Annotated in this window: 56 protein-coding genes (2 of these 56 cut by a window edge); 34 read left to right on the forward strand and 22 right to left on the reverse strand. The window is 68.3% G+C overall.

Annotated elements, in window-relative coordinates; all coding sequences use genetic code 11:
• From QSK35_RS26315 to QSK35_RS26335, 5 genes are all read left to right on the forward strand, one after another.
• Positions 1–897: the 3' end of a dynamin family protein gene (locus QSK35_RS26315; protein WP_285750182.1), read on the forward strand. It extends 918 nt beyond the left edge of the window; 897 of the gene's 1,815 nt are visible here — the last part of the coding sequence; its start codon lies beyond the left edge, outside the window; it ends in the stop codon at positions 895–897.
• A 216-nt stretch (positions 898–1,113) separates the two neighbouring features.
• Positions 1,114–1,638: a hypothetical protein gene (locus tag QSK35_RS26320; protein ID WP_285750183.1), complete on the forward strand. Its 525-nt coding sequence runs from the start codon at positions 1,114–1,116 to the stop codon at positions 1,636–1,638.
• On the forward strand, positions 1,635–2,513 hold the full coding sequence (locus QSK35_RS26325; protein WP_285750184.1) for a CopD family protein: 879 nt from the start codon (positions 1,635–1,637) through the stop codon (positions 2,511–2,513). The genes QSK35_RS26320 and QSK35_RS26325 overlap by 4 nt, the downstream gene beginning before the upstream one ends.
• Positions 2,514–2,533: 20 nt before the next feature.
• Positions 2,534–3,373 carry a cupredoxin domain-containing protein gene (locus tag QSK35_RS26330; RefSeq protein WP_285750185.1) on the forward strand — a complete coding sequence of 280 codons (840 nt, stop codon included), beginning with the start codon at positions 2,534–2,536 and terminating at the stop codon, positions 3,371–3,373.
• Complete coding sequence (locus tag QSK35_RS26335; RefSeq protein WP_285750186.1) at positions 3,373–3,912, forward strand: cupredoxin domain-containing protein; 540 nt, start codon at positions 3,373–3,375, stop codon at positions 3,910–3,912. Before QSK35_RS26330 ends, QSK35_RS26335 begins: the two co-directional genes overlap by 1 nt.
• On the opposite strand, the gene QSK35_RS26340 is transcribed toward QSK35_RS26335, so the two are convergent.
• A complete protein-coding gene (locus QSK35_RS26340) occupies positions 3,909–4,613 on the reverse strand; it encodes a DUF3592 domain-containing protein (protein WP_285750187.1) in 705 nt (234 codons plus the stop codon). The genes QSK35_RS26335 and QSK35_RS26340 overlap by 4 nt on opposite strands.
• Positions 4,614–4,744: 131 nt before the next feature.
• Here QSK35_RS26340 and QSK35_RS26345 point away from each other — a divergent pair, with 131 nt between their 5' ends.
• From QSK35_RS26345 to QSK35_RS26355, 3 genes are all read left to right on the forward strand, one after another.
• A complete protein-coding gene (locus QSK35_RS26345; RefSeq protein WP_285750188.1) occupies positions 4,745–5,431 on the forward strand; it encodes a DUF6802 family protein in 687 nt (228 codons plus the stop codon).
• Positions 5,432–5,730: 299 nt separating this feature from the next.
• Positions 5,731–7,542: a phosphoenolpyruvate carboxykinase (GTP) gene (locus QSK35_RS26350; RefSeq protein WP_285750189.1), complete on the forward strand. Its 1,812-nt coding sequence runs from the start codon at positions 5,731–5,733 to the stop codon at positions 7,540–7,542.
• A 70-nt stretch (positions 7,543–7,612) separates the two neighbouring features.
• Positions 7,613–7,834, forward strand: coding sequence for a hypothetical protein (locus tag QSK35_RS26355; RefSeq protein WP_285750190.1), 222 nt, complete (start codon positions 7,613–7,615; stop codon positions 7,832–7,834).
• A gap of 219 nt (positions 7,835–8,053) precedes the next feature.
• Here the strand turns inward: QSK35_RS26355 and QSK35_RS26360 are convergent, their stop codons facing one another.
• Genes QSK35_RS26360 through QSK35_RS26370 form a run of 3 tightly spaced genes read right to left on the reverse strand, consistent with a single transcriptional unit; the run spans position 8,054 to position 10,934 of the window.
• Positions 8,054–8,893, reverse strand: a complete 840-nt coding sequence (locus QSK35_RS26360) for a septum formation family protein (protein WP_285750191.1) — start codon at positions 8,891–8,893, stop codon at positions 8,054–8,056.
• Positions 8,890–10,134, reverse strand: coding sequence for a pyroglutamyl-peptidase I (locus tag QSK35_RS26365; RefSeq protein WP_285750192.1), 1,245 nt, complete (start codon positions 10,132–10,134; stop codon positions 8,890–8,892). The genes QSK35_RS26360 and QSK35_RS26365 overlap by 4 nt, the downstream gene beginning before the upstream one ends.
• On the reverse strand, positions 10,131–10,934 hold the full coding sequence (locus QSK35_RS26370; RefSeq protein ID WP_285750193.1) for a LamB/YcsF family protein: 804 nt from the start codon (positions 10,932–10,934) through the stop codon (positions 10,131–10,133). The genes QSK35_RS26365 and QSK35_RS26370 overlap by 4 nt, the downstream gene beginning before the upstream one ends.
• 81 nt (positions 10,935–11,015) lie before the next feature.
• Here QSK35_RS26370 and QSK35_RS26375 point away from each other — a divergent pair, with 81 nt between their 5' ends.
• The 3 genes from QSK35_RS26375 to mctP all read left to right on the forward strand — a co-directional run bounded on the left by QSK35_RS26375 (position 11,016) and on the right by mctP (position 13,691).
• Positions 11,016–11,702: a GntR family transcriptional regulator gene (locus QSK35_RS26375; protein WP_352244148.1), complete on the forward strand. Its 687-nt coding sequence runs from the start codon at positions 11,016–11,018 to the stop codon at positions 11,700–11,702.
• Positions 11,703–11,791: 89 nt separating this feature from the next.
• A complete protein-coding gene (locus QSK35_RS26380; RefSeq protein WP_285750194.1) occupies positions 11,792–12,055 on the forward strand; it encodes a DUF3311 domain-containing protein in 264 nt (87 codons plus the stop codon).
• Position 12,056: 1 nt separating this feature from the next.
• Positions 12,057–13,691 (forward strand): monocarboxylate uptake permease MctP, encoded by a 1,635-nt coding sequence (gene mctP, locus QSK35_RS26385; RefSeq protein ID WP_285750195.1) that lies wholly within the window; start codon positions 12,057–12,059, stop codon positions 13,689–13,691.
• Here the strand turns inward: mctP and QSK35_RS26390 are convergent.
• Positions 13,669–14,565: an ROK family protein gene (locus QSK35_RS26390; RefSeq protein WP_285750196.1), complete on the reverse strand. Its 897-nt coding sequence runs from the start codon at positions 14,563–14,565 to the stop codon at positions 13,669–13,671. The genes mctP and QSK35_RS26390 overlap by 23 nt on opposite strands.
• Before the next feature lie 88 nt (positions 14,566–14,653).
• Between QSK35_RS26390 and QSK35_RS26395 the strand changes: the two genes are divergently transcribed.
• Complete coding sequence (locus QSK35_RS26395; protein ID WP_285750197.1) at positions 14,654–15,601, forward strand: hypothetical protein; 948 nt, start codon at positions 14,654–14,656, stop codon at positions 15,599–15,601.
• A 247-nt stretch (positions 15,602–15,848) separates the two neighbouring features.
• The gene (locus QSK35_RS26400) at positions 15,849–16,514 is read left to right on the forward strand and encodes a Crp/Fnr family transcriptional regulator (protein ID WP_285750198.1); all 666 of its coding nucleotides are present in this window, start codon (positions 15,849–15,851) and stop codon (positions 16,512–16,514) included.
• Here the strand turns inward: QSK35_RS26400 and QSK35_RS26405 are convergent.
• The 5 genes from QSK35_RS26405 to QSK35_RS26425 all read right to left on the reverse strand — a co-directional run bounded on the left by QSK35_RS26405 (position 16,492) and on the right by QSK35_RS26425 (position 23,856).
• Positions 16,492–18,597, reverse strand: a complete 2,106-nt coding sequence (locus QSK35_RS26405; RefSeq protein WP_285750199.1) for a hypothetical protein — start codon at positions 18,595–18,597, stop codon at positions 16,492–16,494. The genes QSK35_RS26400 and QSK35_RS26405 overlap by 23 nt on opposite strands.
• Positions 18,598–19,365 (reverse strand): amino acid ABC transporter ATP-binding protein, encoded by a 768-nt coding sequence (locus tag QSK35_RS26410; RefSeq protein WP_285750200.1) that lies wholly within the window; start codon positions 19,363–19,365, stop codon positions 18,598–18,600.
• Entirely contained in the window at positions 19,362–20,159 is a 798-nt protein-coding gene (locus QSK35_RS26415) for an amino acid ABC transporter permease (protein ID WP_285750201.1), read from the reverse strand. The genes QSK35_RS26410 and QSK35_RS26415 overlap by 4 nt, the downstream gene beginning before the upstream one ends.
• A gap of 75 nt (positions 20,160–20,234) precedes the next feature.
• Positions 20,235–21,053, reverse strand: coding sequence for a basic amino acid ABC transporter substrate-binding protein (locus QSK35_RS26420; protein ID WP_285750202.1), 819 nt, complete (start codon positions 21,051–21,053; stop codon positions 20,235–20,237).
• Between the two features lie 193 nt (positions 21,054–21,246).
• Positions 21,247–23,856 (reverse strand): MGH1-like glycoside hydrolase domain-containing protein, encoded by a 2,610-nt coding sequence (locus tag QSK35_RS26425; protein WP_285750203.1) that lies wholly within the window; start codon positions 23,854–23,856, stop codon positions 21,247–21,249.
• Between the two features lie 100 nt (positions 23,857–23,956).
• Here QSK35_RS26425 and QSK35_RS26430 point away from each other — a divergent pair, with 100 nt between their 5' ends.
• Positions 23,957–26,179, forward strand: a complete 2,223-nt coding sequence (locus QSK35_RS26430; RefSeq protein WP_285750204.1) for a P-loop NTPase fold protein — start codon at positions 23,957–23,959, stop codon at positions 26,177–26,179.
• On the opposite strand, the gene QSK35_RS26435 is transcribed toward QSK35_RS26430, so the two are convergent.
• A complete protein-coding gene (locus QSK35_RS26435; RefSeq protein WP_285750358.1) occupies positions 26,133–27,554 on the reverse strand; it encodes a M20/M25/M40 family metallo-hydrolase in 1,422 nt (473 codons plus the stop codon). The two genes, QSK35_RS26430 and QSK35_RS26435, sit on opposite strands and share 47 nt — an antisense overlap.
• Positions 27,555–27,868: 314 nt before the next feature.
• Here QSK35_RS26435 and pdhA point away from each other — a divergent pair, with 314 nt between their 5' ends.
• From pdhA to QSK35_RS26450, 3 genes are read left to right on the forward strand one after another with little or no spacing between them, the layout of a single operon-like run.
• Positions 27,869–29,065 (forward strand): pyruvate dehydrogenase (acetyl-transferring) E1 component subunit alpha, encoded by a 1,197-nt coding sequence (gene pdhA, locus QSK35_RS26440; protein ID WP_285750205.1) that lies wholly within the window; start codon positions 27,869–27,871, stop codon positions 29,063–29,065.
• Positions 29,065–30,087, forward strand: a complete 1,023-nt coding sequence (locus tag QSK35_RS26445; RefSeq protein WP_285750206.1) for an alpha-ketoacid dehydrogenase subunit beta — start codon at positions 29,065–29,067, stop codon at positions 30,085–30,087. Before pdhA ends, QSK35_RS26445 begins: the two co-directional genes overlap by 1 nt.
• Before the next feature lie 13 nt (positions 30,088–30,100).
• Entirely contained in the window at positions 30,101–31,471 is a 1,371-nt protein-coding gene (locus QSK35_RS26450) for a dihydrolipoamide acetyltransferase family protein (protein WP_285750207.1), read from the forward strand.
• A 48-nt stretch (positions 31,472–31,519) separates the two neighbouring features.
• Here QSK35_RS26450 and QSK35_RS26455 read toward each other — a convergent pair whose 3' ends face one another.
• Together QSK35_RS26455 and QSK35_RS26460 are read right to left on the reverse strand one after the other, a co-directional pair.
• Positions 31,520–31,699 (reverse strand): hypothetical protein, encoded by a 180-nt coding sequence (locus QSK35_RS26455; protein ID WP_285750208.1) that lies wholly within the window; start codon positions 31,697–31,699, stop codon positions 31,520–31,522.
• A 119-nt stretch (positions 31,700–31,818) separates the two neighbouring features.
• On the reverse strand, positions 31,819–32,304 hold the full coding sequence (locus QSK35_RS26460; protein WP_285750209.1) for a hypothetical protein: 486 nt from the start codon (positions 32,302–32,304) through the stop codon (positions 31,819–31,821).
• Between the two features lie 85 nt (positions 32,305–32,389).
• Between QSK35_RS26460 and QSK35_RS26465 the strand changes: the two genes are divergently transcribed.
• The gene (locus QSK35_RS26465) at positions 32,390–33,310 is read left to right on the forward strand and encodes a MerR family transcriptional regulator (protein WP_285750210.1); all 921 of its coding nucleotides are present in this window, start codon (positions 32,390–32,392) and stop codon (positions 33,308–33,310) included.
• Positions 33,311–33,317: 7 nt separating this feature from the next.
• Here QSK35_RS26465 and QSK35_RS26470 read toward each other — a convergent pair whose 3' ends face one another.
• Positions 33,318–33,713 carry a hypothetical protein gene (locus QSK35_RS26470; protein WP_285750211.1) on the reverse strand — a complete coding sequence of 132 codons (396 nt, stop codon included), beginning with the start codon at positions 33,711–33,713 and terminating at the stop codon, positions 33,318–33,320.
• 172 nt (positions 33,714–33,885) lie between these two features.
• On the opposite strand from QSK35_RS26470, the gene QSK35_RS26475 reads away from it, so the two are divergent.
• The 3 genes from QSK35_RS26475 to QSK35_RS26485 are packed head-to-tail and all read left to right on the forward strand — an operon-like array spanning position 33,886 to position 35,653.
• The gene (locus tag QSK35_RS26475; RefSeq protein WP_285750212.1) at positions 33,886–34,050 is read left to right on the forward strand and encodes a hypothetical protein; all 165 of its coding nucleotides are present in this window, start codon (positions 33,886–33,888) and stop codon (positions 34,048–34,050) included.
• Positions 34,047–35,030 carry a sensor histidine kinase gene (locus tag QSK35_RS26480; protein ID WP_285750213.1) on the forward strand — a complete coding sequence of 328 codons (984 nt, stop codon included), beginning with the start codon at positions 34,047–34,049 and terminating at the stop codon, positions 35,028–35,030. The genes QSK35_RS26475 and QSK35_RS26480 overlap by 4 nt, the downstream gene beginning before the upstream one ends.
• Complete coding sequence (locus QSK35_RS26485) at positions 35,027–35,653, forward strand: response regulator (protein ID WP_285750214.1); 627 nt, start codon at positions 35,027–35,029, stop codon at positions 35,651–35,653. The genes QSK35_RS26480 and QSK35_RS26485 overlap by 4 nt, the downstream gene beginning before the upstream one ends.
• Here QSK35_RS26485 and QSK35_RS26490 read toward each other — a convergent pair.
• Both QSK35_RS26490 and QSK35_RS26495 read right to left on the reverse strand, forming a co-directional pair.
• Positions 35,646–36,860, reverse strand: coding sequence for an acyl-CoA dehydrogenase family protein (locus QSK35_RS26490; RefSeq protein ID WP_285750215.1), 1,215 nt, complete (start codon positions 36,858–36,860; stop codon positions 35,646–35,648). The two genes, QSK35_RS26485 and QSK35_RS26490, sit on opposite strands and share 8 nt — an antisense overlap.
• Positions 36,861–36,873: 13 nt before the next feature.
• Positions 36,874–37,332 carry an SCP2 sterol-binding domain-containing protein gene (locus tag QSK35_RS26495; protein WP_285750216.1) on the reverse strand — a complete coding sequence of 153 codons (459 nt, stop codon included), beginning with the start codon at positions 37,330–37,332 and terminating at the stop codon, positions 36,874–36,876.
• A 161-nt stretch (positions 37,333–37,493) separates the two neighbouring features.
• Between QSK35_RS26495 and QSK35_RS26500 the strand changes: the two genes are divergently transcribed.
• Positions 37,494–38,087, forward strand: coding sequence for a TetR/AcrR family transcriptional regulator (locus QSK35_RS26500; RefSeq protein WP_285750217.1), 594 nt, complete (start codon positions 37,494–37,496; stop codon positions 38,085–38,087).
• Here the strand turns inward: QSK35_RS26500 and QSK35_RS26505 are convergent.
• Together QSK35_RS26505 and QSK35_RS26510 are read right to left on the reverse strand one after the other, a co-directional pair.
• On the reverse strand, positions 38,064–38,819 hold the full coding sequence (locus tag QSK35_RS26505) for a MaoC family dehydratase (RefSeq protein WP_285750218.1): 756 nt from the start codon (positions 38,817–38,819) through the stop codon (positions 38,064–38,066). The two genes, QSK35_RS26500 and QSK35_RS26505, sit on opposite strands and share 24 nt — an antisense overlap.
• Positions 38,819–40,069, reverse strand: a complete 1,251-nt coding sequence (locus QSK35_RS26510; RefSeq protein ID WP_285750219.1) for a 3-oxoacyl-ACP reductase — start codon at positions 40,067–40,069, stop codon at positions 38,819–38,821. Before QSK35_RS26510 ends, QSK35_RS26505 begins: the two co-directional genes overlap by 1 nt.
• Before the next feature lie 53 nt (positions 40,070–40,122).
• Between QSK35_RS26510 and QSK35_RS26515 the strand changes: the two genes are divergently transcribed.
• Entirely contained in the window at positions 40,123–41,343 is a 1,221-nt protein-coding gene (locus QSK35_RS26515; protein WP_285750220.1) for an acetyl-CoA C-acetyltransferase, read from the forward strand.
• Here QSK35_RS26515 and QSK35_RS26520 read toward each other — a convergent pair.
• Positions 41,340–41,951, reverse strand: a complete 612-nt coding sequence (locus QSK35_RS26520; protein ID WP_285750221.1) for an SIMPL domain-containing protein — start codon at positions 41,949–41,951, stop codon at positions 41,340–41,342. The genes QSK35_RS26515 and QSK35_RS26520 overlap by 4 nt on opposite strands.
• Positions 41,952–42,104: 153 nt before the next feature.
• On the opposite strand from QSK35_RS26520, the gene QSK35_RS26525 reads away from it, so the two are divergent.
• The 5 genes from QSK35_RS26525 (at position 42,105) to QSK35_RS26545 (ending at position 46,507) form a co-directional block, all read left to right on the forward strand.
• Positions 42,105–43,298, forward strand: a complete 1,194-nt coding sequence (locus QSK35_RS26525; RefSeq protein ID WP_285750222.1) for an ATP-binding protein — start codon at positions 42,105–42,107, stop codon at positions 43,296–43,298.
• Positions 43,299–43,443: 145 nt separating this feature from the next.
• Complete coding sequence (locus QSK35_RS26530; RefSeq protein WP_167969512.1) at positions 43,444–43,590, forward strand: hypothetical protein; 147 nt, start codon at positions 43,444–43,446, stop codon at positions 43,588–43,590.
• A 268-nt stretch (positions 43,591–43,858) separates the two neighbouring features.
• Positions 43,859–44,719 carry an NAD(P)-dependent oxidoreductase gene (locus QSK35_RS26535; protein WP_285750223.1) on the forward strand — a complete coding sequence of 287 codons (861 nt, stop codon included), beginning with the start codon at positions 43,859–43,861 and terminating at the stop codon, positions 44,717–44,719.
• A gap of 60 nt (positions 44,720–44,779) precedes the next feature.
• A complete protein-coding gene (locus QSK35_RS26540) occupies positions 44,780–46,144 on the forward strand; it encodes a S28 family serine protease (RefSeq protein WP_285750224.1) in 1,365 nt (454 codons plus the stop codon).
• Between the two features lie 15 nt (positions 46,145–46,159).
• Positions 46,160–46,507: an NYN domain-containing protein gene (locus QSK35_RS26545; protein WP_285750225.1), complete on the forward strand. Its 348-nt coding sequence runs from the start codon at positions 46,160–46,162 to the stop codon at positions 46,505–46,507.
• 172 nt (positions 46,508–46,679) lie between these two features.
• Here the strand turns inward: QSK35_RS26545 and QSK35_RS26550 are convergent, their stop codons facing one another.
• Positions 46,680–47,453 (reverse strand): HAD family hydrolase, encoded by a 774-nt coding sequence (locus QSK35_RS26550; protein WP_285750226.1) that lies wholly within the window; start codon positions 47,451–47,453, stop codon positions 46,680–46,682.
• 28 nt (positions 47,454–47,481) lie between these two features.
• Here QSK35_RS26550 and QSK35_RS26555 point away from each other — a divergent pair, with 28 nt between their 5' ends.
• The 5 genes from QSK35_RS26555 to QSK35_RS26575 all read left to right on the forward strand — a co-directional run bounded on the left by QSK35_RS26555 (position 47,482) and on the right by QSK35_RS26575 (position 53,272).
• On the forward strand, positions 47,482–48,141 hold the full coding sequence (locus tag QSK35_RS26555; protein WP_285750227.1) for a dienelactone hydrolase family protein: 660 nt from the start codon (positions 47,482–47,484) through the stop codon (positions 48,139–48,141).
• 83 nt (positions 48,142–48,224) lie between these two features.
• Entirely contained in the window at positions 48,225–50,003 is a 1,779-nt protein-coding gene (locus QSK35_RS26560) for an NHL domain-containing thioredoxin family protein (RefSeq protein ID WP_285750359.1), read from the forward strand.
• Positions 50,004–50,055: 52 nt separating this feature from the next.
• Complete coding sequence (locus QSK35_RS26565; protein ID WP_285750360.1) at positions 50,056–50,349, forward strand: GroES family chaperonin; 294 nt, start codon at positions 50,056–50,058, stop codon at positions 50,347–50,349.
• 293 nt (positions 50,350–50,642) lie between these two features.
• Positions 50,643–52,433 (forward strand): VanW family protein, encoded by a 1,791-nt coding sequence (locus QSK35_RS26570; RefSeq protein WP_502881723.1) that lies wholly within the window; start codon positions 50,643–50,645, stop codon positions 52,431–52,433.
• Positions 52,434–52,477: 44 nt separating this feature from the next.
• Entirely contained in the window at positions 52,478–53,272 is a 795-nt protein-coding gene (locus QSK35_RS26575) for a DUF1206 domain-containing protein (protein ID WP_285750228.1), read from the forward strand.
• A gap of 63 nt (positions 53,273–53,335) precedes the next feature.
• Here the strand turns inward: QSK35_RS26575 and QSK35_RS26580 are convergent, their stop codons facing one another.
• The gene (locus QSK35_RS26580; RefSeq protein WP_285750229.1) at positions 53,336–55,171 is read right to left on the reverse strand and encodes an acyl-CoA dehydrogenase; all 1,836 of its coding nucleotides are present in this window, start codon (positions 55,169–55,171) and stop codon (positions 53,336–53,338) included.
• A gap of 195 nt (positions 55,172–55,366) precedes the next feature.
• On the reverse strand, positions 55,367–55,996 hold the full coding sequence (locus QSK35_RS26585) for a response regulator transcription factor (RefSeq protein WP_285750230.1): 630 nt from the start codon (positions 55,994–55,996) through the stop codon (positions 55,367–55,369).
• 243 nt (positions 55,997–56,239) lie between these two features.
• Between QSK35_RS26585 and QSK35_RS26590 the strand changes: the two genes are divergently transcribed.
• Positions 56,240–56,663, forward strand: the 5' portion of a protein-coding gene (locus tag QSK35_RS26590; protein ID WP_285750232.1) for a sodium:solute symporter family protein. Its footprint extends 1,088 nt past the window's final position; 424 of the gene's 1,512 nt are visible here — the first part of the coding sequence; it begins with the start codon at positions 56,240–56,242; the stop codon falls past the right edge of the window.

A 56,663-nucleotide genomic window follows, 5' to 3' on the forward strand; every position in this document is an offset into this window, starting at 1 on the left:
TCCGAGGCGGAGTCGTTGCGCCGCCGCCGCGACGAGCTGATGACCGAACGCCGTTCGTCGACGCGCGGCTGGCAGGTCCGCCTGCGCGGCGAGGTCCAGCGTGCCCGCGTCGAGGCGAACCACGAGATCAGCAGGCAGATGCGCGACCTGCAGACGTGGTTCCGCCAGGCGGTCGACGTGGCGTCGCGCGAGCAGCTCGCCCAGCTGCCGCACCAGGTCGACACCGCGCTGCAGGTCGTGTCGTCACGTATCAGCGCGGGCCTGGCCCACAGCCTGACCCGCGTGGCCGACGCGTCGCTGGCCGAGCTGTTCTCCGCCGACGAACTGGCGGTCATCCGCAGCCAGTTCGCGCGCGGCGCTCAGCCGCCGATCGTGTTGCGCCCCAAGGACAAACGCCCGCCCACGGCCGAGGACAAGCTGCTCGTCTTCATGGGCGTCTCCGGCGGCCTCGGCGCGGGCAAGCTGGCCGTGATGCCGCTGGCCGGCCTCGGTGTCGCCGCGCTCAACCCGATCGTCCTGCCGGTGACCATCGTGCTCGGCCTGGGCGCCGGCTGGTGGATGGCCCGCACCCGCACCCACACGGCCGAGAAGCAGCACGTCAAGCAGTGGCTCTCGGACGCCATCGCGGACGCCCGGTCCACCCTGGACCAGCTCGCCGCCGAGCAGCTGATCGAGGCCGAGCAGGCCCTGTCGCTGGCGCTCGACGAGGCGTTGACCAGGCGGATCGAGGCCATCGAGGCCGAGCTGCGCGAGGTCGAGAAGGCGATGCGCATGGAGGCCGGCGAACGCGGCCGCGAGCTGCAGGCCGTCACGCGCAGGATCGCCGAGGTGCAGTCGGGCCGGGAACGCGTCGACGAGCTACTGACGCGAATCCGCGCGGTCCGCGACCGGGCCTGAAAAGGCATAACGAGCGTCGCTTCGCCGGGTTACGACACCCGTTCAGAATTAATCGAGCAATGCTCATTTTGCCTGGTCAGTGCACCGTTGTCGACGCAACTTAAATGCGTGTGTCCGGGACCGCTCCGCGCACGTGCATTTGTCTGGAATGCAAGTTCACGATCACGTCATCGAATGGGAATGCCGGTTAATTCGCCGCTGCTTGTCTTCTGAGCCATGAAGCTGCAGCGAGACCAGGTGGTCGCGGCGAGCCTGGTGGGCACCGTGGTCGTCGTGCTCGGGTTCGCGTCCGGCATCGGTGGCGTGCCGCAGGCGCAGAGCGTTCCCCCACCGACACCGCCGCGCCCGACCCAGCACGAGCAACCGCACCCGCCGGCCGAGCACGTGCCGCAACCGGTGGCGCACAATCCCGTTCCGGCCGCGCACGTGCCCGCACCACACGTGCCGGCACCGTCCTACTCGCATCCGAGCGTGCCGTCGCCGACGACCTCGGTTCCCACCACGACCTCGTCCGCACCGGCTCGGCCATGCGACGCGGGCGGACTCACGAAACTGTTGCACGACTTGGGTTTGCTCATCGGCGATCTGCCCATCGTGGGTGAGCTGACCGAGGGCACGAAGGCCGTCGACGAGCTGCCGTTGCTGGGCGGCCTGTTGCCCCCGTTGGAACTTCCGGACGGCTGCAAGGTCGTCGTGGACGACCGGACCGGCAAGATCACCGGACTGCTGGGTACGCCGTGAGCGAGGCGGCCAGGTCCTGGTACCTGCTGGCGCGGTCGTTCGACTACGTCGGCACGACGCTCTTCCTGGGCGGCATGGCGTTCGTCGCGTTCCTCTGGCCGGACGGCGCGAACACCGCACGGGTGCGCCGGCTGCTCGGGTTCGGCTGGCTGTGCGGGTTCGCGGGCACGGTCGCCGGCTTGTGCTTCCAGGCGGCGTGGGTGGCCGGGAAGGGGCCTGAGCTCAGCTGGCCGGTCGTGGAACCGGTGCTGCACAGCCCGTTCGGCCGCGTGTGGGTGGCGCGCACGTTGTTGTGGGTGCTGGCGCTCGTGGTCCTGATCGACCTGTCCCGGCGTGGGCGGACGGCGGCTCGGTCGCTCGCCTGGCGGGTGGGCGCCATTGCCGTCGGGCTCGGTGTCCTGCGCACCAACGGGATGACGGGGCACGCGCTCGACCTGCCCGGCTGGGGACAGGTCGTCGTGTTCGTGCACCTGCTCGTGGTGTGCGTGTGGGTCGGCGGTCTCGCCGTGCTGCTGCTCGCCGTGCTGCCGAGCCGGGACCGGGACGTGCTCACCGACGTCCTGCCGCGCTACTCGAAGCTCGCGATGTTCTCCGTCGCGACGATCACCGCGGCGGGCGCGCTGCTCGCGTGGCGGCTCGTCGGGTCGCTGGATGCGTTGCTGCACACCGGATACGGGCGAACGCTGCTGCTGAAGCTCGTGATCTTCGCGGCGATGCTGCTCGCCGGACTGGCCAGCAAAACGTGGGTGGACCGGCGGCTCGCGGTAGCCACGACCGCCCGCGGCATCACCCTCTCGGTCGCCTTCGAGACGGTCCTCGCCGTCGTCGTACTCGGGGTGGCCGCCTTCCTCGTCACGACCGCTCCCGGTCGCTGATGCACCAGAAAGGATCCACTGTGGACAAGACAACGAGGTTCGCCGTGCTGGTCGCGGCACTCGGTATCGCAGGGACGGCGTTGTGTCTCAGCGCCGTGGGCTCGAGCCCGGCGGCAACCCCGGCCGTCGACCTCGCGGCACAGCAACAGGCCGCGGCGTCGAAGAGCGTCGAGATCATGAACTACGCCTACTCGCCCGCGTCGCTGACGATCGCGGCCGGTGACACGGTCGTCTGGACGAACCACGACTCCGCGCCGCACAACGTCGTGGTCTCCGACGGGCCGGAGAAGTTCACCTCGCCCACGCTGCAGCAGGGCCAGACGTTCAGCTACACGTTCAGCAAGGCCGGCACGTACTCGTACTACTGCTCGGTCCACCCGGACATGAAGGCGTCGGTCACCGTGTCCGGCACGACGACCACCACCGCCCCGCCGACGACGACCACCACGACCACCGCTCCTCCGACGAGCCACCCCACCACCCATCCGAGCCCGACGACCACCGCACCGCCGTCCAGCGGCAAGTGCGTGTCGAAGGAGACGCTCGCCCCGTTCGTCGCCCACCTCAAGGCGGCGCACCTGGAGACGTCGCCGTTGCAGCAGGTGAACGACGCGCTGGCGTTCGACAACTACATCAAGGCGCACACCGTCCTGTTCGAGCAGATGCTCGACCCGGCCCTCAGCTCCTCGCTGCCACAGGAAGCGCTGGCGCCGTTCATCGCGCACGTCAAGGCGGCGCACCTGGAGACGTCGCCGTTGCAGCAGGTCAATGACGCGCTGGCGTTCGACAACTACATCAAGGCGCACACCGTCCTGTTCGAGCAGATGCTCGACCCGGCGTTCAACCAGGCGATCTGCTGATGCGGCGCGGCCTGGCCAGCGCCGTCCTGGCCGCGTTCGCCGTGCTGGGCATCCCCGGCACGGCGCCCGCCGTCGAGACGCACGCGGTGTCGATCGCGAACTACGCCTACGCCCCGGCGTCCATGACCGTCCACGTCGGCGACGTCGTCACGTGGACCAACTCCGACCAGGCACCGCACGACGTGGCCGCGGGAACGTTCCGCTCACCGATGCTGTCGACCGGTCAGTCGTGGAGCTACACCTTCACCCAGCCGGGGACCTACGACTACGTGTGCTCGATCCACCCCGACATGCGGGCCCGGATCACCGTGCTCGCGCCCGTGACCACGGCCGCGCCCGCCCCTGCGGCACCCGTGCCGACGACAACAACCACTTCGGAACCCGTGCCGACGACCACGACGACCAGCGCCGTTGTGGCGACCGCGGCGCCGGTGGCCCCCACGGCGACGCTTCAGCCGATGTTGCTGCTGGCAGGTCTGGTGGCGGCCGTGACGACGCTCTGCCTGTTGCTGATCGGGTCGCGGCCGGATCGCACCTAACCGAACGGCTTGACCGCCGCGAGCACAGTCGTGTCGTCGTACTTCACGAAGGCCACGGTGTACGCGATGCCGTTCCCGCCGACCCACACCGTCGTGGGCACGGTGGGCATGGACCGGCGCAGACCCGCGTACGGCCTGGACAGCACGAAGTCCTCGACATGTCCTGGGAACCGCACCCGCAGCCGCGAAGAGCCGGGGGCGACCTCCGCGTGCCCGCGCCGCCACTCGCTCACGCCCAGCCTGCGCGACCACCGCACGACACCGAGCACGCCGCCCGCGCCGACGATCAGGCCGAGCACGCCGCCCACGGCGGAGATGACGAAGCCGGGGTTCATGTTCATCTCGGCCGTCGTGCGCACCCGTCCGGCCGGGTCCTTCGGGTCGTAGATCACCGTGACCTGGTCGCCGGGCAGGTAGTCGTGCGAGATCGGCACTTGGACCCGGTACTCGCGCTGGTCGCCTCCGGCGAAGTAGCCGATCACGATGCTGCGCGACTGGACCGACTTCACGTGCCCCGGCACGCGCACGCCGGTCCGGAGCAACTCGGTCTCCGCCGCGTCCGTCGCGTACCAGCCGAAACCGCCCCCGATCAGCAGCACCGCGCCGATCACCGCGGACCGCACGCCCGCGCTGCGCAGCCGGCGCACGAGAACGGGCAGCGCCGCCGGGTCCAGGGTTCTTCGGAAGCGTCTTCTCGGCACCTGGTCCTCCCCCCAGAAGTCCGATCACGACCTTTCAACGCGACAACGCCTCCAGGCGTTGAGGTTGGCGACGGAACCGATCCGGCATAACGTGGGTCTTACCGGTACGCAAGAGCGCAGGAGGTGTTCCGGTGTACATCGACGAGAACGGTGCGGCCGACGGCGAGCTGAAGGTCACCGTCGCGGACGAGGAGTACACCGCGGAGGCCACGTTCGACCTCGACAGCGACGGCGTGAACGACAGCGCGGTGGTCGAGACCGACGACGGTGGACACCTTGCGTTCACCGACACCGACGGCGATGGCGACGCCGATCTGATGAGCACGTTCGACAAGGACGGGAAACTGCTCAGTCAGGCGCGCTTCGAAGAGAATTCGGGCGAGTGGGTCGAGGTGGACCCGAACGACCACACGCAACAAAAGACGAATTCCACGCAACAACAAACCATTGTCGTGGACACCGACGAGGGCGATCGAAAGGTCGGCCCGGCCACCGAGGACACCGACGGCGACGGCAAGGCGGACACCGCCGTGGTGCAGGACGCCGACGGCGACACGTGGCTGTTCACCGACCGCGACGGCGACGGGCACGCGGACCTCTCGACCGAGATCACCCGGTCAGGCGAGGTCACGATGTCGGAACACCGTGGTGACGACTGGGTTGAGGTCGAGCACGGGCACATCGACTCCGACGGCCGCTACGTCACGGACAGCAAGAGCGGGGTCCTCGACGACGCCGAGGAGTGGTACACGGCGGAGCGGTTCGACGGCGTGGTCCGAATCGATTCGACCACCGGCCAGTGGATCAGCCCCAACTGAAGTCCAGGTCACAGCCGTTCGGGTGTGGTGAGTGCCGCATCTTCGACCCTTGTGTTTTCCCGGTTTAAGGAAGACATAACGCCGTCCGTGTGCTGAATCGATTCCAGAATCGGTTTTGTGAGAGAAGCCTCAGGTCTGGCGTGTGTTACCCGCCATTAACCCGGCTAACCTCGGTTCATCCCCTACAGCTACCGCCCGGCCCCAACCGGGCGGGCGCAGCCTTTTCCGAGGACGACGAAGTCCACCAGGACCCACACGTGCTCGGGCGGCCGAGGCGTTCAGTCAGGAGACGAGACGAGATGACGGCAGTGACCATTCCCGGTCTCGATCAGGCACCTACCAACCACGCGCGCCTGCTTGCTTGGGTGCAGGAAGTCGCCGAGCTGACCTGCCCCGACGAGGTGGTGTGGGCCGACGGATCCCCGGAGGAGTGGACCCGCCTGACCCAGAAGCTCGTCGACGCCGGCACCTTCGTGCCGCTGAAGAAGAAGCCCAACTCGTTCTGGGCTGCCTCGGACCCCACGGACGTCGCGCGGGTCGAGGAGCGCACGTTCATCTGTTCGGTGCGCGAGGAGGACGCGGGCCCGACGAACAACTGGATGGAGCCTTCGGAGATGAAGGCCATCATGACCGAGCTGTACCGGGGCTGCATGCGTGGCCGCACGATGTACGTGATCCCGTTCTGCATGGGCCCGCTGGACGCGGAGAAGCCGATGCTCGGCGTCGAGATCACCGACTCGGAGTACGTCGTCGTCTCCATGCACATCATGACCCGCATGGGCACCAAGGCCCTCGCCCGCTTCGGCGAGGACGCGGACTTCGTCCCCGCGCTGCACTCGCTGGGCGCGCCGCTCGAGCCCGGCCAGGAAGACGTGCAGTGGCCGTGCAACGACACCAAGTACATCAGCCACTTCCCGGAGACGCGGGAGATCTGGAGCTTCGGCTCCGGCTACGGCGGCAACGCCCTGCTCGGCAAGAAGTGTTACTCGCTGCGCATCGCCTCGGTGATGGCGCGCGACGAGGGCTGGCTCGCCGAGCACATGCTGATCCTCAAGCTCACCTCGCCGGAGAACAAGGTCTACTTCATCGCGGCCGCGTTCCCGTCGGCGTGCGGCAAGACCAACCTCGCGATGCTCGAGCCGACCATCCCCGGCTGGAAGGTCGAGACGCTCGGCGACGACATCGCGTGGATGCGCTTCGGCAAGGACGGCCGGCTGTACGCGGTGAACCCGGAGAACGGCTTCTTCGGCGTCGCGCCCGGCACGGACTACCACACCAACCCGAACGCGATGCGCACCATCGCGAAGGGCAACTCGCTGTTCACCAACGTCGCGCTGACCGACGACGGCGACATCTGGTGGGAGGGCATGGGCGAGCCCCCGGCCCACCTTACCTCGTGGAAGCACCAGGACTGGACGCCGGACAGCGACGAGCTCTCGTCGCACCCGAACTCCCGCTACTGCACTCCGATCGAGCAGTGCGACATCAAGGCGCCCGAGTGGGACGACCCCAACGGCGTGCCGATCTCGGCGATCTTCTTCGGTGGCCGCCGCGCCACGACGATCCCGCTGGTCACCGAGTCCCGCGACTGGCAGCACGGCACCTACATGGGCGCCACGCTGTCGTCGGAGACCACGGCCGCCGCGGTCGGCAAGACCGGTGTCGTGCGCCGCGACCCGATGGCGATGCTGCCGTTCATCGGCTACAACGCCGGTGACTACTTCCAGCACTGGGTCGACCTCGGCAAGCGCGCCGACGCCGACAAGCTGCCGAAGATCTTCTACGTCAACTGGTTCCGCCGCGGTGACGACAAGCGTTTCCTGTGGCCTGGGTTCGGCGAGAACTCGCGCATCCTGAAGTGGGCGATCGAGCGCATCGAGGGCAAGGCCGCCGCGCAGGAGACGCCGATCGGTTACGTGCCGACCGCCGCCGACCTGGACCTCGAGGGCCTGGACGCGCCGATCGAGGACGTCGAGGCCGCGCTCAAGGTCGACGTCGACGAGTGGCGTGCCGAGATCCCGCTGGTCGAGGAGTGGTTCGACAAGATCGGTGAGAAGGTCCCGACGACCCTGCGCGACGAGCTGGCGGCGCTGAAGCAGCGACTCGGCTGATCGAGTTGTGTTAGGTGACCCGGTGGACAACGGCGTCCACCGGGTCATTCTTTTGAGGTAAACCTGTCGTGTGACGCAGCACGACGACGACCTCCCCGGCGGTCTCCACTTCGACGGCTCCACACGCGACGTCCAGGTCGGTCCGATGACCGGAATCGTGCGTTATTACCCCGTACCTGTGGATCAACGGCCGGTGCCGCGCACCCGGTGGTGGCGGCCGGTGTTGTTGTTCGCCGCCGGACTCCTACTAGGGGTTGTGCTCGGCGCGGTGTTGTCCACCGTCGTCCTCTGAGTTGTCCACAACCTGTGGATCGAGTTGTGCACAGCCTGTGCAGAAGTCGGGAGTGAACCACACCCCCTCCGGGTACGTCCTATATGTGAGTGGCGGTCACGAAGATCGCACCGGAGGAAAGGGAGGTGTGCCATGGGGATCGTTGCGGGAGCCGCGATGCTGGTGCTGTCCCTGGCCGCCGTGCTCATGGTCTCGGTCGCCCAGGTCGTGCGCGAGCAGTCAGTTCGGCAGCGGCTTGTCGCCAAGGCCCCACAGCCGGCCGGTGAAGGCACGGGACGTTTCCGCGTAGCAGATCGCGTTCGTCCAACCTTCTGACCAGGCCTGCGATCCGAAGGTCCGCCACGCGACGCTGACGTCGGTGCGCTTGCTGGATCCGACGTAGTCGGTGACGGCCTTCGTGCACTTCTCCTCGGCCATCTTGTTGATGTCTTCCTGCGACGGCGCGGGATCCGTGTTCTTCCCGAGCGCCACCACGCCGGGCACCGCCTCGCCCACGTGCGGCTTGTCGCACGCGGTGAGCGTGAGCTTCGCGTCGCGGGACGGCGAACCCGACGAACAGAGCTGGTAGGTGCCGAACCCGGAAGCGGCGAGCACGCCCTTGACGCTTCCGGTTCGGCTCACCTTCTTCTCGTCCGGAGCCAGCTCGATGACGGAGCACAACCGCCAGCGCTGGCCGTCCTCCCAGCCCTTCTTGTTGGGCCAGAACGCCCACACCTGCAGCCGGGTGGCGTCCGCGTCCTTGCTGCCGAGGTACTCGGTCAGCGCCTCGCGGCACGGCGGCAACGCGGCCCGCCGCAGGTCCCGCTCGTCCGGATAGTCCTTGGACAGCCCCGAGATCTCGCCCATCGCGGTGACCTCGGCCTCGTGCGGCGAGTTGCAGTCGAGCGCCTTGAACTCCGCGGAGTTCATGCACTGCCCGACCTTCGGCAGGTCCGGCGCGGGTGCGGAGGCGGTGGAGGGCAACGGTCCGGGGACCGCCTGACCGCCGATGTGCCGGGCGCAGCCGGAGACCGCGACCAACGTCAAGAGGACAACCACCGCCTGCCGCACATGCTTCACACCGCTGAGACTAGAGCCACCACTTGGTTCGCGATGTTCCGGCGTTCGAGTTCGAAGGCCGGATCGGTGATCGCCGCCGGATCCGCGGGCTGTCCGAGCACCGGCGTGTGCAGGTGTCCACCGAGGACATTGGTGGCGCCCATGCCGACGCGCACGCGGTTCGCGCGGTACATGCTCTCGTTGGACAGATAGTTGCCACCGCCGCCGGACTGGGCGAACGCGCCCGGCGTCGGCTGGTCGGCGCGGCACGACGGGTTCCCCGCGCCGGGCGCCGCGGGCCATTCGCAGAACGACAGGTTGAACTGCACCGGGTACGGCGTCGTCTTCGCGTCGATCATCTTCTGCTGCGGCAGCGTCGTCTCGATGAACTCGAGCGCCGGCTGCGGCCATCCCGCCGCGTTCGGCGTCGTGCCGACCGAGCGCAGGTCGTTGTTGTCCGGGAAGCCGCCCCGCCAGCGCGCCGCCCACCGTTCGATGTCGAACCGGCCGGGCCGCCCCTGGCTGACCGTCACGAACGCGTCGGGCTTCTGCTTGAGCCCATTGCCGTAGAACTGCTCGACGATCCCCTCGTCGAACCCGCCCCACAACACCGGCAGCACGGCCGTCTGGATGACGACCTTGCCCTGCGGGGTGTCGATCTCCCGCCCGTCGAGCTGCAACGCCGCCGCGCCCGCGGGGTTGCTGCGCCGCACGGTCGGCCCGTTCAGCTGGAACGGGTCGAAGCCGGTCACCAGGATTCGCCGGGCCTGCTGCTGCGGGAACCGGACGTCGGAGAGGCCGCGCGACGCCCAGTCGAACCGCTGGATCAGTGCCGCCCGCTCACCCCCGTCGATCTGATGAGTCCACTGCCGCAGCGCCTTGGTGATCTGCAGCCGGGCCCAGTAGAGCGGCCGGTCGTCGAACCGGTCGTGCTGCTGCTCCTTGCCCTGGGCACGCCGCACGGCCGCCCGCCACAGGTCGTTCCCGCCCTGCTCGGCGAGCACCTGCGCCTGTTTCAACGACGGTGCCCGGCACAGCCGGCTGGTGAACCGCCGCACGTCGTCGTCGAACCCGGCTCTGGAGACCAGCTCCGGCCCGACCGCGGGTCCGCCGGGCGCCAGGGTGTCGTCGAGGCGCTGCTCCTCGACCGTCAGCGGTGCCTTGTCGTCGAAACAGGCGGCCTTGTCCTGGGCGTTCGCGACGCCGGGCAGGCCCACCAGACTCACCGCGAGCAGGGCGGCCAAGCTGCTTATGTTCTTCACGCGCCGATCCTGTCCGGGGTACGTGGTCCGGACCACCCTTCGTTAGGACGGTTACCGGCCGCGGCCACCTCGACCCCGGCCGCCTCGAGCGCCGCGCGCACCGCCCGAGCCACCGCGACGGCACCCGGCGTGTCCCCGTGCACGCAGATGGAGTCGGCGCGCACGGTCACGGCCCGCCCGTCGATGCCGCGCACCCAGCCCTCGGTGGCGAGCTGCACGCACCGTTCCGCGATCTCCGCCGGCTGATGCAGCACGGCGCCCGGTAACCCGCGGGGCACCAGGGTTCCAGACGCCGTGTACGCGCGATCGGCGAACGCCTCGTACCTGACGGAGAGCCCGGCGACCGCCGCTCGCTTCAGCCACACCGCGCCCGGCAGGCCGAGCACGGCCAGCCGTGGATCGAACAGCCGCACGGCGTCGACCACCGCGTCGGCCTGCGCCTCGTGTCGCACCAGGGCGTTGTAGAGCGCCCCGTGCGGCTTCACGTACGAGATCCGGGCGCCCTCGACGGCCGCACACGCCGCCAGTGCGCCCAGCTGGCACAACACCTCGTTCGTCAGGGTGTCGGGGGCGACGTCGATGAACCGCCGGCCGAACCCCGCCAGGTCGCGGTACCCGACGTGGGCACCCAGGGCGACTCCTCGCGCGGCTGCCAGGGCGCACACGCGCCGCATCGTGTCCGGATCGCCCGCGTGGTGGCCGCAGGCGACGTTCGCGCTGGTGACGACGTCGAGCAGACCGAGATCGTCACCCATGGTCCAGTGGCCGAAGCCTTCGCCGAGGTCCGCGTTCAGGTCCACAATCCCACCATCTCCTTTGTAGGATTGTTCAACGATACTTCAATCCAGCAATCCAGCAATACCCCAGTAGGATTGTTGAACATGACGGACACGTGGGTGGAGGCGCTCGCCGGGGGGAAGGCCGACCTCGAACGCGTCAGCACGGCACAGAAGGTCGCGGACATGATCCGCAGCCGGGTGCTCAAGGGCGAGCTGGAGCCGGGTCTGCGCCTCTCGGAAGAGGCGCTGGGCACTGCGCTCGGCGTCAGCCGCAACACGCTACGTGAGGCGTTTCGCCTGCTCACACACGACCGACTCCTGGTACATGAGCACAGTCGCGGGGTGTTCGTCCGCGTCCCGACCGCGGCGGACGTGCGCGACCTCTACACCGCGCGCCGGGTCATCGAGTGCGGCGCGCTGCGGCTGTGGCCGGCCGCCGACAAGGCCGCGAAGGACGCCGTGCGGCAGGCGGTCGACTTCGCCGTCAAGGGCGCCGCCAAGGACAACTGGAACGACGTCGGCACCGGAAACATCCGGTTCCACCAGGCGATCACCCGGCTGGCCGGCAGTGACCGCCTCAACGAAGAAGGTGACCGGCTGTACGCCGAGGTGCGGCTCGCGTTCCAGGTCATCAAGGAGACCAGGAGCTTCTACGAGCGCTACCTCGTGTGGAATCGCACCATTGTCGAACTGCTGAGCAAGGACGAAGTCGATCAAGCGGTCGAGTCCCTGGCCGAGTACTTCCGCATCGCCGAGGAAGACCTGGTCACGCACCTGCCGTCCAGTTAGTCAGACGGTCACGATTGGAATGTCATCCGCGCAACGAGCGGGTGATCAGGCCTAACATCCGCGCAACACCGCGTACACGGAGGGCCACCATGCCGTCTGACCGCAAGGCCAACTTGCGCTGGAGCAACTGGAACCTGCTCCTGCTGGTCCCGTTGCTGATGTTGATCACGCCGTGGTTCAACAAGGACATGCCGAGACTCTTCGGCATGCCGTTCTTCTACTGGTACCAGTTCGCGTGGGTGCCGGTGGGCGTTCTCTGCGTTCTGCTGGTCTACGTCAAGACCAAGGACACCCCGACCACGAAGGGGCCGGACAAGCTGGGCGTCGACGAGCTGGACGAGGGGGCGAACTGACATGCAGTGGACCGAGTTGGTCGTATTCAGCATCCTGTTCCTCCTCGTCACCGTGATGGGCTTCATCGCGGCGAGATGGCAGAAGGGTGAGACGCTCGCGCACCTCGACGAGTGGGGTCTCGGCGGCCGCAAGTTCGGCAGCTGGATCACCTGGTTCCTCGTGGGCGGCGACCTCTACACGGCCTACACGTTCGTCGCGGTTCCGGCGCTGGTGTTCGGCGCGGGCGCGACGGGCTTCTTCGCGTTGCCGTACACGGTGATCCTCTACCCGATCGTCTTCCTGCCGCTGGTACGCCTGTGGTCGGTCGCCCGCGTGCACGGCTACGTCACGCCCGCCGACTTCGTGAAGGGCCGCTACGGCTCGCACTGGCTGGCGCTGATCATCGCGATCACCGGCATCTTCGCGACGATGCCGTACATCGCGCTGCAGCTCGTCGGCCTCGAGGCCGTGCTGCGCAGCATGGGCCTCAACGGCAGCGGCATCCTCGGCCACCTGCCGCTGTTCATCGCGTTCGTGATCCTCGCGCTCTACACCTACCAGTCGGGTCTGCGGGCGCCGGCGCTGATCGCGTTCGTCAAGGACATCCTGATCTACCTGGTCATCCTCGTCGCGATCGTCTACCTGCCCACGAAGTTCGGCGGGTGGAGCGAGGTCTTCAACGACGCGCAGGCGAAGTTCGACGCGACGCCCGCCAAGGGCGACGGCATCCTGCTCAACGCCAACAACCAGCTGCAGTACGCGACGCTCGCGCTCGGCTCGGCGCTCGCGCTGTTCCTCTACCCGCACTCGCTCACCGGCATCCTGGCGAGCCGCGGCCGCAACGTCATCAAGCGCAACATGGTCGCGCTGCCCGCGTACTCGTTGGTGCTGGGCCTGCTGGCACTGCTCGGCTACGTCGCGATCAGTGCGGGCACCAAGCCGATCGTCAACCAGGCGACCGGCCGGGCCGACACGAACACGATCGTGCCGGAGCTCTTCGGGCACAACTTCCCGTCGTGGTTCGCCGGCATCGCGTTCGCGGCGATCGGCATCGGCGCACTGGTACCCGCGGCGATCATGTCGATCGCGGCGGCGAACCTGTGGACGCGCAACGTCTACAAGGAGTACATCCGCAAGCACGCCACCCCGGCGGAGGAGGCCCAGCAGGCCAAGATCGCCAGCCTGGTCGTGAAGTTCGGCGCGGTCGCCTTCATCGTGTTCATCGACCCGCAGTTCTCCATCGACCTGCAGCTGATCGGCGGCGTGATCATCCTGCAGACGCTCCCGGCCGTCGCCATCGCGCTGTACACGCGGTGGTTCCACGTCTGGGGCCTGATCTCGGGCTGGGTCGCGGGTCTCGGGTACGGGATGTACCTGCTGTACCAGATCCCGAGCGCCGACGGTAAGCGTCCGCACTTCGGTGGTTCGGCGCTCGCGCTGGACAAGCTGTCGCTGTTCGGCTGGCACCCGTTCGCCGGGTCGACGCTGCAGATCTACGTCGGCGTCGTCGCGATCGCGGTCAACCTGATCGTCGCCGCGATCGTCACGGTGATCGCCAGGCGCGCCAAGGTGTTCAACGGCACGGACCAGACCGACCCGTCCGACTACCACGTCGACGAGGACAGCGACCGGATCAAGCCGGTCGCGGCCCACTAACGAGGGCAGCGGCACCGACGAGCCCCGCCCGTCCACCCAGGACGGCGGGGCGAACGTCCAATGTAGACAGATAGGACAGACCCGCGTGCGTCGCCAACGCGCGGCGCACCGGGTCGAACAACAGCTCGCCCGCCTGGGCCACACCGCCGCCGATGACGGCGAGGTCGAGGTCGCACACGGCCGCGGTCGCGGCGATCGCCAGCCCGACCGCGTGCCCGGCGCGTTCGAACGCCGCCAGCGCCACCGGGTCACCGGCCCGCGCCGACGCCTCCAGCGCGATCGCGTCCGCACCGCGCCAGCCCCGAGCCGAAGCCCAGCTCACCATTCGCGGTCCACCCGCCACGGTTTCCACGCAGCCGCGTCCGCCACACGTGCACGGCTCGCCGTCCGGCTCGACCACGACGTGCCCGATGTGCCCGGCGTTGCCGGTCCGCCCGCCGAACGGCCGGCCGTCGAGCACCAGCCCGCCGCCGACCCCGGTCGACACGACCAGGCCGACCATGAACCGGCTGCTCTGCCCGGCCCCGCGCCACTGCTCGCCGAGCGCCATGCACACGCCGTCGCCCGCGAGCTCGACCGGCACACCCGGCACCAGCGAGGCCACGCGTTCCCGCAGCGGGAACTCGCGCCAGGAGGGCACGTTGATCGGGCTGACCGTGCCCGCCGCCGTGTCCACGGGCCCGGCCGAGGCGATTCCGGCGCCCGCGACCTGCTCGCCGTCCAGCACCCGCCCGACGACGTCCGCGACCGCATCCCACGTGTCCACCTGCGGCGTCGCCACCTGCGCGGACCGCACCACGTCGCCGGCCCCGCCGACGAGCGCCGCGGCGATCTTGGTGCCGCCGAAGTCCACTGCCAGCACCAGATCAGTCACGCCGCGCCTTCCCCCGGTTGAACCAACAACCCGCACATTGTTGCCGGTGGCTGGCCGTGGCCGTGCGACCACTGCCACCATATGCGCCATGCCAGGGCTGCGGGACGAGCTCCGACGGCTGCGCAAGGGCCGGGGTGTTCTTGCGGCGGACATCGACACTCTTGCAGGCAACGCACTACGCGCGTTGTGTGGCATTACCCCACAGGACAGCCAGCCGGTGATCCGGCAGAAGGTCACCGACGAGCTCAAACGGCTCGCGGACCGGTTGCAGCCCGACCTCAAACTCGCGGCGCTGGCAGCCCTCGCGATCCACCCGGAGGCGCAGCAGACGAAGCTGACCGAACGGGTCGAGTGGCTCGCGCAGGCCATCGGCAAGCAGACCCGTACCGCGCGGCGCCGCGCGGACGACGCGATCGAGCTGCTGGTGCAGGCCGCGGAGAACCGGCCCGGCGACGAGGGCTGGTACGTGCAGGCGTTCGAGGCGCAGGTGCGGCTCGACATGGGTACGCCCGAGGTGGTCGAACGCCGCAAGATCGTCGCGACCAGGGACGGTGTCGACGCGATCGTGCCCGCGCTGAGCCTGCCAAGGCATCGCGCGGACCAGCGTGTGCTGCACGACGTCAACGCGAAGGTGCTGTACGGCGGCAAGCTCGTGCAGCAGGAACACCCGTCCGAGAGCTACTTCCGGTTCACCATCGAGCTGCCCGAGCCGTTGCACAGCGGGCAGACGCACGAGTACGCGATGAAGCTGCGGGTGCCGGACGGGCAGCCGATGCGCCCGCACTACGTGTTCTCACCGCACCGCCGATGCGACCGGTTCTCGGTGCGGATTCAGTTCGATGTGCACAATCCGCCGCGTTCGGTGTGGCTGGTTTCGCGCACTCCGATGCGGATGGTCGACGACGCGACGCCGTGCGGTGAATTGCTCAGTGTGGACGCCAGCGGCGCGGTGCAGGTCGAGTTCGACGAGTTGGACATGGGATTCGGATACGGCGTGCAATGGAGGTGGGCCGGTGGGCCAGCTCCCGCAAGCTGACCCACCTCCTCCCCACTGGCCATTCAGCCCATCAGCACGAAGACCACGATCGAGTGCGGTTCCATCCCGTTCTCCCCTCTGTCTCACCCCGACTGCCGAGAGCGTCGCAGTGGTGAGGGGATCCGTTCTGTGCCAGTTGACACACAACGCCGAACTGGATGTGGGTGACATTACAGAACACAATTGGGGTGGGCCAGCGATCGGGGAATTGGCCAAATAATGGCCAATTCTTCAGGGGGAGGAAAGCATGAACTTCTGGGACATGCTCTTGGAATCGACCAGGCAGGACTTTCTCGCTCAGGCCGTCGAACGCCGGTACAAGACGGGCAAGGTGATCATCAACGAGGGGGATCGGGCCGGATGGGTGCTCGTGCTGACCGTCGGACGGGCGAAGGTGGTCACCTCGGCGGGCGGCGGGCACGACGTGGTTCTCGGCGTGCGTGAACCGGGCGACATCATCGGCGAGATGGCGGCGGTCGACGGCAACCCGCGGTCCGCGTCGGTCATCGCCGTCGAGGACGTCACCGCGCTGTGGCTGCCCGCCCAGCGGTTCGCCAGGCTGATGCGCGAACCGGATGTCTCGTCGGCCCTGCTGAAGATCATCAGCGGTCGCTTGCGCACCGCGAACGTCCGGCGCGCGGAGTACGGCGACCGCACCACGTTCGTGCGGCTCGCGTCGCTGCTCAACGAGATCGTGCTGCGCTACGGCGTGCGGACGCGGGACGGTGTGCTGATCACGTTGCGGATCAGCCAGCAGGACCTGGCCGGCCTCATCTCGGCGTCCCGGGAGGCCGTCGCACGGGCGTTGCGCGAGCTGCGCGAGGACGGCGTGCTCACCACCGGGCGGCAGCGGATGATCGTGCACCGCCCCGAGGTCCTGGAGGAGATCGTCAACGCTTCAGCATCCGCGTGATGCCGGCCGCGACCGTCGTGGCGAGAATCCAGCCGGTGACGATCAGCCCGGACGCGATCCACTGCGACGCGCCGGGCGTCTGCCACCGGTTCTTGTTGCCGAAGTCCACGATCGGCACCACCAGGTCGATCGTGTACAGCCACGCGTTCCACGGCAGGTGGTCCTGCTCGTTGATCGGCACGAGATCCGGCTTGATCTCGAACCACAGGCTGCCGAGGAACCACGACACGACCAGCCAGCCCAGCGCCCGCGCCGGTCGGTACCCGTACCCGACCATGGACCGCTGCAGCCAGCTCCAGAAGAGCACCAGCGGCCCGAAGAACCGCATGCCCTCGGCGAGCGCGCGGTACCGCAGCCGTTGCTTCTCGATCATGACCGTGGACGCGTGCTCGTCGTTGCCGCTGGCCTGCAGCATCTCGGCGAACTGGTCGTACGGCCGGGGCCGGTAGGCCCGACGCGTCGCCTGCCGCAGCCAGTGCAGCCGTTGTTCGACCTGCTCGTCGTCGCGCAGGTCGATCGGGTGTGCGAGCGAGTCGTACCGGAAGTCGTCCAGGTCGATGTACCCGGTCGCCTCCCAGAACTTGTCGTTGTCGTCCAACGAGGTGCAGCGCGCCTGTCGCAACGTCACGTCGCCCTTCGGCGGCGAGACGACGTTGAGCATCAGCTCCGCGACCTGCATGCCCATGCCGTTCAACGCATGGCTGTCCAGCTTGTACCCGAGCACCGCGCCGTTGAAGTTCGCCATGCGGCCGATCGTGGCGCGCCGGCATCGCACGCCGCCGTGCGCGACGAACTCCTTCTCGCCCTGCGCGCACACGAGGTCGCGGCCGATGACACCGCCGCCGATGTCCAGCGACGGCTTCTCCCGCGGCTGGTTGCGATAGCGGCCGGGCTGGGTGAGCCGGCTGCCGCGCAGGTCGAGGTTCGCGCCCACGTTGACGCCGCGCAGCTCGAGCCCGCCCGCGATCTCGGCGCCGCGCAACGCGAAGTTGCTGCCGACGCGGCACCGGTTGGCCAGCACCGCGTCCGCCTTCGGGTTGTCCACTTTGGACCCGTCGAGGATGAGGCTGCCGAGCACGTGCAGGTCGACCATCCGCAGCTGGCCCTTGAGCCGCGAGCCGCGGCCGATGAAGTCGCCGCCGATCTCCGCGCCGTCGAAGTGCAGCGCGCGCCCGTACCCGGTCGGCTCGTTGCCGATCGGCCGGGTCACCGCGTCGATCACCGAGTCCGCCATGGACAGCCGGCCGCCGATCTTGCCGTTCTTCATCCGCACGGTGCCCGCGCTGGCGAAGCCCAGGTCCAGCTCCACGTCGCCGCGCACGTCGATCCGGTCGAGCACGAGCGTCGCGCTGGGATCGGCGTGCGGGTCCGTGGTCACCTCGTAGGCCGTGCCGCGCGCCAGGGTCGCGCCGCGCAACGACAGGGCCGAGCTGATCCGCGCGTTGGCGAGGAACACCACGCCCCTGGAGGTGATCGCGCCGAGCAGGTTGCCGCCGATCTGCACGCCGTTGCCGTTGAGCGTCATGCCGTTCTCGTTGTCGAGCACGGCGTCGCCGAGGTTGCAGTTGCCGCCGATACGGGCGCCCGCGATCCGGATCTCGCCCTCGGACCTGATGCCGGGCGCGAGCAGTGCGCCGGCGAGCGTCAGCCGGTCCGCTAGTACGGTCTGGCCTTCGGGTTGGCGGAAGGTGCTGTCCCGCAACAGCAAGGAGCCGGAGATGTCCGCATCGGTCAGGTCCAGCTGACCGTCGATCGTGCAGCCGAGCAACGCGACGTCGTTGCTGCTGCTGAGGTTCCGGCCCGCGATGCCGGGTAGTGAACACCGGTCGAACTCGATGCCCGCGAGGCTGCTCTGGCGCAGGTCCGGCACGTTCTCGAAGGTGCAGCGGACGAACTCGAGCAGGTACGGCACTTCACACGCGCGCAGGTCAAACGTGCCGGTGATGGTGCGGTCGATGACCCGGATGACCGGCGGCGTGCTCGGCTTGCGCCGAGGCAGCCGCCAGGTCCCCGAGTTGCTGTTGTTGTCCGGTTCCCCCAACCCCCGCAGCACGTCGGCCGCGGGGAGTTTGCTCAAGGCCATTTACTCAGGATCACCCGGACCGTGGTGTGTCGGGTCCAAAACGCGCGAAAGGAAAGTTTTTGTCCTTTCCTGCTGCGGGTTTCCGATGACCTCTTCGGCCGGACCCTCCTCGACGACGTACCCGCCGTCCATGAAGAGCACCTTGTCCGCCACCTCGCGTGCGAACTGCATCTCGTGCGTCACCACGAGCATCGTCATGCCCTCTTGCGCGAGTTGCCGCATGACGCCGAGGACGTCGCCGACGAGCTCGGGGTCGAGCGCGGAGGTCGGCTCGTCGAACAGCATCACCTCGGGGTCCATCGACAACGCCCGCGCGATCGCGACACGTTGCTGCTGACCGCCGGAGAGCTGCGCGGGCATCGCGTTGACCTTCTCGCTCAGCCCCACCCGCTCCAGGTTGCGCAGCGCGATCTCCTGCGCGGACTTCTCGTTGCGCTTGAGCACCTTGCGCTGCGCGACCGTCAGGTTGTTGACGACGGTCAGGTGACTGAACAGGTTGAACGACTGGAAGACCATGCCGATCTTCGTGCGGGCGGCGTCGATGTCGACGTCCGGGTCCGTCAGCTCCGTGCCGTTGACGACGATCTTGCCGCCCGTCGGCTCCTCCAGCAGGTTCACGCAACGCAGCAGGGTCGACTTGCCCGACCCGGACGGGCCGATGATGCAGACGACCTCACCGCGCTGGACCGTCAGGTCGATGCCCTTGAGCACGTCCAGCGGTCCGAACGACTTCTTCAGTCCGCTGATCTCGACGCAGATGTCGCTCATACGACGGACACCTTCTTCCCACCGGTGCGGCGTTCCAGGCGACGTGACAGGTAGCCGAGCGGCAACGTGATGATCAGGTAGGCCAGGCCTGCGACGAGGATCGGCGTCAGCGACGGGTTGCGGCTCAGCGTCTCGCGGCCGAACTTGGTCAGCTCGTACTGGGCGCCGGTCAGGCCGATGATGCTGATCAGCGACGAGTCCTTGGTCAGCAGGATCAGCTCGTTGGTCAGCGGCGGGAGGATGATCCGGAACGCCTGCGGGATCACGATCGTGACGTTCGTGCGGACGACCGACATGCCGAGCGACCGGGCCGCCTCGACCTGTCCCTTCGGGACCGCCTGGATGCCCGCGCGGATCGTCTCGGCCATGTAGGCGGCACCGACGATGCCGAGCGCCAGCATGGCGGTCGAGTAGATGTCGAACAGCAGGTTGAACGCCAGCGGCACGCCCGCGCTGATCGCGATGAAGACCAGCAGCGCCGGGACGCCGCGGAAGAACTCGATGTAGATCGTGGCGAGCCACCGGTACGGCCCGACCGACGACAGCTTCATGAGCGCGAGCACCAGGCCGAGCGCGAGGCCGAAGGTGAACCCGAGCACGGTGTAGATGATCGTGTTCTTCAACGCGGTGACGATGATCGTCGGGAACATCTTGATCGCGACGTCGAGGTTGAAGAACGCGGTCCGGATCTTCTCCCAGTCGGCGAAGATCGCGATGAGCGCGGCCACCAGGACGAGGAGGCCGTACTGCGCGTACCTGAAGTACTGGGCGCGCTTGCGTTTGGACATCGCCATGGTCAGCGGCTCCTAGCGACTTGGTTCGGACATGCGGCGGGGCCGGTGAAAATCACCGGCCCCGTGCGAAACCGGCTACTTCTTCTCCGGCTTCTTGCCGAACCACTTCTCGTAGATCTTGTCGTACTCGCCGCTTTCCTTGGCCTTCTTCAGGACCTCGTTGACCTTGGCGAGGAGCTTGGTGTTGCCCTTCTTGATGCCGATGCCGTACTGCTCGCCGGTGTTGAACTCGGCGGTGACCTCGGTCTCCGGGAACTCCTTGGCGTAGTCGAAGACCACGCCGTTGTCGTTGATCACCGCGTCGACGGCGCCGGTGCGGACGGCCGTCTCGGAGAGCGGCAGGTCCTCGAACTGGACGACCTCGTAGCCGTTGGCGGCCTTGTTGTCGTTGGCGTACTTCTCACCGGTGGTGTCCTGCTGGACGCCGATCTTCTTGCCCTTGAGGTCCGCGAGGCTCTTGTACGGAGCGCCCTTCTTCACCAGCAGCGCCTGCGTGGCGTCGAAGTACGGGTCGGAGAAGTCGATCGCCTGCTTGCGCTCGTCGGTGATCGTCATGCCCGCCGCCGCGAGGTCGCACCGCCCGGTGTTGAGCGCGGCGCCCGAGGTGATCGTCTCGAACGGGGTGTCGAAGATCTCCTGCTTGACGTTGAGCTCCTTGGCCACCAGGTCGACGAGGTCGACGTCGAAGCCGATCGTCTTGTCGCCCTCGGTGTACTGGAACGGCTTGTAGGAGAGGTGCGTGCAGGTGACGAGCTTGCCGCTCTGCACGAGGGCGATGTCGCCACCGCCACTGCTGGACCCCTGGTTCACCGGCGTCGCGCAGCCCGTTGCTGCCATCACGGCCAGCCCCAACGCCGGGATCAGGGCCAGCACCTGCCTGGTTCGACGAGCCACTGCGTCACTCCTCGTAACTGTTGCGGACGAGTGACCGGGATACTGCCACTTGGGTGACCTGATGCACAGCACGTGCGTGTTACAGAGGGCGTTCACGCATGACTCTTGCGTGAAATACCCCATCCAGCCCCTGTTTGTTGCGCGGAATGGGGTATTTCACACAACGTATGCACGAAATGCTGTCGCGCGACGACTAACCGTGGTGTCGCTTGATCAACAGGCCTGCGACCAGGGCAGTCCATCCGGTCTGGTGTGAGGCACCGAGCCCCTCACCGGTGTCGCCGTCGAAGTACTCCGAGAAGGTCACGTGCTCACGCCAGAGCGGGTGGTCGGACGCCTCGATGCGCTTGCCGTCGCTCGGCCGGCGGCCATCGGCGTCCGGCAGGAACAGCGACACCAGCCTGCGGGCCAGCTCGTCCGCCGCCTGGCCCGCGGTCAGCTGCCGGCCCGAGCCGCTGGGCAGCTCCACCCGGAACGCGCCGTCGGCGAACCCGTCGACCGTCTCCAGCGCCTCGACCAGCAGCGCGTTGATCGGGAACCAGATCGGTCCGCGCCAGTTCGAGTTGCCGCCGAACATGGGCGTGTGCGACTCGCCCGGCTCGTAGCCCATCCGGTGCTCCTGGCCGGCGACGATCACCTCGAGTCCCTCGCGGTGCGCCGCGCTCAGGCTTCGGATGCCGTGCGGCGACAGGAACTCGTGCTCGTCGAACATCCGGTGCAGCACCCGCCGCACCTTCGCCTCGTCGAGCAGGCTGACCAGCGCGCCCTTGTCGCCGTAGCGGATGAACTGGCGCAGCTCCGGCCGGCGCGTGAGCAGGTGGTTCAGCCGGCTGGTGAAGCCGGGCAGGTCGGTGAGCACCCACGGCTCCAGCACGGCGTTGGCCAGCAGCGGGATGAGGCCGACCATCGACCGCACGCGCACGGGCTCCGACACGGTGCCGTTGCTGACCCGGTCGTAGCAGAACCCGTCCTCCTCGTTCCAGATGCCGGTGTTCGTGCTGCCGAAGTTCGTGAACGCCTCGGCGATGCTCAGGAAGTGCTCGACGAACTTCGTCGCCACGTCCTCGTAGGACTCGTCCTCGCGCGCCAGCTCCAGCGCGATCTGCATGAGGTGCAGGCTGTACGCGGCCATCCAGCTGGTCGCGTCGCTCTGCTCGAGCCGCCACTCGCCGAGCATCGGCTCGGACCGGTTGATCGGCCCGATGTTGTCCATGCCGAGGAACCCGCCCTCGAACAGGTAGCTGCCGTCGGCGTCCTTGCGGTTGACCCACCACGAGAAGTTGAGCAGCAGCTTGTGGAAGATCTTCGCGAGGAACCGCCGGTCCCAGCCGCCGTCCATCCGGTAGACCTGCAGCGCGGCCCACGCGTGCACCGGCGGGTTGACGTCGCCGAACTCCCACTCGTACGCGGGCAGCTGGCCGTTCGGGTGCATCAGCCACTCGCGGCACAGCAGGAGCAGCTGCTCCTTCGCGAACGCCGGGTCGACGAGCGTGAACGGGATCGTGTGGAACGCCAGGTCCCACGCGGCGAACCAGGGGTACTCCCACTCGTCCGGCATGGAGATCACGTCGGCCACGTCGATGTGCCGCCAGTGGGCGTTCCGTGCGTTGTGCCTGGTCTGCTGCTGGATCGGGTCGCCGTCGAACCAGTCGCGGGTGCGGTAGCGGTAGTGCTGCTTGGTCCACATCAGCCCGGCGAGCGCCTTGCGCAGCACCTGCTTCTCATGGCCCTGGACGTCGAACGCGTCGAAGAACTCGTCGGCTTCCCGTTTCCGGGCGTCCACTGTGGACTCGAAGTCGCGGAACGGGTCCTCGTGGTGATGCTGGGTGAGCCGAAGCCGGATGGTGACGGTCTCACCGGGCTCGACCGGGTCGAACGAGTACCAGGCGGCCACCTTCGTACCGGGCTCGCTCGTGTCGTCCGGTCCGACGACCTGACAGGTGGTCGTCCTGTTCCTGACGACGTACTCGTCGATGCCGTCCTTGGTGAACCTGGTGGGGTTCGGCGTTCCGTACAGCGCTTCGTCGTTGGTCTCGTTGTCCGTGACGAGCAACGTCGGCGTGCCCTCGACGTGCAGCGTGTACCGGCCCAGCTGCCCGTGTTCGGCGACGAAGCTCCTGCCATTGGTCGTGCTGCCGATGATCGAGCAACGCCGGTCGTCGCGGCCCCACGCCCAGGTGTTGCGGAACCACAGCTGCGGCAACAGGTGCAGCGGCGCTTCCTCGGGCCCGTGGTTGGTGGCGTCGATCCGGATGCAGATGTCGTCGGTGTCCGCCTTGGCGTAGGTGACCGTGACGTCGAAGAAGCGGTTCTCGTGGAAGACGCCGGTGTCGGCGAGCTCGGGCTCCCGGTCGGTCCGGTCGGCCTCGCGCGCCAGCCGGCGGAGCTCCTCGTACGGGAACTCCGCCTGCGGGTAGCGGTAGAGCACCTGCATCCACGAGTGGGTGGGCGTCCCGTCGGTCACCCACCAGTGCTCCTTGACGTCCTCACCGTGGTTGCCCTCGTCGTTGGTGAGGCCGAAGTACCGCTCCTTGAGGATCGGGTCCTTCCCGTTCCACAGGGCGAGCCCGAAGTTGAGGAACCCGTGCAGGTCGCAGATGCCGGCGATGCCGTCCTCGCCCCAGCGGTAGGCCCGCGACCGCGCGTGGTCGAACGGGAACGACGACCACGCGTCGCCGCCCGCCGAGTAGTCCTCGCGCACGGTGCCCCACTGGCGTCCGGCCAGGTACGGGCCCCACAGCCGCCACGGGGAGGTCGGGGTCCCCGAGTCGGCGAGACGCGCCCGTTCCGCTTGCTCGCTCATGGCCCCAGTGTGAGGCATCGATTCAGAAGATCTGTTGCACCCCGGTCAGGACTGGGGTCTTTCTCACTCGATCCGCTGGTTGTAACGCTGAGGCGCGAATTTGGCACACACAGTTGTGAGCGACTACCCGCAGCCGCAGCGAGTCGACCAGCTCGACAAGGATGCCCTGCTCGACAGCCTGATCACCGAGGCACTCGCCCGCGACGAGATCCGGCCCGTGATCGGGCCGCGCGGGGTCACCGAGCAGGCGCTGCGGACCGAGGGCCGCAGCCAGGCCGCGACGGTGTTCCTCGCCGCCGAGCCCGAGGAGAACGCGTGGCGCACCGCCGTCGACGCGGCAGCCAACCTCTTCGTCAGCTCCAACCCGGTCAGGGACCTCGTCTGGGCTTTGATCATCGTGCCCGTGGTGCAGTTCGTCCTGCTCGGGTGGCTGGTGCTGAGCGCGGCCAAGGTGGCCGTGGTGCCGATGCTGCTCGTGCTGGCCGGCATCGCCGTGGTGGGGGCCGCGATCGGCGGCGTCAACCTGAGCCGAGCGCTCCGGCCGGACGGCGACGGGCGGCGCAAGGGCGAGAGCTGGTCGGTCGTGGGGATGGTGGCGGGCGTCGTCGAGCTCGGGTGGCTGGCGTATGCCTGGATCGGGTGGTCGTGGTGGCTCGTTCCGGTCGGGTTCGGTGCCTTCGTCGTGCTGGCGATCATGTGCATCCCCGCGGCCGACGTGTTTCCGTCCGAACACGACCGGGCGAAGCAGGCCAAGGCGGCCGAGACGTTCCGGGCCTGGAAGGGCGCGCTGCTGGAGAAGGGACTGCTGCCCGCGCTGCGCACGTTCATCAACGTCCGGGAGACGGCCGGTGACTACTCGACCACGCTGACCGTGCGGGCGACACCCGGTCTGAAGAGCGCGGACTACGTGCTCACGCACGTCTCGACCCCGGCCAGCGAGCGCCTGGTCCGGCTGGTCGACTCGGTGGCGGGCGGCAGCTTCGCGCTCGCCGGGCCGCGTGGTGCGGGCAAGACGAACCTGCTCCGGGCGTACTGCGGCGGCCAGTACCGGGACGAGAACCGCGGCCCTGACCTCGCCGTCTTCACCTCGGCCCCGGTCGAGTACCAGCCGGAACAGTTCGTGCTGCATCTGTTCACGAAGACCTGCCAGGCCGCGATCGCTTACGCGCGGCAGGCCGTTCCTGATGTGATGCCCGGCGCGGGCACCCGGCTCGTCCGGAAGGTGCGGTCGCCGTTCGCCGACGACGGGCGCCCGCGGCCCGGCCAGTTCAGCGACCTGGTGGCCACCGCCGAGGAGTGCCTCTCGCTGATCAGGTACGTGCGGACCTACAGCACCGAGGCGACCGTGAAGGGCGGCGCGAAGGTGTTCGAGGTGGCAGGCAAGGCCGGGCTCAGCATGGCCGGCCGCGCGCTGACGTACCCGGAGCTGGTCGACCGGTTCCGCGAGTTCCTGGCCGACGCGGTCGCGGTGCTGGAGGCGGAGGCCAAGTCGTCCGGCCGGGAACCGGGCCGGGTGGTCATCGGCATCGACGAGCTCGACCGGATCGGCGCCGGTGACCCGGCGCGGCGGCTCCTCAACGAGATCAAGGCGATCTTCGACGTGCGCGGCTGCTACTACCTCGTCTCGGTGTCGACCGAGGCGCAGCACGACTTCGAGCTGTCCGGCATCGGGTTGCGCAGCACGTTCGACAGCTCGTTCGACGAGGTCGTGCGCGTGGACCACCTGAACTTCGAGAACGCCAAGGTGTTGCTGCGCAGGCATGTGATCGGCCTGTCCGAGCAGTTCCTCGCGCTCGCCTACGTGTTCTCCGGCGGACTCGCGCGGCAGCTGGTGCGCACGGTCCGGACGATCGTCGAGCTGGCGGACGACCACATCGGCCAGGGCCTGCGGCCGCTGGCGGAGGCGGTCGCCGAGGCGGAGCTGGTCCGGGCCTGCCACGCGACGGTCGACGCGTTGATCACCGTGCCCGACCGCGCCGACGTGACCGAGCTGGTGCGCGCACTCGACGACCGGGCAGGCGCCAAGGACCTGGCGTACTGCGAGCGGTTGCTCGCGTCCTACACCGGCGAGTCGGCGGTGGTGGTGGACCTGCGGGACGCCGTGGCCGCACGGGTGTGCTTCCTGGCCACGGTGATCGAGGTGTTCGACGAGAACCTGACCAGGGAGCGCATGCTCGGCCGCAACTTCGACCTGCTGGCCCGTGCCAGGCGGTACGCGGGGAACAACCCTGCGACCGCCCTGGCGTTGCTCGCGGACATCCGCGAGCAGTGGGGGCTCAGCGCTTGGAGTGGGCGTCCAGCACCAGCGCCACGGCCTGCGTGACACGCGTCGCCTGCGCCAGGTTCAGCCACTCGTCCGGAACGTGGCAGTTGGAGTCCGGACCGACCGCGCCGGTCACCACGAACTGCGCGTCCGGGTACGCCTCGTGCAGCAGCCCCATGAACGGGATCGACCCGCCGAGCGCGACGGTCCGCCACGGCGCGCCGAAGATCTCCTTCGAGGCGTCGTCGAGGGCGGTGCGCAGCCACGGCGCCAGCTCGGGCGCGTTCCAGCCGTTGCCGGTCTCGATGCGGCTGAGCTCGACGGTCGCGCCGTAGGGCACGTCCGTGGTGAGGATCTGCTTCACCTTCTCCAGCGCGGCCTCGGCGTCGGCCGTCGGCGGCAGGCGGAACGACAGGACCAGGGTGGTGAACGGCCGCAGCACGTTGCCCGCGTCGTCGGGCGACGGGAGGCCGTCTGCGCCGGTGATCGACAGGGTCGGGCGCCAGCTGGAGTTCAGCGCGATCTCGGTCTCGTCGTCGGACATCGGGGCCAGCGCGCCGACGCGCGGGACGGCGCCGAGCAGGGCACCGGGCGCGGTCTCGACGGCCTCGCGGACCTCGGCGATGCGGTGCGGCGGGATCTCGACGTGCATCTCCGGCACCAGGACGTGCCCGGTCTCGGAGTCCTCCAGCCGGTCCAGCAGCTGGCGGGCGATGCGGAACGAGCTCGCGACGAGACCGGACGCCATGCCGGAGTGCAGGCCGGCTTCGAGGGTGCGCACGGTGACCGTGACCTGCAGCAACCCGCGCAGTGACGTGGTCAGCCACATGCGGTCGTAATCGTTGCCGCCGGAGTCGAGGCAGACGACGAGAGAAACATCACCCAAGCGGTCGCCGAGGTGCTCGAGGTACGCGGGCAGATCGGGCGAACCGGACTCCTCGCCCGTTTCGAGCAGGATCACGGCACGCGAATGGGTACCGCCGGCGGCCCGGACCGCCTCGATCGCGGCGATCGCCGCGTAGCCCGCATAGCCGTCATCGGCGGCGCCGCGGCCGTAGAGGCGGCCGTCGCGGAGCACCGGTGTCCACGGACCGAGACCCTCGGACCAGTTGGCCACGGGCGGCTGCTTGTCCAGGTGTCCGTACAAAAGCACCGTGTCGGATGAAGAGTCGGTGGCCGGCACGTCAACGAGCAGCAGCGGCGAACGACCGTCGAGCTCGACGACCTCGATCGTCACGCCCGGCAGCGAACGCTGCGCGAGCCACGCCCGCACGTGCTCGATCGCGGCGGCTAGCTGGCCGTTCTCCGCCCACTTCGGATCGAAGATCGGCGAAATCGCCGGCACGGCCACGAGCTCGGACAGGCTCGGGACGATCTCCTCGTCCCACAGCCGGCGGACGGTGCTGATTACCACGGAGTTCTCCACGTGGACGATCCTGTCATGGCAATCCGCCCGTCCTAGGTTAACGATCGGTAACCGGGACAGCGCTGTCCGGTAACCGAACGGCCTAGTCGGACTGCAAAAGGTCGACCTTCCTACTGTTTACGCTGCTCAGAACGTTGACCCGTGTGTTACTAAGTGAATCCGGACTCACCAACACGGGTGAGGCCGTGTCAGGATGTGGATGAGAACACCGTCAGCGCCGACGGCTGCACGACGTCCCCACAGGGGCGGCGGCGACCGGCGGCGCCGCCGCACGAGGTCGTCACGAGCGACCGGGGCGGACTCGTAGACGAGGAGAAGGCGCAATGTCGTCCCCTGAGCAATGGACGCACCCGGAGCCGGATGCCGCGCCGGCCGCCACTGCCGCAAAACCGACAGCGGAACAGGTGATCGCAGGCTTGCGAGCTACAGACGAGGGCGGCGCCGACCTGGTGCAGCTGCTCACTCCTGAAGGCGAGCGTGTTCAGCACCCGGACTTCGACATCGACATCACGGCTGAGGAGCTGCGCGGTCTGTACCGCGACATGGTCCTGATCCGCCGCGTCGACCGCGAGGCCAACGCGTTGCAGCGCAAGGGCCAGCTCGGCATCTGGGTGCCGCTGCTCGGCCAGGAGGCCGCGCAGATCGGCGCCGGCCGCGCGATGCGTGAAGACGACATGGCGTTCCCGAGCTACCGCGAGCACGGCATCGCGTGGACCAAGGGCGTCCACCCGACCGAGCTCCTCGGCATCTTCCGCGGCACGGACCAGGGCACCTGGGACCCGGTGGCGCGCAAGTTCCACCCCTACACGATCGTCATCGGCAACCAGGTCCTCAACGCGACCGGGTACGCGATGGGCCAGAAGTTCGACGGCAAGGTCGGCGACGACAACGGCGAAGCCACCATGGTGTTCTTCGGTGACGGCGCCACCAGCCAGGGCGACGTGCACGAGGGCTTCGTGTGGGCCGCCGTCTACGACGCGCCGCTCGTGTTCTTCTGCCAGAACAACCAGTGGGCGATCTCCGAGCCGACCGAGCGCCAGTCCCGCCTGCCGCTGTACCAGCGGGCGCGCGGCTACGGCTTCCCCGGCATCCGCGTCGACGGCAACGACGTGCTGGCCACGCTGGCCGTCACGCGCTGGGCGCTGGAGGAGTGCCGCCACGGCAACGGCCCGATCCTGATCGAGGCCTTCACCTACCGCATGGACGCGCACACCACGTCCGACGACCCGTCCCGCTACCGGCTGTCCGACGAGCTGGAGCTGTGGAAGCTCAAGGACCCGATCGAGCGGGTCAAGGTCTACTTGGTCAAGCAGCAGTGGGCCGACCAGGCGTTCTTCGCCGAGATCGAGGCCGAGGCGGACACGCTGGCCGAAGAGCTCCGCGAGTTCTGCGTGAACATGCCGGATCCGCCCGCGGAGCGGATCTTCAGTCACGTCTACGCGGAGGGCAACCCGGTGTTGGAGGCCCAGCGCGACGAGTTCCTCGACTACGTCTCGGGTTTCGCTGGAGGTGAGCACTGATGGCTGCTCCGACCATGGATCGCACATCGTCCTCTGCCGCCTCTCCGGTGCAGACGCTGACGATCTCCAAGGCGCTGAACAACGGCCTGCGCGCCTCGATGGAGGCCAACCCCAAGGTCATCGTCATGGGCGAGGACGTCGGCAAGCTCGGCGGCGTCTTCCGCATCACCGACGGCCTGCAGAAGGACTTCGGTGAGCAGCGCGTGCTCGACACGCCGCTGGCCGAGTCCGGCATCATCGGCACCGCCGTGGGTCTGGCGATCCGCGGCTACCGCCCGGTCTGCGAGATCCAGTTCGACGGCTTCATCTTCCCCGGCTTCGACCAGATCGTGTCGCAGGTCGCGAAGCTGCACTACCGCACGCAGGGCAAGATCAAGCTGCCGATCGTGATCCGCGTGCCGTTCGGCGGCGGCATCGGCGCGGTGGAGCACCACTCCGAGTCGCCCGAGTCGTACTTCGCGCACTGCGCCGGCCTCAAGGTCGTCTCGTGCTCGAACCCGGCCGACGCGTACTGGATGATCCAGCAGGCCATCGACTGCGACGACCCGGTTCTCTTCTTCGAGCCGAAGCGCCGCTACTACGAGAAGGGCGAGGTCGACACGACCGTCGCCCCCGGCCCGCTGTTCGCCTCGCGCGTGCTGCGTCAGGGCACCGACGTCACCGTCGCCGCGTACGGCCCGATGGTCCGCACGTCGCTCGACGCGGCCACGGCCGCCGCCGAGGACGGCACCTCGCTCGAGGTCATCGACCTGCGCACGCTGTCCCCGCTGGACCTGGACCCGGTCTTCGAGTCCGTGCGCCGCACCGGCCGGCTCGTCGTCGTGTCCGAGGCCCCGTCGGAGTCCTCGATCGCGTCCGAGATCGCGACCCGCGTTCAGCAGGAGTGCTTCTACTCGCTGGAGGCCCCTGTCCTGAGGGTGACCGGGTTCGACACCCCGTACCCGCCGTCGAAGCTCGAGGAGGAGTACCTCCCCGACCTCGACCGGGTGTTGCACGCCGTCGACCGTTCGCTCGCCTGGTAAGGGGATCGCTTCAATGCCGCAGTACAAGCAGTTCCCCCTGCCGGACACAGCGGAGGGGCTGACCGAGGCCGAGATCCTCACCTGGCACGTCAAGCCGGGTGACACGGTCAAGATCAACCAGATCATCGTCGAGATCGAGACGGCCAAGGCGGCCGTCGAGCTGCCGTGCCCGTGGGCGGGCGTCGTCACCGAGCTGCTGGTCGAGCCCGGCCAGACCGTCGAGGTCGGCGTCCCGATCATCACCATCGACACCGACCCCGGTGGCGCGGCTTCGCCCGAGCCGTCGGTTTCGGGGCAGCTCAACGGGACCGCGACCGCCGAGTCGTCGGGCAAGATCGGTGAGGAGATGCCGGGCGGGCGCATCGCGACCCTGGTCGGCTACGGCCCCAAGTCCGGTGCCGCGAAGCGCCGGGCCCGCAAGGACGCACCCGCTCCCGCTGCCGCGGTCGCCGCTGCTCCCGCCGCCGCTCCGGTAGCTCCGGTGGAACCGCCTCCTCCTCCGGCCGCCGCTCCCGGTGGCTATGTCCCGCTGGCGAAGCCGCCGGTCCGCAAGCTGGCCAAGGATCTGGGCGTCGACCTGTACGCACTGACCGGCTCCGGCCCGGACGGCGTCATCACCCGTGCGGACGTCGAACAGGCGGTCGCCGCACCGGTCTCGGCTGCTCCGTCCGTTGTGGACAGTGGTTCGCGCGAGCGGCGCGTCCCGATCAAGGGGGTCCGCAAGGCGACCGCGCAGGCGATGGTGGACAGCGCGTTCACCGCGCCGCACGTCACGGAGTTCCTGACCGTGGACGTGACTCCGATGATGGAGCTGCGCGCACGGCTGAAGGACTCGCCGGAGTTCCGCGGCGTGAAGCTGACGCCGCTGGCGTTCTGCGCCAAGGCCGTCGTCATGGCGGCCCGCCGCACCCCGGACGTCAACGCGACCTGGGACTCCGCGGCCGGTGAGATCGTCTACAAGGACTACGTGCACCTGGGCATCGCGGCCGCCACGCCGCGCGGCCTGGTGGTGCCCAAGGTCCGCGACGCCGACCGGATGTCGCTGCGCGAGCTGGCCGTGGCACTCGACGAGCTGGCTTCCGTTGCCCGCGAAGGAAAGACGGCCCCGGCCGACATGATGAACGGCACCATCACGATCACCAACGTGGGTGTCTTCGGCGTCGACACCGGTACGCCGATTCTCAACCCCGGTGAGGTCGCGATCCTCGCGTTCGGCGCGATCCGCGACATGCCGTGGGTGGTCGACGGCGAGATCAAGGTCCGCAAGGTGTGCCAGCTGGCGCTGTCGTTCGACCACCGCGTGGTGGACGGCCAGCAGGGCTCGCAGTTCCTCGCGGACGTCGGCCGCCTGCTCGCCGACCCCGGTGTGGCGATCACGTACTGACGCATAGCGAAAAGGCCCCGGCCGTCCGGGGCCTTTTCGTTGTTCGAACTAGAGCGGCCCGGGACGGCCGTTGCCGTCGGGGTCACCCTGCGCCGGAGCCTGCAGCTCCACGCTCGCGCCCAGTGGTCCCGGTCGCCCGTTGCCGGCGCTCGCCTGACCGGCGCCGGCAGCGATCACCGCGAGCAGACCGAGCGAGGCGACGACGATTCGCCGCATGTTCTTGTTCATGTACTACCCCCAGAAATAGCCCGGGGTGCGTCGAACAAGCCTCTCGAAGGCTTGAGAGATTTGTCGGTGCCCCCAGGTGATCCAACTCGGCCCACGTTTCCACAGGCCGTGCGGGTTGTCTACGACATCTTCGCGTTGACCGCGCTCAGCTTCTTGTACGCGCCGGCGACGATCTGGACCGTGAAGCCCGGCTCGGCGCACGGGGCCGAGCGCCATCCGCTGTCGGTGACGAACCCCTCCGCGCACGTCCTGCGCGCGGTGTTGCCGATCCCGACCGACGCGATCTTCTCGACGCCTCCGGCCTTGCCCACCTCGCCGTCGGCCACACAGACAGCGGACTCCGGGCCTTTGGCGTCCGCCTGAGTCGTCAGGCAGGTCCTGCCACCCGTACCCGTCGCGCGGACCTCGACGCCGTCCAGCGCCGCGTTTTCCGCGCCCGCCGAAGCCCAGCCGGCGCCGCTGGTGCAGGTCCAGTCCTGCCAGCCCGTGCCGGCGACGTGTCCGCGCAGGCAGAGCACCGGGTCGTCCTGCGCGGCCGTCGCCGGCAGTGCCGTGACGAGCGTCAGCAGTCCGGCCGCGAGCAGGCCTTTACTCAATCGAGTCATCTGATCCCCCAGATTGATGATCACTACCTATTTCGTTGTACCGGGAAGTTGACTCTCCAGCTACTGGAGGGTTCAGAGTGGTCCGGTGACGCGCTACAAGATCGGTGAGCTGGCCAGGATGACCGGGCTGACCGTCCGGACCATCCGGTTCTACTCGGACTCGGGGCTGATCCCGCCCTCCTCGCGCACGCACTCCGGCTACCGGACGTACGACGTGGAGGCGCTGGCGAAGCTGCGGCTCGTCCGCACCCTGCGTGAGCTGGGCGTGGACCTGCCGACCGCCCAGCGGGTGCTGACCCGCGAGGTGACGGTCACCGAGGTGGCGCGAACACACGCGGACGCGATCGACGCGCAGATGAAGGTGCTGCGCCTGCGGCGCGCGGTGCTGCGCGCGGTCGCCAAGGGAGGGGAGATGGAGCTGATGAACGAGTTGGCACGCATGACGGACGAGGAGCGCCAGCGCATCCTCGACGACTTCTTCGACGACGTGTTCGGTCCCTACGACCTGGACCCCGGCTTCGAGGCGGGCATGCGTTCGGTGCGCGCCGAGCTGCCGGACGACCCGTCCACCGAGCAGCTGGAGGCGTGGGTCGAGCTGGCGAAGCTGGTGCAGGACCCGGACTTCCGTGAGTCGATCAAGGCGATGTCGCGGAGGCACGAGGAGATGCGCGCGGCGGGCACGGAGATGGTCAAGCCCGGTTCGGAGCAGATGGAGGCCTTCCAGTTCTCCGTGCAGCAGGCGCGGGCCGCGATCGACGCGGGCATCGACCCGTCGTCGGCCGAGGGGCGTGAGGTCGTCGAGCGGGTCAACGCCCGGTGGGCCGAGGTGTTCGGCGTGCCCAACGATTCGAACCTTCGCGCGCGGCTGCGGGAGTTCGAGGAGTTCGGCGACCCGCGGGCCGAGCGCTACTGGGCGTTGCTCGCGAAGATCAACGGGTGGCCGCCGGTGCCGGACACGACGGCCGAGCGTGCGTGGCTGCGGGAGGCGGGCCAGTCGCTGCTCTAGCGCCGGGTCAAGCCCCCTTCTTCACGACCAGGGCGATGATCGCCGTCATTGCGGACGCGATTCCCGCGATTGCGGAGAAGGTTGCGGCCTGGGCGCCGATGCCAGTCATGAATCGACGTCCCAGTCGTCCCCAGTAGCGGGTCTTGACGACCATTCTGAACTTCTGCCATTTGTGCTCGCGCAGGTGACAACCCATCAACAGGCCGCCGGCGTTGTTGCGGCAGAAGCTCTTGTTCCTGGTCTCGGCCGTGCACCACACCGGAGCCTGGAACAGCACATAAAGCACGATGAATCCGGACAGGATCGCGAGAACTCCGGGGCCGAATTTGTCTCCCGTCCACCCGTAGAGGAGTACGAGTAAAAGCAGGTATCCCCAGTACTTCCTTATCGCCGACATGTCCATCGACCGTACGGTCCTGTCGTTTGTGGTGAAATAACCCGAAAGGGTTGTCAATCGAGCAGTTTTGCAACACCAATCCCAGGTGGCTCGTTCGTCACAGTTGGACCGCATCTCCACCCGGATCTCCACCCGCGGGTGGTCCAGATCCACCCCGTCCCGTTCGTAGCTTCAGGGCATGAACAAACGGGACCTGGTGCAGCTGCTCCTGCACCAGCTGTTGGGGGAGAAGAAGATGAAGTCATGGGTGGGACTGGCGATCGCGGGAGCCGTGTTGTTGCTCGGCTTCATCGCGTACCGGATGATCCTCGTCGAGATGATCGTCAATCTGCGCGACCGGTGAAAACGATCGCACCCGGCTGGCTCGTGGTGCAGGTGCTCGGCACGCTGTTCATCGCGGCCACCCTGATCACCGCGCGCGAGAGCACGCCCTGGGTCTGGGCCTGCTACGGCGTCAGCGCCGCGTGCTGGCTGGGTTTTCTGGTCACCGGCAGAGTGTTCTTGCTGGTGATCGCAACGGTCGTACCAGCGCTGGCGCTCGGGGCGGCGCAGGACTCGTCGGCGATCCTGCTCAGCGTCATCACGCTGGGCCGGCTCGCCACCACGGTTCGCCTGAGCGAGAAGGCGATCCTCGCGGTGGCCGGCGTCGACGTCGCGCTGGCGCTCGTGCTGGAACGAAGCCTGGTCGACGCGGGCGTGCTGCTGCTGGTGTTGCTGCTGGGCCTGAACCGCAGGTCCTACGAGGTGCTGGCCGAGCAGTCCGCCCGCGCCGCCGCGCTCGACGAACGCACGCGCATCGCCAGGGAGATCCACGACGTGCTGGCGCATTCGCTGGGAGCACTGACAGTCCAGCTGGAACTGGCCGAGGCACTGCTCACCGAACGGTCCGATGTGGACGGAGCACGGCGCACGATCCAACGGTCGCGCGGGCTCGCCATCGAGGGGTTGGCGGAGGCCCGCAACGCCGTCGCCGCGCTCCGCCAGGACGTTCCGTCGCTCACCGAAGCGTTGCGATCCCTCGCCGATGTCACGGTGACCGGCACCGAGCGACCGTTGCCGTCCAAGGCGAAAGTCGCGCTGCTGGGCGTCGCCCGCGAGGCTTTGACGAACGCCGCGAAGCACGCGCCGGGCGCTGCGGTCGACGTGCGGCTGGAGTTTCACAGCGGCGGAACTCGTCTCCACATCAGCAACGACGCATCGGGCGACCAGGGCGAAGGCTTCGGCCTGGTCGGCATGCGTGAACGCATCGCCCTCGCGGGCGGCACGCTCACCGCGGGCATGAACGGTTCGAAGTGGCACGTGACCGCGGAGGTGCCGGCGTGATCCGCGTGATCGTGGTCGACGACCAGCAGGTGGTGCGCGAGGGCCTGGAAGCCCTGCTCGGCCTGGTCGACGACGTCGAAGTGGTCGCCACGGCCGCCAACGGTCAGGAGGTGCTCGACAAGCTCGACGGCGTGGACGTCGTCCTCATGGACCTCCGCATGCCCGTGATGGACGGCGTCGAAGCCACTCGCCACATCACCGCGCACCATCCGGGAACCGCGGTCATCGTCCTCACGACGTATGCCGACGACGAGTCGATCGTGAGCGCTCTGCAGGCCGGAGCCCGCGGCTACCTCACGAAAGACGCGGGCCGCAAGGAGATCGCCGCGGCCATCCGTTCAGCCGCCGCGGGCCACTCGACGTTCGACGCCACCGTGTCCGAACGTCTGGTCGCGGCTCTAACCGCCCCGCCGAAACCGGTGGACGGCCTCACCGCGCGCGAGACCGAGGTGCTCGGCCTCATCGGGGCGGGCCTGTCCAACCAGGAGATCGCGGGCCGGCTGTTCATCGGTGAGGCGACCGTGAAGACCCACATCAACAACGCGTTCGCCAAGATCGGCGCGCGCAACCGGGCGGAGGCCGTGCGCTACGCCCTGCGGCACGGCCTCACGTCCACTACTTGATCTGCATGCCCGAGATGGCGCGCGACACCACCAGTCGCTGAATCTCCGACGTGCCCTCAAAAATCGTGAAGATCTTGGCGTCGCGGTGCCACCGCTCCACCGGGTGCTCACGCGTGTAACCGGCACCACCGAGCACGTGAATCGCCCGCTCGGTAGCCCACACGGACACCTCGGAAGCCTTGAGCTTCGACATCGAGCCCTCGCCCGCGGTGAACGGCACGTTGTTGCGCCCCATCCACGCCGCCCGCCACACCAGCAGACGCGAAGCGTCGATCTCCATCCGCATGTTGGCCAGGTCGAACGCGATCGACTGGTTCTCGATGATCTTTCGGCCGAACGCCTCACGGTCGCGCGCGTACTCCAGCGCGTACTCGTAGGCCGCCCGAGCGACACCGACGGCCATCGCCCCGACAGTCGGCCGGGTGGTCTCGAAAGTGGCCATAGCCGCCTGACCACCAGCGCGTTGCCCCTCGCGGGCACGGGCGAGACGAGCCTCCAAACGTTCACGACCACCCAGCACACACCGGCCCGGAACGCGGACGTCGTCGAAGAACACGTCGGCGGTGTGCGACGCGCGCATGCCGTGCTTCTTGATCTTGCCGGGTGAAGAGAGCCCAGGCGTGCCAGGGGGAATGATGAACCCCGCCTGGCCGCGTGCACCGAGAGACGGATCGACGACAGCGGTGACGACGTGGACGTTGGCGATGCCGCCGTTGGTGGCCCACGCCTTCTGACCGTTGATCACCCACTCGTCGGTGGCCTCGTCGTAACGAGCGCGCGTGCGGTACCCGCCGACGTCGGAACCCGCCTGCGGTTCGGAGGCGCAGAACGCCGCGAGCTTCGGGTCGGATTCGTCACCGAAGCACTCCGGCACCCACTCGGCGAGCTGCTCGGGTTCGCCGGACGCGAAGATGCCCGCGACCGCGAGACCGGTGCCCATCAGTGACAGCGCGATGCCGGCGTCACCCCAGAACAGCTCCTCGGTGGCGATCGGCAACGACAGGCCGATCGGGTCGGCGAACCACGTCGCCAGCGCTTCGAACCCGTACAGGCCGATCTTCGCGGCCTCCTGGATCACCGGCCATGGCGTCTCCTCGCGCTCGTCCCACTCGGAGGCGGCGGGACGGATCACGTCGCGAGAGAAACCGTGCACCCAGTCGCGCAGGTCGGTCTGGTCCTCGTTGAGCTCCAGCGAGAAGCCACCCATGAAAGAAGTCCTCTCAGGCCTTCGGAATGTTGAACAGGCTCATGAAGCCGGCGGCGAACCCGAGGTCGCCCTTCACCTTCAGCTTGCCCGTCATGAACAGCACGGGCGCGGAGGCGTTGCCGGTGGCGAGCTTGAGGAAGTCGGCGGGCGTCAGCGTGACGGACGCGCGGGCCTCGCGCGACGGGTCCTTGTTGATCGAGCAGGACGCGTTCTCGATGACCACTTCGTAGACGTCGTCCAGCAGGTGGAAGTGGACGACCGCGCGGGTCGCGCCGGCGCGGTCGGAGCGGAAGTGCTCCCCCATGCGGCGGAAGACCTCGTCGAGTACGCGGACCCGCAGTTCCGGCTCGGCCATGACGGTCTCGATCTGGGACTTGGACGCGCTCGACATGAGCTTCGCGAAGTCCTCAGGGGTGATCTGGGTGAAGTCGACGTCGTTCAACGCCGACACGTCGATCGTTTCCTTGCCCATCTGAGCCTCCTGTACCTACTCACGAGTAAGACTACTGGCGAGTAGGTAAGGGTGCAACCTTCGTCTGGGTAATCTTGACCCCTTCCATCAGGGGGTGCCGATTGCAACCAGACCAGCGGAGAGCCAAGCGGCTGCCGCGCGCGGTGCGGGAACGTCAGATCATGGACGCCGCCGTGGACGTGTTCTCGCGGCTCGGCTTCCACGCCGCGTCGATGGACGAGATCTCCGAGGTCGCGGGCATCTCCAAGCCCATGCTGTACGCCTACCTCGGTTCCAAGGAAGAACTCTTCGCGACGTGCATCCGCCGCGAGGCGACGCGGATGATGGAGGCGATCTCCGGCGGCATCGAGCCGGACCAGACCCCGGACGTCCAGCTGTGGAGCGGCCTGCGCGCGTTCTTCGGGTTCGTCGGCGAGAACCGGGCCAGCTGGCAGGTGCTGCACCGCCAGGCGTCCACGCAGGGCGGGCCGTTCGCGATTGAGCTCACCGACATGCGCGGCCGGGCCGTTGCACTCGTCGCCGCGCTGCTCGCCCAGTCGACGAAGGCCGCGCCGTCCACGCAGCTCGAGGCCGAGTCGCTGGCCGCCGCGCTGGTCGGCGCCGGTGAGTCGCTCGCCGACTGGTGGCTCGACCACCCAGACGAGCCCGCCGGTGTGGTCGCCGCGCGCCTGATGAACCTCGTCTGGATGGGCTTCGGCGACCTCGTCGACGGCAACATCTGGCACCCGCCGTCACGCCGTCCAGGTGCCCAGTAGGTGCGGTCGCTCGCGGCCCCACACGCTGAACTCGCCGTCCGAGAAGGCGAAGAAAGCCTTGCCGGGCAACAGCAACGGCGCCTTGAACCCCACCTCGACGGTGAACGCCTCGGGCAGCCTGCCTTCCAGTGACGCGAGGCAGCGCGCCTTCGTCCACATGCCGTGCGCGATCGCGCGGCGGAACCCGAAGACCTTGGCGGTCAACGGGTGCAGGTGAATCGGGTTGCGGTCGCCGGACACCCGCGCGTAACGCCGGCCGATGTCGCCCGGCACGTGCCAGACCGCTGCCGACGCGGGGCGCTCCGGCCGTTCTCCCGGCGCCGAACCGTCCTTGGTGCGCTTGAGGTACGTCGACACGTCGTGCCAGACGTCGTTCACCGACGTCACGACGTCCACCTGCATCCCGGACGGGTGCTCACGCAGGCCGGCCGCCGACACGCTGATCTCCAGCGGCTCGTCCGCGCGCAACGGCCGGGTCTGCGTGATCCGGTTGGCGACGTGGACCAGGCCCGGCAGGGGAAAGGGGAAGCCCGGACCCGTCATCAACCTCATCTGCAGCCCGAACCCGAGCACGTGCGGGTACGTCACCGGCAGTTCGTCGGTGAGCCGGAAGCCGCACACCGCGTTGTACGCGGCGAGGTGCGACCGGTCGGCGGTCACCGAGGTGCTCACCGGCGCGGCGTCCAAAGTGGACCCGCGACGGAACGACGTCAGCGCGGCACGCAGCAACATCAGGCCCCCAGCAGCATCTGCCCGCACACCCGCACGACGTTGCCGTTCACGCCGCCGGACGCCGGGCTGGCGAACCACGCGATGGTCTCGGCGACGTCGACCGGCAGGCCGCCCTGCGCCAGGCTGTTCATCCGCCGCCCGACCTCGCGCGTCAGGAACGGCACGGCCGCGGTCATCTTGGTCTCGATGAACCCCGGCGCCACCGCGTTGATCGTGCCGCCGCGTTCGGCCATGACCGGCGCCAGCGAGTTGACCATGCCGATCACACCGGCCTTGGACGTGGCGTAGTTCGTCTGGCCCACGTTGCCCGCGATGCCGGCGATCGACGAGACGCCGATGATCCGGCCGTCGTCCCGCAACACGTTCTGGTCCAGGAGCACGTCGTTGACCCGCAGCTGGCTGACGAGGTTCACGAGCAGCACGGAGTCCCACTGGCTTTCGGACATGCGCCCGAGCGTCTTGTCCCGCGTGATGCCCGCGTTGTGCACGACGACGTCGACACCGCCGTGCCGCTCACGCAGGTGGTCGATCAGCGGGGCCGGGTCGCCGGTGATGTCGTGCTGGAACGAGGACCCGCCAACGGAGTTCGCGACGTCCGACAGCTCGCCACCCGCCGCGGGCACGTCGAGGCATACGACGTGCGCGCCGTCGCGGGCCAGCGTCGATGCGATCGCCGCGCCGATGCCACGTGAAGCGCCGGTCACCAGCGCGACCTTGCCGTCCAGTGGACGCTCCCACGACGCGGGCGCCGACGCGTTCGCCTTGATGTGGATGACCTGACCGGACACGTACGCCGACCGGCCGGACAGCAGGAACCGCAGCGTCGACTCGGCGCCGTCCTCCGCGCCTGGGGAAACGTGCACCAGGTTGGCGGTGCCGCCGCGCCTGAGCTCCTTGCCGACCGAGCGCACGAACCCTTCGAGTGCGCGTTGTGCCACGAGCTCGGGTCCACGCCCGATCACGATCACGCGCCCGTTCGGGCCGAGGTCGCGCAGCCGCGGGTGGAAGAAGTCGTACAGCTCCCGCAGGCCGGACACGTTCGTGACGTCCGAGGCGTCGAACACCAGCGCCCCGTACGGCGGGCCGTCCTGACCGTGGAACTGCTTCATCACGGGCAGCCGCGAACCGGGGCAGCAGATCGGTGACACCAGTGCGCCGTCCCGGCGCAGCGGGTACGGGTCCGGCAGCCCGAGGCCGCGCACGAGCTTGCGGCCGAGTCCTGAAGAGGCGAACTTCTGGTACCTGTCCACACATCTAACCTACTCGCTAGTAAGTCTACTGGCTAGTAGGTATAGTGGGTGGCATGAAGCGAGTAGCGATCCTCGGTGGCAACCGGATCCCGTTCGCGCGGTCGAACGGCCCGTACGCGCACGCGTCCAACCAGGACATGTTCACCGCCACGCTCGATGGTCTCGTGAGCCGCTTCGGCCTGCAGGGCGAACGGCTCGGCGAGGTGGTCGCCGGCGCCGTGCTCAAGCACAGCGGGGACTTCAACCTGGTGCGCGAGTGCGTGCTCGGCAGCCGGCTCAGCCCGGAGACGCCCGCCTACGACCTGCAGCAGGCGTGCGGCACGGGGCTGCAGTCGATCATCGCGGTGGCCAACAAGATCGCACTCGGCCAGATCGACTCGGGCATCGCGGGCGGCGTCGACACCACCAGCGACGCGCCGATCGGCGTCAACGAGGGCCTGCGCCAGGTCCTGCTCGAGTTCAACCGGGCGACGACGCTGGGCCAGCGGCTGAAGCTCGTCGCGAAGCTGCGCCCGACGCACGTCGTGCCGAGCATCCCGCGCAACGGCGAGCCGCGCACCGGCATGTCGATGGGCGAACACGCGGCGATCACCGCCGCGGAGTGGGGCATCGAGCGGGCCGAGCAGGACGAGCTCGCCGCGCTGAGCCATCAGAACCTCGCGCGGGCCTACGAGGAAGGCTTCTTCAACGACCTGGTCACGCCCTACCAGGGCCTGACCCGCGACCAGAACCTCCGCCCGGACTCGTCGGCGGAGCAGCTCGCCCGGTTGAAACCCGTCTTCGGCGACACCATGACCGCGGGCAACTCGACGCCGCTGAGCGACGGCGCATCCGCGGTGCTGCTGTCGACCGTGGACTGGGCGAAGCAGCACAAGATACCCGTGCTCGCGTACCTGACGTTCAGCGAGACCGCGGCCGTCGACTACGTCAGCGGCAAGGAAGGCCTGCTGATGGCGCCGGTGCACGCCGTGCCGCGCATGCTCGCCAGGGCCGGGATCACGTTGCAGGACTTCGACTTCTACGAGGTGCACGAGGCGTTCGCGTCCCAGGTCCTCGCCACGCTGAAGGCGTGGGAGAAGACGCTGGGCCCGATCGACCGCACCAAGCTGAACGTCAACGGCTCCTCGCTCGCCGCGGGACACCCGTTCGCGGCGACCGGCGGCCGGATCGTGGCCACGCTGGCGAAGCTGCTGGCGCAGAAGGGCAAGGGCCGTGGCCTGATCTCCATCTGCGCCGCGGGCGGCCAGGGCGTGACCGCGATCGTCGAGCGTTAGTCGAGCAGGCTCCAGGTGCCGGTGCAGGTGACGGACACGGTGATCTGCTGAGCCTCGAGGTTCAGCTTGTCGACCATGCCGCCGGCGCCCGCCGCCTCGTAGCTCGCCGTGCGCATCATCGGCTGATAGCGGTCGCTTTCACCGTCGACGATGCGCTGCAACGGCCCGAGCCGCCTGCCGACCGCGATCGCGTATCCCTCGGCGCGCTTGAGCGCGTCCGCGACGGCGAGTTGCTGCGCCTCGCGCACCGCGTCGGCGTCGTCGGTCAACTCCCAGGTCGGGCCGTTGAGCCAGTTCGGCTCGGCCTGCACGATCTCGGCGAGCAGATCGTCCAGCAACGCCACGTCGTTCACGCGGATCACGTACTGCTGCGTCGCCCGGCTGCCCGCGCGCTGCGTGCCGTCCCAGTTGTCGTGCACCGACAGCTGGCGTGACCGCACGTCGACACCGGGCCGGTCCAGCAGCGGCTCCACCGACGCGATCTTCTGGTTCAGCTCGCCCACGGCCTCGGTCCGGCCCGCGCCGAGCGCTTCGAACGTCACGTCCACCTGGGCCCGGTCCGCGGTGCGCTCGACCTTGCCCGTCCCCTTCGTCACGACCTCAGCCACGGAATCCAGCCAACTCGCGTAGCGGTCCATCCGCAACAATCGGGCTGTCTAGCAAGATCGCTAGATAATCGAATACAAGGTCATCGGAAGAAGTCGATGGGTGTCTCTGCGCGTCTATCGGATGAACGCTAGACACGCCGATACGGTGCTCGAATGGACCCGGTGCGCAACCCGTTCGCCCCCGGAGCCGGCCAGCGGCCACCCGAGCTCGCGGGCCGTGACAAGGAAGTCGGCGCCTTCGAGGTGGTGCTGGAACGTGTCGCCCGCGGGCGGCCCGAACGCAGTCTCGTGCTCACCGGGCTGCGCGGCGTCGGCAAGACCGTGCTGCTCGGCGAGCTGCGGTCCATGGCGGTGAAACGCGGCTGGGGCGCCGGCAAGGTCGAGGCGCGGCCCGAGGCCGGGCTCCGCAGACCCCTCTCGGCGGCGTTGCACCGGGCGATCCGCGATCTTGCGGTGCGGCACCGCGCGCCTGATCGGGTCGAGGACGCGCTGGGCGTGCTCAAGGCGTTCGCACTGCGCGCCGCCCCGGACAGCGCCAAGCTCCGCGATCGCTGGCAGCCGGGCATCGACGTGCCGGCCAAGCAGGGCCGGGCGGACTCCGGCGACATCGAGATCGACCTCGTCGAGCTGTTCACCGACGTCGCCGAGCTGGCGCAGGACGTCGGGACCGGCGTGGCGCTGCTGATCGACGAGATGCAGGACCTGCAGGCCGACGACATCTCGGCGTTGTGCGCGGCATGCCACGAGCTGTCGCAGTCGGGGGCTCCGCTCGTCGTCGTCGGCGCGGGACTGCCGCACCTGCCCGCGGTGCTGTCGGCCAGCAAGTCGTACTCGGAACGGCTGTTCAGGTACGTGCGCATCGATCGGCTGTCGAGAGAGGACGCCGACCGGGCCGTGCTGGCGCCGGTCGAACGGGAGGACGCGGGCATCACCGAGGAGGCGCTCGACGCGATGTTCGACGCGTCCGGCGGTTACCCCTACTTCATCCAGGCCTACGGCAAGGCCGCGTGGGACGCCGCGCCCGCCGATCCGATCACGGCGCTCGACGTGTCGGTGGCCGCGCCGGAGGCCGACGCCGAGCTGGCGGTGGGGTTCTTCGGGAGCCGCTACGAGCGCGCCACGCCCGCCGAACGGGAGTACCTGCGGGCCATGGCGGAGCTGACCGACGGCAAGGACGCGGGGGTCAACACCGCCCAGGTGGCCGACCACCTGCAGCGCAAACCCTCGTCGTTGTCACCCGCGCGGGACAGTCTCATCAAGAAAGGCCTGGTCTACAGCGCGGAACGGGGTCAGATCGCCTTCACCGTGCCCCACTTCGGGCGGTTCTTGCTCGGCCGGGAGGACTAGGCGATCGTCCGGTCGTTTTGGAGACTCACCGACGATTCATCGGCGTGTGCCGCACCTCACCGGACAAACAGGTGCGATGCGCGCCTGAATCGTGCATACTTGAGTCATCCAAGAGAACAGACTTCCGAGAGGGATGAAGGACCAGATGAACTTCGCAGCGAAGCTCCGCGCCCGTCGTGCCGAGGCGCGCAACCGGAAGGCCGTGGCTCGCGCGATCGACATGGCCACCACGCCGGCCATGCGTCACGAGCTGATGGCCATCGCCCAGGCTCAGGTCACGACTCTCCGCTGAATCACTGAACCTGGCGCCGCGACGAGGCCTGATCGACACGCAGGCCGCGCCCCCGTCGCGAGCGCATCCCCCGCAGGGGAAACCGACGAAACTCCTGGTGCACCTCCCGCGCATCAGGAGTTTCGCCGTTAATCGGTCAACGGTGAAACGGCCGGGTGTGTAACAGGCCGCGAGCACCGACCGATGTTCCGGATGACCCCGCAGTGCTGTCGGACCCCCGACCTGGCAGCACCGCGGGGTTTCTTCTGTCTGGGCCTAGCCTGGGTCCATGTCGACTACGAAGGTCGCGGTACTCGGCACCGGCCTCATGGGCGCGCCGATCGCGGGCAACCTCGCTGAGCAGGGATTCGACGTCCGGGTGTGGAACCGGACCCGTGCACGAGCGGAGCCGTTGCTGCATCGCGGCGCCACCCTGTGCCTCACACCCGCCGAGGCCGTTCGCGGCTCCGACATCGTCATCACCATTCTCAGCGACGGTGCGACCGTCTCCGACGTGATGACCGATGCCGCCGACGGGTTGTCACCCGATGCGGTGTGGATTCAGTCCAGCACGGTCGGCGTGCACGCCACCGAGGACCACATCGAGCTCGCCCGCTCGTTCGGCCTCGGCTTCGTCGACGCGCCGGTGCTCGGCAGCACCAAACCGGCCATCGAGGGCAAGCTGATCATCCTCGCGTCCGGTTCGGACGACCTGAGGCACGCCGTCCAGCCGGTCTTCGACGTGATCGGCGCGCGCACGATGTGGGTCGGCGAGGCCGGCTGCGGCACCAAGCTCAAGCTCGCCGCCAACAGCTGGATCCTGTCGCTGACCGCGGCGGTCGGCGAGGCGCTCTCGCTGGCCGAGGGCCTGAACATCGACCCGCAGCTGTTCCTCGACGCCGTGACCGGTGGTCCCACCGACTGCGGCTACCTGCAGCTGAAGGCCAAGGCCATCCTGGACCGCAACCTCGCGCCGGCGTTCACCGTGGCCAACGCGGCGAAGGATGCCAGCCTCGTCGGCGAGGCGGCCGTGCTGGCGGGTGTGCAGCTCGACGCCGCGAGCGCCGCGGGCGCGCGACTCAACCGGGCGATCACACAAGGACACGGTGACGAGGACATGGCTGCCGCGTACTTCGCGAGCTGGAGGTGACGCTCACCGCAAGACGATCGGCCGGTACTGCCGACTGAGATCGCTGGATAGCTTGACGGCGTGAACAGGCTGTCTCGATATCTCGTCGCGATCGGGCTGGTATCCGCCCAGGCGATGACCATGGCGTCGACCGCGCACGCGGCACCGGACATCAAGGACCGCATCACGGCGCTGCCCGGCGTGCGGATCATCAGTGAGGGCACGCTCGGCGCGGCGCGGACGTTCGTGCTCGGCGTGCAGCAACCGGTCGACCACCGGCACCCGCGCGGGGCGAAGTTCGAGCAGCGGTTCTCGTTGCTGCACAAGGACGAGAGCAAGCCGATGGTGCTGCACACCACCGGTTACGCGCTGCCCGGCACGATCGGCGCGGGTGAGGTCGCCCGGCTGACCGACGGCAACCAGATCAGCGTCGAGCAGCGGTTCTTCACGCCCTCGATCCCGCAGCCCGCGGACTGGCGCGACCTGAACATCTGGCAGGCCGCGAACGACCACCACGACATCGTCACGAAGCTCAAGACGATCTACAAGGCGAAGTGGATCTCGACGGGTGCCAGCAAGGGCGGCATGACGAGCGTCTACCACCGGCGCTTCTTCCCGCGTGACGTCGACGCGACCGTCGCGTACGTGGCGCCGAACGACGTGGTGAACAACCGCGACAACTACGGCGAGTTCATCGAGAACGTCGGCAACGACCCGACGTGCAACCGCCGCCTCGAGGGTGTGCAGCGGCAGATCCTGCAGCACCGCGACGAGGTCGCCGCGAAGCTGCTCGCGAAGGGCTACACCTATGAGCAGTTCGGCGATGTCCAGAAGTCCTTGGAGATCAACGTTCTGGACACCCCGTTCACGTTCTGGCAGTACGGGTTGCAGGCTGACTGCGCGATCGTTCCCGGCGACAACGCGAGCGTGGACGAGCTGTTCACGTTCATCGAGAAGACCGTCGGCTGGGACTTCTACACCGACGCGGGCATCAAGCCCTACGTCCCGTACTACTACCAGGCGGGCACGCAGCTCGGCTGGCCGATCGCCGACGAGTCGCACGTCAAGGGCCTGCTGCGCTATCCCGGTTCGGACGCGCCGCGCTCCATGGTGCCCGCCGAGATCAAGATGCGCTTCGAGCCGGGCGTCATGCGCGACATCGACACGTGGGTCCGGTTCAGCAGCAGCCAGATGCTGTTCGTCTACGGCCAGAACGACCCGTGGGGCGCCGAGCAGTTCCACCCGAGCAAGCGCGACTCGTACACCTACACCGTGCCGGGCGGCAACCACGGTTCGAACATCACCAAGCTGCCCGAAGCGCAACGCGCCGAGGCGACCAAGACCGTGCTGCGGTGGGCCGGTGTGTCGGCAGCAGCCTTCAAGGTCGCATCGGAAGACGGTCCGGACCCCGACTCGCTCGAGGCACTGCGGGCCCGTCGCGACTGAGGCAGTCTTGACGGCGTGAAGCCGTTGCTGGTGGTCGACGCCGCCAACGTCGTGGGATCCGTCCCCGACGGCTGGTGGCGCGACCGGTTCGGAGCAGCCGAACGCCTGCGAGACGCACTCGCCGGGCGTCCGGAAGAAGTCGTGCTCGTCGTCGAGGGCAAGGCCAGGGGTGTGCCGAGCATTGACGGAGTGCGCGTCGTCCCCGCCGAGAGGTCGGGTGACGACAAGATCGTGGAGGTCGTCCGGTCAGAGGGAGCCGGACGACCTGTCACGGTCGTCACCGCGGACCGCGAGCTGCGCCGCCGCGTCACCGACCTCGGCGCGGATGTCGCCGGACCGACCTCGGTGAAGCGCCGGCCTTGATTGAATGGGCGCCGTCGCGCTGGGCGACCTGCTCGGCATCGAACCCGTGAAGGTGCTGCCGGGTTACGCGAACCGGGACATCGGCGACGAGGCCGCGCTCGTCCTCTTCGGACGACGTGGAGAAGGCTCTCGGCGTGTTCGAACGCCACAGTGTCGTCGTCGCACCGTCCTACTAGAGCCGGAACAGCTCTTCCAGCACCTGCGCCACCCCGTCCTCCTCGTTGCTCGGCGCACGCAGCGAGCACGCCTCCAGCACGAGCGGGTGCGCGTTGCCCATCGCGTACGCCGTGCCCGCCCAGCGCAACACGGACAGGTCGTTGGGCATGTCCCCGAACGCGACCACCTCGCTGGGTGTGATTCCCCTTGCCGCACAAAGCTTCTCGAGCGTCGACGCCTTGGACACGCCGCTCGGGCTGATCTCCAGCAGGCCCAGGCCGCCGGAGTGCGTCACGGACACCTGGTGCCCGACGATCTCGGTCGCGACCCCGAGCATGTGGTCGGCCTCGGCGTCCGGCGCCCACGCGAGCAGCTGCACGACCTGGTGCGCCTCTTCCCAGACGTGGTCGAGCAGTTCGAGTGTCCGATGTGGATTCGACTCGGAGAACCCGCGGAAAGCCGGTTCGCACAACACTTCCAGCCCGGTCTCGACCGCGATGCCCACGCCGGGGATCGCCTCCGCGAGCGCCTCCGCCACCGACCGCACGAGCTCGAACGACAACAGCTCGGCGGACACCACCTCGGCCTCCTTGAGGTCGTAGACCATCGCGCCGTTGCTGCAGATCGCGGTGCCGGTCAGCCCGAGGTCCGCGACGAACCGCGGCGGCCGGGCCGTCACGACGACCACCTCGGCGCCACACTGTTCGAGCGCGGCCCGAGTCCGGTCGGCGAGCGCGCCACCGCGTCGCAGGAGCGTGCCGTCGAGGTCCGTCGCGATCAGGCGGATCATCCGCCGATTGTCGGGCAGGATGGCCGATGTGAGCACGCGAATTCCGCTGCCCGTCTGGCAGCCGCCCGCGGGTACCGGCCCCGGCATCGTCCTGATCCAGGAGATCTTCGGTCTCGACGACTACCTGCGTTCGGTCGCCGCCGACCTCGCCGCGCTGGGCTACGTCGTCGGCGTCCCCGAGCTGTTCCACCGCTTCTCGCCTGGGTGGTGCTCCGGGCACGACCAGGCGGGCGTCCAGGCGTCGATGGAGGTCGCCGGGAAGCTGGACTTCGAGCAGGCGGTCGCGGACGTCATCGAAGCCGTGGGCCGGCTCGGTACCGAACGGACCGGCCTGCTGGGCTTCTGCCTCGGCGGATCGCTCGCGTTCGCGGCGGCGGCCCAGAGCTCCCCGGACACCGTCGTGTCGTTCTACGGCTCGGCCGTGCCGGGCAGCGTCGGCCTGCTCTCCCAGATCACGTGTCCCATTCAGTTCCACTTCGGCGGTCAGGATCCCTACATCACGCGTGATCAGGTGCAGATCGTCGAGGACGCTGTCGCTGAGCACGACAACGCCGAGATCCACGTGCAGGAGGACGCGGGCCACGCGTTCCACAACCACGTGGCGCCGATGTTCCACCAGCCCGCGGCGGCTGCGCGGGCGTGGGATCTGACGACGGCGTTCCTCGCCCGGACGCTTCCGGTGGGCTGACGTCCGCATCGTGGGACGCGGAATGGGTGCCGCGTCCCAAGGTGTTGGATCGGGACGTGACCACCCCCAAGCGTCGCGCGCGCGTGCGCGCCCCTGAGCTGGTCGGACGCGCCTGGCTGAACACCGGCGGCGAGCAGATCACGCTCAAGGGCCTGCGCGGCAAGATCGTGCTGCTCGACTTCTGGACGTTCTGCTGCATCAACTGCCTGCACGTGCTGGACGAGCTGCGCCCGCTCGAAGCCGAGCACGAGGACGTCCTGGTCACCATCGGCGTCCACTCGCCGAAGTTCGTGCACGAGGCGGACCCCGAGGCGCTGAAGGCCGCGGTCGAGCGGTACGAGGTGCACCACCCGGTACTCGACGACCCCGAGCTCACGACCTGGCAGAACTACGCCGTCAAGGCGTGGCCGACGCTCGTCCTCATCGACCCCGAGGGCTACATCGTCCACGTAGCCGCGGGCGAGGGCCACGTCGAGGCGCTCGACACGATCATCAAAGAGCTGATCGAGGAACACGAAGAAAAGGGCACGCTCCACAAAGGACAGGGCCCGTACGTTCCACCACCCCCGAGAGACACGACGCTGCGCTTCCCCGCCAAGGCGATCCTGACCCCGAGCAATACCCTGCTGGTCAGCGACTCCGCCCACCACAGCCTGGTCGAGCTCGAACTCGACGGCGAGACGGTGCGGAGGCGCATCGGCACGGGAGAACGAGGCGACCAGGACGGCCTGAAACCGACGTTCTCCGAGCCGGCGGGCCTGACGCTCGTACCCGAAACCCTCGGCTACCACGTGGTCGTCGCGGACACGGTCAACCACTTGCTGCGCGGCCTCAACCTGGACACCGGCGAGGTCACCACGATCGCCGGCACCGGCGAGCAGTGGCGCGACGGGGAAACCGACGGACCCGCCGACAAGATCGCCCTCACCAGCCCTTGGGACGTGGCCTGGTGGAACAACGGCATCGCCATCGCGATGGCGGGCAACCACACGCTGGGTTTCTTCGACCCCAGGACGAACCAGATAACAAGACTTGCGGGTACCACGGTCGAAGGCATCAACGACGGCCCGGCCGATCAGGCCTCCTTCGCGCAGACCAGTGGACTGAGCACAGACGGAACCAGACTGTGGATGGTCGACTCCGAGACGAGCGCCCTGCGCTGGCTGGAGAACGACGAGGTCCGCACGGTGGTGGGCAAGGGGCTGTTCGCGTTCGGCCACAAGGACGGCGACGCCGAGGAGGCGCTCTTCCAGCACCCGCTGGGCGTCACGGCGCTGCCCGACGGCACGGTCGTCGTCGCGGACACCTACAACAACGCGATCCGGCAGTACGACCCGAAGACGAACGAGGTCACCACGATCGCCACGGACATCGCCGAGCCGAGCGACGTCGTGCTGGTCGACGGGCACCTCACCGTCGTCGCCAGCGCGGCGCACCGGCTCGAACGGCTCGCGAAGAACATCGTCAAGATCGACGGCACCGAGCACGCGGTGAAGCGGCCGGCCACCGAGATCAACAACGAAGAGCTCGAACTGACGGTCGTCTTCACCCCGCCCGCGGGCACCAAGCTGGACGACCGCTACGGCCCGTCCACCCGGCTGGAGATCACCAGCTCGCCCGAGAACCTGATCATCGAGGGCGCGGGGGTGAGCACCGGCCTTTCGAGACGGCTGAAAATCAACAGGAACATCACAGGTGGCGTGCTGCACGTCGTGGCGCAGGCGGCGAGTTGCTCCGACGACCCCGCCATCGAGCACCCCGTGTGCCGTCTGACCAGGCAAGACTGGGGTGTGCCCGTACGCGTGACCGATACGGGTCCAAACCGTCTTCCACTCTTGATGGGCGGCATGGACGAGGGCTAGTTCCGGGTGCACGTAGACTCTCCCGGTGCCTGATGTCAAGCTCGAGATCCAGATGCTGTACGACCGCGTCATGGTGCGGATCTCGCCGGAGGACGGCGAGCGTCGCAGCAGCGGTGGCATCGTCATCCCCGCGACGGCGCAGATGGCCAAGCGGTTGGCATGGGGCGACGTGTTCGGTGTGGGTACGAGCGTGCGGCACGTCAAGGTCGGCGACCGGGTGTTGTTCAACCCGGACGACCAGCTCGAGGTAGAGGTGCAGGGAACCACCTACCTCGTCATGCGCGAACGTGACCTGCACGCGGTCGCGACCGAGCTCACCGAACATGGGACTGGTCTGTACCTGTGAAGGACCGGTTCGTGATCTGTGCGTGGTAACCAGACGCACGTACGCCTCAGGACGACGGACGACAGGCAACGGGGAGAGCAGTGCCGTACGACGCTGACAAGACGAGAGCCATGCTCCCGGTGACCCCTGATACCACCGCATCCGAGCGGACCAGCAAGATCTCGGTCGACGCGTTGCGGCAGGACACCGAGGCGTGGCCCACGCAGGAGCCGGACGCCGAACCGACGGTGACGGTGCAGACACCCGTCCCGCAGGTCGCCCGGGACTTCGCGTCCGCCCCGACCGTGCAGCACATGGCTCCCGTACTTCCCGAGCCAGAGCCCGAGGACTCGGGCGTCTACGGCCCCGTCATGGTCGAACCGTCCGAAGCGGACGAGACCGAGGGCAAGCCGTTCAACCGCAAGAAGGCGCTGGTCGTCGCCGCGGCGGCCGTCGGCGCGCTGGGGTTGTTGTACGGCCTGGACATCCTGATCTCCAGCGGCAACGTGCCGCGCGGCGTGACCGTGGCCGGCGTGGACGTCGGCGGGCTGAGCCACACCGCGGCCGAGCAGAAGCTGCGCAAGGAGATCGAGCCGCGGCTGGGCAAGCCGCTCGCGCTCAAGGTCGGCGACGTCGACGCGGAGATCGACCCGAAGGCCGCCGGGCTCGCGCTGGACTGGAACAAGACCATCGACCGCGCGGGCAGCCAGCCGCTCAGCCCGATCACGCGCGTCACCTCGTTCTTCACCTCACGTGAGGTCGGCGTCGCGACGCAGGCCGACGACCAGAAGCTCGACGCCGCACTGGAGGCGTTGCGGCCCAAGGTGGATCACGACCCGATCGAGGGCACCATCAAGTTCGAGGGTGCCAAGCCGACCGCGGTCGACCCGCACAACGGCCAGAAGCTGCGCGCCGACGAGGCCGCGAAGGCGATCATCGCGAGCTGGGCCGAGGGCAAGCCGGTGGACCTGCCCGTCGACAGCACGCCGGTGAAGACGACCAAGGAAGGCGTCCAGAAGGTCCTGGACGACGTCGTCAAGCACGCCGTGTCCGGTCCCGTCGTCGTCCACGGCGAGAAGAAGGACGCGACGCTGACGCCCGAGCAGATCGCCACCACGCTCGTGTTCGAGCCGGGCGAGAACGGCGCGCTGAACGTCAAGCAGGACAACGCGAAGATCATCGAAGCGGCCGGCCCGCAGCTCAAGGAGACCGAGAAGGAAGGCAAGGACGCCCAGATCGTCTTCGAGGGCGGCAAGCCGACGGTCAAGGAGTCGGTCGACGGCATGGGCGTCGACTGGGACAAGAGCTTCGAGAAGTACTTCGACGTGCTGAAGAGCTCGGACAAGCGGGAGATCAAGGCCGAGTACAAGCACACGCCCGCGAAGGTCACCACCGAGCAGGCGAACAAGATGGGCATCAAGGAGGTCATCGGCGAGTTCCAGACCGGTGGCTTCGCCGCGGAGTCCGGCGTCAACATCAAGGTCGTCGCCGCCAAGGTCAACGGCGCGATCGTGAAGCCGCACGAGACGTTCAGCCTCAACGGCTACACGGGCCCGCGCGGCACCGCGCAGGGCTATGTCGAGGCGGGCATCATCGAGAACGGCGCGCCGGGCCGCGCGGTCGGCGGTGGCATCTCGCAGTTCGCCACGACGCTCTACAACGCCTCGTACTACGCGGGCATGAAGGACGCGGGCCACAAGGAGCACAGCTACTGGATCTCCCGGTACCCGGCCGGTCGCGAGGCCACGGTGTTCATGGACACCAACGGCAACAGCCTGATCGACATCAGGTTCACCAACCCGGACGACACCGGCGTCGCGATCCAGACGATCTGGACCCCGTCCACGATCAAGATCGTCCTGTGGGGCACGAAGAACTACGACGTCACCGGCTCGACCAGTGAGAAGTCGAACTTCACCGAGCCCAAGGAGATCCACAAGACGACCCAGCCGTGCGTTGCCGGCAACGGCGCGCAGGGCTTCACGGTGACCGACACCCGCACGATCAAGGACCGCCGCAGCGGCCAGACCCGCTCGGAGAGCCGGACCGTGCGGTACGACCCGTCACCGAAGATCATCTGCGACGCACCACCACCAAGCGGCTGAGCTGCGAGGTTGTCAAGTGGCCACGAATGGGTATTCACCCGTTCGTGGCCACTGTCGCAGAGGAGACACGAAGACAGCCCGTCGTCCAGGTGCTGGGGCGGGTGGGAATGGTGCTGTACGGGGTCGTGCACGTCGTAGTGGCGTGGCTCGCGATCCAGGTCGTGCTCGGTGGAAGCGAGCAGACCGACCAGAAGGGCGCGGTGCAGGCGCTCGCGGAGACCCCGCTGGGCCCATTGCTGCTGTGGGTGCTCGCGATCGGGCTGGTCTGCTTCGCCGTCTGGCAGTTCACGCTGGCGCTGGTCGGCTACCGGTACATCCCGAAGAAGCGCAAGCGGATCACCAGGCGGTTCGGCTCGGTCGGCCGCGGCATCACGTCCTGCGCCATCGCGTTCGCGGCGTTCAAGTACGCGACCAGCGGTGATGCCGGTAACTCGACGGAACAACAGCAGACGTTCACCGCGAAGGTGCTCGCGATGCCGGGCGGTCAGCTGCTGGTCGGCGCCGTGGCGATCGGCATCCTCGTCGTGGCCGGCGCGATCTTCCGCAAGGGCGTGAAGAAGTCCTTCGAGCAGGACCTCGACATGAGCAAGGCGCCGAGCTGGATCGAGCCCGTCGGCCGGGTCGGGTGGATCGGCAAGGGCTGTGCCTACGGCGTCATCGGCGTCCTGGTCGGACTCGCCGCCATCTACGCCGACCCGGAGCAGTCCGGTGGCCTGGACAAGGCGCTGCACACGCTGGCGGCTCAACCGTTCGGCGCGATTCTGCTGGCCCTGGTCGCGGTCGGACTGGCGGCGTTCGGTGTGTACTGCTTCGTCGCCGCCCGAGCCCAAAAGGGCTGAAACGGATGACGGGGCCGCACCTCGGGCAGGAGGTGCGGCCCCGTCGTTCGCGGGTGCGGCGACTTAGAAGACGGACTCGTCCAGGTCCATCAGGGAGTTGTCGGTCGACTCGGCGACCTTGCGGCGCGCGGTCAGCTCCGGCAGGACGTTCTTCGCGAAGAACGACGCGACGGCGACCTTGCCCTCGTAGAACGCCTTGTCCTTTGCCGAAACGGTGCCGGACAGCTTGTTCAGCGCCACCTCGGCCTGGCGCAGCAGCAGCCAGCCGACCAGCACGTCACCGGCGGTCATCAGCAGGCGGACCGAGTTCTGGCCGACCTTGTAGATGTTCCGCACGTCCTCCTGCGAGGAGGTGAGGTAGCCGACCAGCGCGCCGAGCATGCCCTGCAGGTCCTCGAGACCCTGCTTGAGCAGCGCCCGCTCCTCCTTCAGGCGGCCGTTGCCGCCCTCGTTGTCGAGGAACTTCTGGATCTCGCCGTTGATGAAGCCGAGCGCCTGGCCCTTGTCGCGGATGATCTTCCGGAAGAAGAAGTCCAGCGACTGGATGGCCGTGGTGCCCTCGTACAGGGAGTCGATCTTCGCGTCCCGGATGTACTGCTCGATCGGGTACTCCTGCAGGAAGCCCGAGCCGCCCAGGGTCTGCAGCGACTGCGCGAGCTGCTCGTAGGCACGCTCCGAGCCGACACCCTTGACGATCGGCAGCAGCAGGTCGTTGACCTTCGCGGCCAGCTCGGCGTCCTCGCCGCCCAGGAACACCTTGTCCTGGAACGTCGCGGTGTACAGGTACACGGCGCGCAGGCCCTCGGTGTACGCCTTCTGCAGCATCAGGCTGCGGCGCACGTCCGGGTGGTTGGTGATGGTGACGCGCGGCGCGGTCTTGTCCGTCATACGCGTCAGGTCGGCGCTCTGGACGCGCTCCTTGGCGTAGTCCAGCGCGTTGAGGTAACCGGTCGACAGCGTCGCGATGGCCTTGGTGCCGACCATCATGCGGGCGTACTCGATGACGTCGAACATCTGCGCGATGCCGTCGTGGACCTCGCCGAGCAGCCAGCCCTTGGCGGGCACGCCGTGCTGACCGAAGGTCAGCTCGCACGTGGTGGACGCCTTGATGCCCATCTTCTTCTCGACGTTGGTCACGAAGGCGCCGTTGCGCTCGCCGAGGTCACCGGTCTGCGGGTCGAAGTGGAACTTCGGCACGAGGAACAGCGACAGGCCCTTGGTGCCCGGCTTCGACTCGACGCCTTCGCCCTCGGGACGGGCGAGCACCAGGTGCATGATGTTCTCGGTGAGGTCCTGGTCCGCGGACGTGATGAACCGCTTCACGCCCTCGATGTGCCAGGTGCCGTCGTCCTGCTTGATGGCCTTGGTGCGCCCGGCGCCGACGTCCGAACCGGCGTCCGGCTCGGTCAGCACCATGGTGGCGCCCCAGCCGCGGTCGATCATCAGCTGCGCCCAGTGCTTGTCGCGCTCAGTGCCGTTGTTGTAGACGACCGTCGCGAAGCTCGGGCCCGCCAGGTACATGTAGATCGGCGGGTTGGCGCCGAGCATCAGCTCCGACGCGGCCCAGGTGACCGACGGCGGGGTGCCGTAGCCGCCCAGCTCGGTCGGCAGGAACAGGCGGTACCACTCGCCCTCCCACACGGCCTGGTAGGACTTCTTCAGCGACTCCGGCAGGGTCGCGGTGTGCGTCGCCGGGTCGAACACCGGCGGGTTGCGGTCAGCGTCGACGAACGAGTCGGCTAGCGGACCCTCCGCCAGGTTCTTCAACTCGGCCAGAACGCCGCGCGCGGTGTCCTCGTCGGACTGCTCGAACGGCCCCGTGCCGAGGTGGTCCTGCACGTTGAAGACCTCGAACAGGTTGAACTCGAGATCCCTTACGTTGCTCTTGTAGTGGCCCATCTCGTCAGCTCACTCCTCAGGGTCGCGGCGGCGGATGTCGCCTACTGACCGGTAACAACAGCTTATTACTCGACAGTAACCCCGGCAAGCGATACCACCGATCAGTGGGGAAGTAGACAGTCTTCGAGGGACGCCATGTCCAGTAGACCTTCGGCGATATGTTCATGAGGTGAGCGGCGTCACGCAGTGCTGGCGCTACTCGCGCACGGCTGGGCGGGCCATCAGCAGGCCCGTGCGGTACCCGAGTGACACCGCGTGTGTGCGGTCGCGGGCGCGCATCTTCCGCAGGATTCCCTTGACGTGCGAGCGGACCGTCTCGACGGACACGTGCATGGCGTCCGCGATCGACTGGTTCTCCAGCCCGTCCGCGATCAACGTGAGCACCTCGTACTCGCGCCGGGACAGCGCGGGCCGGGAGCGCGGCCGCAGGTTCGGGTCGACGTACCCGTTCGACCGGCACGTCTCCAGGATCACCCGCACGATCCGGTCCGGCTCGGCGCTGCGCGGCACCACGCCGCGCGCGCCGGCCTCCAGCACGGTCCGGACGTAGTCGGTGCCCGCGTGGGCGTCCCGGACCAGCGAGATGACCTGCAGGTGCGGGTCGCCGTCGATCAGCAACCGCGCCAGGTGACCCGCCGGGTCGAGCACCGAGTCGATCAGCAGCACGTCCGGCCTGAGCCGTTCGTGCAGCCGCACGGCCGTGTGCGGGTGACCGGTCGAGCCGAGCCAACGCAACCCCGCAGTGCGTCGGATCAGCGCGGACAGGCCCTCCCGGTACAGCGGCACGGGGTCGACCAGCGCGACCCCTGGCGCGGGCGTGACCATCAGCACCTCCGTTCGTGCTTACGGGGGTGTGACGCAGGTCCCACGGGCCTATGACGCGGTCATACGAGTTCACATACATGACCAACGGTCACGAATGTGATTCAAGACTGGCGAAGCTCTTCCATCCGAGGCAACAGCCTCGTAAGACCTACGTCACATATCCCGTGCGGGATGTGCCAGGTTCCGCCGCCCATGGCCTGGTGCGCTCTCGCGGGCACACGTGTGTGCACGCCAGGAGGTCACATGGGCACCCTCGACTGGGTCGTAGTCGTCGGTTACTTCTTCGTGATGGTCGCGATCGGGCTCTGGTCTCGTGGCCGGGTCCAGAACATCGCGGACTTCTTCACCGCGGGCGGAAAGATGCCCTGGTGGTTGTCCGGCATCTCGCACCACATGTCCGGATACAGCGCCGTCATGTTCGTGGCGTTCGCCTCGGAGGCCTACCGGCTCGGCCTCACCGTCTACGTCTGGTGGTCGCTGACCATCGGCATCGGTGTCGGCATCGGCGCGTTCCTGTTCGCGCCCCGGTGGAACCGCCTGCGGTCGAAGTACAACGTCGCGTCGCCGCTGGAGTACCTGGCCAGGCGCTACAACGTGCCGACCCAGCAGGTCATGGCGTGGGCGGGCGCGCTGCTCAAGGTCGTCGACATCGCCGCCAAGTGGGCGG

Source organism: Lentzea sp. NBRC 105346 (genome assembly GCF_030269605.1).
In the GTDB taxonomy this organism is placed as follows: Bacteria; Actinomycetota; Actinomycetes; order Mycobacteriales; family Pseudonocardiaceae; genus Lentzea.

Coding starts and splice junctions, on each gene's coding strand:
- QSK35_RS26320 (WP_285750183.1), top strand. CDS start 1,114: ATGAAGCTGCAGCGAGACCAGGTGGTCGCGGCGAGCCTGGTGGGCACC.
- QSK35_RS26335 (WP_285750186.1), top strand. CDS start 3,373: ATGCGGCGCGGCCTGGCCAGCGCCGTCCTGGCCGCGTTCGCCGTGCTG.
- QSK35_RS26350 (WP_285750189.1), top strand. CDS start 5,731: ATGACGGCAGTGACCATTCCCGGTCTCGATCAGGCACCTACCAACCAC.
- QSK35_RS26375 (WP_352244148.1), top strand. CDS start 11,016: ATGACGGACACGTGGGTGGAGGCGCTCGCCGGGGGGAAGGCCGACCTC.
- QSK35_RS26380 (WP_285750194.1), top strand. CDS start 11,792: ATGCCGTCTGACCGCAAGGCCAACTTGCGCTGGAGCAACTGGAACCTG.
- mctP (WP_285750195.1), top strand. CDS start 12,057: ATGCAGTGGACCGAGTTGGTCGTATTCAGCATCCTGTTCCTCCTCGTC.
- QSK35_RS26395 (WP_285750197.1), top strand. CDS start 14,654: ATGCCAGGGCTGCGGGACGAGCTCCGACGGCTGCGCAAGGGCCGGGGT.
- QSK35_RS26400 (WP_285750198.1), top strand. CDS start 15,849: ATGAACTTCTGGGACATGCTCTTGGAATCGACCAGGCAGGACTTTCTC.
- QSK35_RS26405 (WP_285750199.1), bottom strand. CDS start 18,597: ATGGCCTTGAGCAAACTCCCCGCGGCCGACGTGCTGCGGGGGTTGGGG.
- QSK35_RS26410 (WP_285750200.1), bottom strand. CDS start 19,365: ATGAGCGACATCTGCGTCGAGATCAGCGGACTGAAGAAGTCGTTCGGA.
- QSK35_RS26415 (WP_285750201.1), bottom strand. CDS start 20,159: ATGGCGATGTCCAAACGCAAGCGCGCCCAGTACTTCAGGTACGCGCAG.
- QSK35_RS26425 (WP_285750203.1), bottom strand. CDS start 23,856: ATGAGCGAGCAAGCGGAACGGGCGCGTCTCGCCGACTCGGGGACCCCG.
- pdhA (WP_285750205.1), top strand. CDS start 27,869: ATGTCGTCCCCTGAGCAATGGACGCACCCGGAGCCGGATGCCGCGCCG.
- QSK35_RS26445 (WP_285750206.1), top strand. CDS start 29,065: ATGGCTGCTCCGACCATGGATCGCACATCGTCCTCTGCCGCCTCTCCG.
- QSK35_RS26450 (WP_285750207.1), top strand. CDS start 30,101: ATGCCGCAGTACAAGCAGTTCCCCCTGCCGGACACAGCGGAGGGGCTG.
- QSK35_RS26455 (WP_285750208.1), bottom strand. CDS start 31,699: ATGAACAAGAACATGCGGCGAATCGTCGTCGCCTCGCTCGGTCTGCTC.
- QSK35_RS26460 (WP_285750209.1), bottom strand. CDS start 32,304: ATGACTCGATTGAGTAAAGGCCTGCTCGCGGCCGGACTGCTGACGCTC.
- QSK35_RS26470 (WP_285750211.1), bottom strand. CDS start 33,713: ATGGACATGTCGGCGATAAGGAAGTACTGGGGATACCTGCTTTTACTC.
- QSK35_RS26475 (WP_285750212.1), top strand. CDS start 33,886: ATGAACAAACGGGACCTGGTGCAGCTGCTCCTGCACCAGCTGTTGGGG.
- QSK35_RS26490 (WP_285750215.1), bottom strand. CDS start 36,860: ATGGGTGGCTTCTCGCTGGAGCTCAACGAGGACCAGACCGACCTGCGC.
- QSK35_RS26495 (WP_285750216.1), bottom strand. CDS start 37,332: ATGGGCAAGGAAACGATCGACGTGTCGGCGTTGAACGACGTCGACTTC.
- QSK35_RS26500 (WP_285750217.1), top strand. CDS start 37,494: ATGGACGCCGCCGTGGACGTGTTCTCGCGGCTCGGCTTCCACGCCGCG.
- QSK35_RS26505 (WP_285750218.1), bottom strand. CDS start 38,819: ATGTTGCTGCGTGCCGCGCTGACGTCGTTCCGTCGCGGGTCCACTTTG.
- QSK35_RS26515 (WP_285750220.1), top strand. CDS start 40,123: ATGAAGCGAGTAGCGATCCTCGGTGGCAACCGGATCCCGTTCGCGCGG.
- QSK35_RS26525 (WP_285750222.1), top strand. CDS start 42,105: ATGGACCCGGTGCGCAACCCGTTCGCCCCCGGAGCCGGCCAGCGGCCA.
- QSK35_RS26530 (WP_167969512.1), top strand. CDS start 43,444: ATGAACTTCGCAGCGAAGCTCCGCGCCCGTCGTGCCGAGGCGCGCAAC.
- QSK35_RS26535 (WP_285750223.1), top strand. CDS start 43,859: ATGTCGACTACGAAGGTCGCGGTACTCGGCACCGGCCTCATGGGCGCG.
- QSK35_RS26550 (WP_285750226.1), bottom strand. CDS start 47,453: ATGATCCGCCTGATCGCGACGGACCTCGACGGCACGCTCCTGCGACGC.
- QSK35_RS26565 (WP_285750360.1), top strand. CDS start 50,056: ATGCTGTACGACCGCGTCATGGTGCGGATCTCGCCGGAGGACGGCGAG.
- QSK35_RS26570 (WP_502881723.1), top strand. CDS start 50,643: ATGGCTCCCGTACTTCCCGAGCCAGAGCCCGAGGACTCGGGCGTCTAC.
- QSK35_RS26580 (WP_285750229.1), bottom strand. CDS start 55,171: ATGGGCCACTACAAGAGCAACGTAAGGGATCTCGAGTTCAACCTGTTC.
- QSK35_RS26585 (WP_285750230.1), bottom strand. CDS start 55,996: ATGGTCACGCCCGCGCCAGGGGTCGCGCTGGTCGACCCCGTGCCGCTG.